The sequence below is a fragment of the Streptomyces sp. NPDC102451 genome (assembly GCF_044765485.1).
Taxonomy (GTDB): domain Bacteria; phylum Actinomycetota; class Actinomycetes; order Streptomycetales; family Streptomycetaceae; genus Streptomyces.
This window is the reverse complement of record NZ_JBIWKD010000009.1, coordinates 1-57,039: the sequence shown is the minus strand read 5'-3', so window position 1 is coordinate 57,039 and position 57,039 is coordinate 1. Positions and strand designations below refer to the sequence as shown.

At 70.1% G+C, this 57,039-nt stretch carries 50 protein-coding genes, 2 tRNA genes, 1 pseudogene and 1 riboswitch (1 of these 54 only partly in view); of the genes and pseudogenes, 26 read left to right on the top strand and 27 right to left on the bottom strand.

Annotated elements, in window-relative coordinates; translation table 11 throughout:
- Positions 1-934, top strand: partial view of an MFS transporter gene (locus ACIRD8_RS21330; protein WP_403993659.1) — the 3' portion only. It extends 314 nt beyond the left edge of the window; the window shows 934 of its 1,248 coding nt (coding positions 315-1,248); its start codon lies beyond the left edge, outside the window; its stop codon occupies positions 932-934.
- A gap of 89 nt (positions 935-1,023) precedes the next feature.
- Here the strand turns inward: ACIRD8_RS21330 and ACIRD8_RS21325 are convergent, their stop codons facing one another.
- From ACIRD8_RS21325 to ACIRD8_RS21310, 4 genes are all read right to left on the bottom strand, one after another.
- Positions 1,024-1,503: an NUDIX domain-containing protein gene (locus ACIRD8_RS21325; protein ID WP_403993656.1), complete on the bottom strand. Its 480-nt coding sequence runs from the start codon at positions 1,501-1,503 to the stop codon at positions 1,024-1,026.
- Between the two features lie 52 nt (positions 1,504-1,555).
- Positions 1,556-2,452 carry a LysR family transcriptional regulator gene (locus tag ACIRD8_RS21320; RefSeq protein ID WP_403993653.1) on the bottom strand — a complete coding sequence of 299 codons (897 nt, stop codon included), beginning with the start codon at positions 2,450-2,452 and terminating at the stop codon, positions 1,556-1,558.
- 270 nt (positions 2,453-2,722) lie between these two features.
- Positions 2,723-3,937, bottom strand: coding sequence for a cystathionine gamma-lyase (locus ACIRD8_RS21315; RefSeq protein WP_403993650.1), 1,215 nt, complete (start codon positions 3,935-3,937; stop codon positions 2,723-2,725).
- A complete protein-coding gene (locus tag ACIRD8_RS21310) occupies positions 3,912-4,289 on the bottom strand; it encodes a phage holin family protein (RefSeq protein ID WP_403993647.1) in 378 nt (125 codons plus the stop codon). The genes ACIRD8_RS21315 and ACIRD8_RS21310 overlap by 26 nt, the downstream gene beginning before the upstream one ends.
- A gap of 78 nt (positions 4,290-4,367) precedes the next feature.
- On the opposite strand from ACIRD8_RS21310, the gene ACIRD8_RS21305 reads away from it, so the two are divergent.
- From ACIRD8_RS21305 to ACIRD8_RS21290, 4 genes are all read left to right on the top strand, one after another.
- Positions 4,368-4,685 carry a cupin domain-containing protein gene (locus ACIRD8_RS21305; RefSeq protein WP_403993644.1) on the top strand — a complete coding sequence of 106 codons (318 nt, stop codon included), beginning with the start codon at positions 4,368-4,370 and terminating at the stop codon, positions 4,683-4,685.
- 162 nt (positions 4,686-4,847) lie between these two features.
- Positions 4,848-5,057, top strand: coding sequence for a DUF5326 family protein (locus tag ACIRD8_RS21300; protein WP_099173639.1), 210 nt, complete (start codon positions 4,848-4,850; stop codon positions 5,055-5,057).
- 295 nt (positions 5,058-5,352) lie between these two features.
- Positions 5,353-6,120, top strand: coding sequence for an IclR family transcriptional regulator (locus ACIRD8_RS21295; RefSeq protein WP_403993641.1), 768 nt, complete (start codon positions 5,353-5,355; stop codon positions 6,118-6,120).
- A gap of 101 nt (positions 6,121-6,221) precedes the next feature.
- On the top strand, positions 6,222-6,659 hold the full coding sequence (locus ACIRD8_RS21290; protein ID WP_073750747.1) for an SsgA family sporulation/cell division regulator: 438 nt from the start codon (positions 6,222-6,224) through the stop codon (positions 6,657-6,659).
- Between the two features lie 63 nt (positions 6,660-6,722).
- Here the strand turns inward: ACIRD8_RS21290 and ACIRD8_RS21285 are convergent, their stop codons facing one another.
- A complete protein-coding gene (locus tag ACIRD8_RS21285) occupies positions 6,723-8,078 on the bottom strand; it encodes a YibE/F family protein (RefSeq protein ID WP_403993638.1) in 1,356 nt (451 codons plus the stop codon).
- A 71-nt stretch (positions 8,079-8,149) separates the two neighbouring features.
- Positions 8,150-8,283: riboswitch (TPP riboswitch) on the top strand.
- Between ACIRD8_RS21285 and thiC the strand changes: the two genes are divergently transcribed.
- Both thiC and ACIRD8_RS21275 read left to right on the top strand, forming a co-directional pair.
- Entirely contained in the window at positions 8,276-10,078 is a 1,803-nt protein-coding gene (gene thiC, locus ACIRD8_RS21280; protein ID WP_403993635.1) for a phosphomethylpyrimidine synthase ThiC, read from the top strand. (Overlaps the previous riboswitch by 8 nt.)
- A 358-nt stretch (positions 10,079-10,436) precedes the next feature.
- Positions 10,437-10,793: a DUF805 domain-containing protein gene (locus ACIRD8_RS21275; RefSeq protein ID WP_403993632.1), complete on the top strand. Its 357-nt coding sequence runs from the start codon at positions 10,437-10,439 to the stop codon at positions 10,791-10,793.
- A gap of 158 nt (positions 10,794-10,951) precedes the next feature.
- On the opposite strand, the gene ACIRD8_RS21270 is transcribed toward ACIRD8_RS21275, so the two are convergent.
- The 3 genes from ACIRD8_RS21270 to ACIRD8_RS21260 form a co-directional block, all read right to left on the bottom strand.
- Positions 10,952-11,776 carry a hypothetical protein gene (locus ACIRD8_RS21270; protein WP_403993629.1) on the bottom strand — a complete coding sequence of 275 codons (825 nt, stop codon included), beginning with the start codon at positions 11,774-11,776 and terminating at the stop codon, positions 10,952-10,954.
- A gap of 181 nt (positions 11,777-11,957) precedes the next feature.
- Positions 11,958-13,016: a metallophosphoesterase gene (locus ACIRD8_RS21265; RefSeq protein ID WP_403993626.1), complete on the bottom strand. Its 1,059-nt coding sequence runs from the start codon at positions 13,014-13,016 to the stop codon at positions 11,958-11,960.
- 174 nt (positions 13,017-13,190) lie between these two features.
- Positions 13,191-14,303: a LacI family DNA-binding transcriptional regulator gene (locus tag ACIRD8_RS21260; RefSeq protein WP_403993623.1), complete on the bottom strand. Its 1,113-nt coding sequence runs from the start codon at positions 14,301-14,303 to the stop codon at positions 13,191-13,193.
- A 403-nt stretch (positions 14,304-14,706) separates the two neighbouring features.
- Here ACIRD8_RS21260 and hisC point away from each other — a divergent pair, with 403 nt between their 5' ends.
- From hisC to ACIRD8_RS21235, 5 genes are all read left to right on the top strand, one after another.
- A complete protein-coding gene (gene hisC / locus ACIRD8_RS21255) occupies positions 14,707-15,786 on the top strand; it encodes a histidinol-phosphate transaminase (protein ID WP_403993620.1) in 1,080 nt (359 codons plus the stop codon).
- 293 nt (positions 15,787-16,079) lie between these two features.
- Entirely contained in the window at positions 16,080-17,588 is a 1,509-nt protein-coding gene (locus ACIRD8_RS21250; protein WP_403993618.1) for a cytochrome ubiquinol oxidase subunit I, read from the top strand.
- 19 nt (positions 17,589-17,607) lie between these two features.
- Positions 17,608-18,609 (top strand): cytochrome d ubiquinol oxidase subunit II, encoded by a 1,002-nt coding sequence (gene cydB / locus ACIRD8_RS21245; protein ID WP_403993615.1) that lies wholly within the window; start codon positions 17,608-17,610, stop codon positions 18,607-18,609.
- 39 nt (positions 18,610-18,648) lie between these two features.
- Complete coding sequence (gene cydD, locus ACIRD8_RS21240; protein WP_403993612.1) at positions 18,649-22,209, top strand: thiol reductant ABC exporter subunit CydD; 3,561 nt, start codon at positions 18,649-18,651, stop codon at positions 22,207-22,209.
- A gap of 62 nt (positions 22,210-22,271) precedes the next feature.
- On the top strand, positions 22,272-23,978 hold the full coding sequence (locus ACIRD8_RS21235) for a GAF domain-containing protein (protein WP_403993609.1): 1,707 nt from the start codon (positions 22,272-22,274) through the stop codon (positions 23,976-23,978).
- A 54-nt stretch (positions 23,979-24,032) separates the two neighbouring features.
- On the opposite strand, the gene ACIRD8_RS21230 is transcribed toward ACIRD8_RS21235, so the two are convergent.
- Together ACIRD8_RS21230 and ACIRD8_RS21225 are read right to left on the bottom strand one after the other, a co-directional pair.
- The gene (locus ACIRD8_RS21230) at positions 24,033-24,875 is read right to left on the bottom strand and encodes a Cof-type HAD-IIB family hydrolase (RefSeq protein ID WP_403993606.1); all 843 of its coding nucleotides are present in this window, start codon (positions 24,873-24,875) and stop codon (positions 24,033-24,035) included.
- A 178-nt stretch (positions 24,876-25,053) separates the two neighbouring features.
- Positions 25,054-25,965 (bottom strand): LLM class flavin-dependent oxidoreductase, encoded by a 912-nt coding sequence (locus ACIRD8_RS21225; RefSeq protein WP_403993603.1) that lies wholly within the window; start codon positions 25,963-25,965, stop codon positions 25,054-25,056.
- Between the two features lie 198 nt (positions 25,966-26,163).
- Between ACIRD8_RS21225 and ACIRD8_RS21220 the strand changes: the two genes are divergently transcribed.
- A complete protein-coding gene (locus ACIRD8_RS21220) occupies positions 26,164-26,454 on the top strand; it encodes a hypothetical protein (RefSeq protein WP_403993600.1) in 291 nt (96 codons plus the stop codon).
- 13 nt (positions 26,455-26,467) lie between these two features.
- Here the strand turns inward: ACIRD8_RS21220 and ACIRD8_RS21215 are convergent, their stop codons facing one another.
- Both ACIRD8_RS21215 and ACIRD8_RS21210 read right to left on the bottom strand, forming a co-directional pair.
- Positions 26,468-27,010 carry an RNA 2'-phosphotransferase gene (locus tag ACIRD8_RS21215; RefSeq protein ID WP_403993597.1) on the bottom strand — a complete coding sequence of 181 codons (543 nt, stop codon included), beginning with the start codon at positions 27,008-27,010 and terminating at the stop codon, positions 26,468-26,470.
- Positions 27,011-27,367: 357 nt separating this feature from the next.
- Complete coding sequence (locus ACIRD8_RS21210; RefSeq protein WP_403993594.1) at positions 27,368-29,197, bottom strand: SDR family oxidoreductase; 1,830 nt, start codon at positions 29,195-29,197, stop codon at positions 27,368-27,370.
- Positions 29,198-29,460: 263 nt separating this feature from the next.
- On the opposite strand from ACIRD8_RS21210, the gene ACIRD8_RS21205 reads away from it, so the two are divergent.
- From ACIRD8_RS21205 to ACIRD8_RS21180, 6 genes are all read left to right on the top strand, one after another.
- Positions 29,461-30,474, top strand: coding sequence for an ABC transporter ATP-binding protein (locus tag ACIRD8_RS21205; protein WP_403994155.1), 1,014 nt, complete (start codon positions 29,461-29,463; stop codon positions 30,472-30,474).
- Positions 30,464-31,372, top strand: coding sequence for an ABC transporter permease (locus ACIRD8_RS21200; protein WP_403993591.1), 909 nt, complete (start codon positions 30,464-30,466; stop codon positions 31,370-31,372). Before ACIRD8_RS21205 ends, ACIRD8_RS21200 begins: the two co-directional genes overlap by 11 nt.
- Positions 31,369-32,280: an ABC transporter ATP-binding protein gene (locus ACIRD8_RS21195; protein ID WP_403993588.1), complete on the top strand. Its 912-nt coding sequence runs from the start codon at positions 31,369-31,371 to the stop codon at positions 32,278-32,280. The genes ACIRD8_RS21200 and ACIRD8_RS21195 overlap by 4 nt, the downstream gene beginning before the upstream one ends.
- A gap of 30 nt (positions 32,281-32,310) precedes the next feature.
- Positions 32,311-33,030 carry an ABC transporter permease gene (locus ACIRD8_RS21190; RefSeq protein WP_403993585.1) on the top strand — a complete coding sequence of 240 codons (720 nt, stop codon included), beginning with the start codon at positions 32,311-32,313 and terminating at the stop codon, positions 33,028-33,030.
- Between the two features lie 284 nt (positions 33,031-33,314).
- A complete protein-coding gene (locus ACIRD8_RS21185) occupies positions 33,315-34,004 on the top strand; it encodes a hypothetical protein (protein ID WP_403993582.1) in 690 nt (229 codons plus the stop codon).
- Between the two features lie 257 nt (positions 34,005-34,261).
- A tRNA-Ser gene (locus ACIRD8_RS21180) sits at positions 34,262-34,347 on the top strand.
- Positions 34,348-34,379: 32 nt separating this feature from the next.
- Here ACIRD8_RS21180 and ACIRD8_RS21175 read toward each other — a convergent pair.
- The 9 genes from ACIRD8_RS21175 to ACIRD8_RS21135 all read right to left on the bottom strand — a co-directional run bounded on the left by ACIRD8_RS21175 (position 34,380) and on the right by ACIRD8_RS21135 (position 44,183).
- On the bottom strand, positions 34,380-35,195 hold the full coding sequence (locus tag ACIRD8_RS21175) for an HAD family hydrolase (RefSeq protein WP_403993579.1): 816 nt from the start codon (positions 35,193-35,195) through the stop codon (positions 34,380-34,382).
- Entirely contained in the window at positions 35,192-36,469 is a 1,278-nt protein-coding gene (gene serS / locus ACIRD8_RS21170; RefSeq protein ID WP_403993577.1) for a serine--tRNA ligase, read from the bottom strand. The genes ACIRD8_RS21175 and serS overlap by 4 nt, the downstream gene beginning before the upstream one ends.
- 592 nt (positions 36,470-37,061) lie before the next feature.
- Positions 37,062-37,997, bottom strand: coding sequence for a prephenate dehydratase (gene pheA / locus ACIRD8_RS21165; RefSeq protein ID WP_403993574.1), 936 nt, complete (start codon positions 37,995-37,997; stop codon positions 37,062-37,064).
- Between the two features lie 108 nt (positions 37,998-38,105).
- Entirely contained in the window at positions 38,106-39,422 is a 1,317-nt protein-coding gene (efeB, locus tag ACIRD8_RS21160) for an iron uptake transporter deferrochelatase/peroxidase subunit (protein ID WP_403993571.1), read from the bottom strand.
- A 5-nt stretch (positions 39,423-39,427) separates the two neighbouring features.
- On the bottom strand, positions 39,428-41,347 hold the full coding sequence (locus tag ACIRD8_RS21155; RefSeq protein ID WP_403993568.1) for a copper resistance CopC/CopD family protein: 1,920 nt from the start codon (positions 41,345-41,347) through the stop codon (positions 39,428-39,430).
- A 14-nt stretch (positions 41,348-41,361) separates the two neighbouring features.
- A complete protein-coding gene (locus ACIRD8_RS21150; protein WP_403993565.1) occupies positions 41,362-41,808 on the bottom strand; it encodes a copper chaperone PCu(A)C in 447 nt (148 codons plus the stop codon).
- Positions 41,805-42,461: an SCO family protein gene (locus ACIRD8_RS21145; protein WP_403993562.1), complete on the bottom strand. Its 657-nt coding sequence runs from the start codon at positions 42,459-42,461 to the stop codon at positions 41,805-41,807. Before ACIRD8_RS21145 ends, ACIRD8_RS21150 begins: the two co-directional genes overlap by 4 nt.
- Positions 42,462-42,511: 50 nt before the next feature.
- On the bottom strand, positions 42,512-43,246 hold the full coding sequence (locus tag ACIRD8_RS21140) for a YcnI family protein (RefSeq protein ID WP_403993559.1): 735 nt from the start codon (positions 43,244-43,246) through the stop codon (positions 42,512-42,514).
- Positions 43,247-43,349: 103 nt separating this feature from the next.
- Positions 43,350-44,183: a hypothetical protein gene (locus ACIRD8_RS21135; RefSeq protein WP_403993556.1), complete on the bottom strand. Its 834-nt coding sequence runs from the start codon at positions 44,181-44,183 to the stop codon at positions 43,350-43,352.
- A 260-nt stretch (positions 44,184-44,443) separates the two neighbouring features.
- Here ACIRD8_RS21135 and ACIRD8_RS21130 point away from each other — a divergent pair, with 260 nt between their 5' ends.
- A complete protein-coding gene (locus ACIRD8_RS21130; RefSeq protein WP_403993553.1) occupies positions 44,444-45,001 on the top strand; it encodes an ATP-binding protein in 558 nt (185 codons plus the stop codon).
- A 36-nt stretch (positions 45,002-45,037) separates the two neighbouring features.
- Here the strand turns inward: ACIRD8_RS21130 and ACIRD8_RS21125 are convergent, their stop codons facing one another.
- Both ACIRD8_RS21125 and ACIRD8_RS21120 read right to left on the bottom strand, forming a co-directional pair.
- Positions 45,038-46,501 carry an aminopeptidase P family protein gene (locus ACIRD8_RS21125; RefSeq protein ID WP_403993550.1) on the bottom strand — a complete coding sequence of 488 codons (1,464 nt, stop codon included), beginning with the start codon at positions 46,499-46,501 and terminating at the stop codon, positions 45,038-45,040.
- A gap of 127 nt (positions 46,502-46,628) precedes the next feature.
- Complete coding sequence (locus tag ACIRD8_RS21120; RefSeq protein ID WP_403993548.1) at positions 46,629-47,960, bottom strand: PP2C family protein-serine/threonine phosphatase; 1,332 nt, start codon at positions 47,958-47,960, stop codon at positions 46,629-46,631.
- Between the two features lie 697 nt (positions 47,961-48,657).
- On the opposite strand from ACIRD8_RS21120, the gene ACIRD8_RS21115 reads away from it, so the two are divergent.
- Positions 48,658-49,341 (top strand): bifunctional DNA primase/polymerase, encoded by a 684-nt coding sequence (locus tag ACIRD8_RS21115; RefSeq protein ID WP_403993545.1) that lies wholly within the window; start codon positions 48,658-48,660, stop codon positions 49,339-49,341.
- Positions 49,342-50,054: 713 nt separating this feature from the next.
- Here ACIRD8_RS21115 and ACIRD8_RS21110 read toward each other — a convergent pair.
- From ACIRD8_RS21110 to ACIRD8_RS21100, 3 genes are all read right to left on the bottom strand, one after another.
- Positions 50,055-51,020, bottom strand: a complete 966-nt coding sequence (locus tag ACIRD8_RS21110; RefSeq protein WP_403993542.1) for a DUF5926 family protein — start codon at positions 51,018-51,020, stop codon at positions 50,055-50,057.
- A gap of 127 nt (positions 51,021-51,147) precedes the next feature.
- Positions 51,148-51,741, bottom strand: coding sequence for an ATP-binding protein (locus ACIRD8_RS21105; protein WP_403993539.1), 594 nt, complete (start codon positions 51,739-51,741; stop codon positions 51,148-51,150).
- A 140-nt stretch (positions 51,742-51,881) separates the two neighbouring features.
- Positions 51,882-52,709, bottom strand: a complete 828-nt coding sequence (locus ACIRD8_RS21100) for a glycerophosphodiester phosphodiesterase (protein ID WP_403993536.1) — start codon at positions 52,707-52,709, stop codon at positions 51,882-51,884.
- Between the two features lie 197 nt (positions 52,710-52,906).
- Here ACIRD8_RS21100 and ACIRD8_RS21095 point away from each other — a divergent pair, with 197 nt between their 5' ends.
- On the top strand, positions 52,907-54,388 hold the full coding sequence (locus ACIRD8_RS21095) for a S1C family serine protease (protein WP_403993533.1): 1,482 nt from the start codon (positions 52,907-52,909) through the stop codon (positions 54,386-54,388).
- 60 nt (positions 54,389-54,448) lie between these two features.
- A tRNA-Ser gene (locus ACIRD8_RS21090) sits at positions 54,449-54,533 on the top strand.
- Between the two features lie 164 nt (positions 54,534-54,697).
- Here ACIRD8_RS21090 and ACIRD8_RS21085 read toward each other — a convergent pair.
- Positions 54,698-55,453, bottom strand: coding sequence for a GntR family transcriptional regulator (locus ACIRD8_RS21085; protein WP_403993530.1), 756 nt, complete (start codon positions 55,451-55,453; stop codon positions 54,698-54,700).
- A 78-nt stretch (positions 55,454-55,531) separates the two neighbouring features.
- Here ACIRD8_RS21085 and ACIRD8_RS21080 point away from each other — a divergent pair, with 78 nt between their 5' ends.
- The 3 genes and pseudogenes from ACIRD8_RS21080 to ACIRD8_RS21070 all read left to right on the top strand — a co-directional run.
- Positions 55,532-55,810, top strand: coding sequence for a hypothetical protein (locus ACIRD8_RS21080; protein ID WP_403993527.1), 279 nt, complete (start codon positions 55,532-55,534; stop codon positions 55,808-55,810).
- Between the two features lie 523 nt (positions 55,811-56,333).
- Positions 56,334-56,558 carry a hypothetical protein gene (locus ACIRD8_RS21075; RefSeq protein ID WP_403993524.1) on the top strand — a complete coding sequence of 75 codons (225 nt, stop codon included), beginning with the start codon at positions 56,334-56,336 and terminating at the stop codon, positions 56,556-56,558.
- Positions 56,555-56,944: pseudogene (locus ACIRD8_RS21070) on the top strand (GntR family transcriptional regulator); the annotation flags it as partial. The gene ACIRD8_RS21075 and the pseudogene ACIRD8_RS21070, both read left to right, overlap by 4 nt.
- Between the last annotated feature and the right edge of the window lie 95 nt (positions 56,945-57,039).

The following is a 57,039-nucleotide window of genomic DNA, read 5'->3' as shown; positions in this document are numbered from 1 at the left end:
TGGCGCCTTCTTCGGCATCGGATCGGTCGTGGCGGCGGATCTGGTCGCTCCGGAGAAGAAGGCCGGTGCCATCGCCATGATGTTCACCGGGCTCACCGTCGCCAACGTCGTAGGGGTTCCGCTGGGAACCTTCATCGGCCAGAGCGTCGGCTGGCGCGTCACGTTCTTCGTCGTCGCGGGACTCGGTGTCCTGGGCCTCCTCGGCGTGGCGAAGCTCGTTCCGGAGCAGCCGAAGCCTCAGGGGGTGCGGATCCGCCACGAACTGGCCGCGTTCCGCAATGTCCAGGTGCTGCTTGCCATGGCGATGACGGTGCTGGGCTTCGGCGGCGTCTTCGCGGCGATCACCTACATCACCCCGATGATGACGGAGACCGCCGGCTTCGCGACCTCATCCGTCACCTGGCTGCTGGTCCTCTTCGGGCTCGGCATGGTCGGCGGGAACCTGCTCGGCGGGAAGTTCGCCGATCGCCATCTGATGCCGATGCTGTACGTGTCGCTCGGTGCGCTCGCCGTGGTTCTGGCCCTGTTCACGCTGACCGCGCACAACAAGGTCGCCGCCGCTGTGACCATCATCCTCATCGGGGCTCTGGGCTTCGCGACCGTACCGCCCCTTCAGAAGCGCGTGCTCGATCAGGCGGCGGGCGCTCCCACCCTGGCTTCGGCTGTCAACATCGGGGCCTTCAACCTCGGCAACGCGCTCTCGGCGTGGCTGGGCGGCATCGTCATCGCGGCGGGGTTCGGCTACACCGCACCCAACTGGGTCGGCGCCGTACTCGCAGCCTCGGCGCTGGTACTGGCGGTGCTCTCCGGCGCCCTTGAGCGGCGGACGGTCACAGCCGGCCGGCTGGTCGCCACGCATGCCGCTGAGCCTGCCGCCGCGGTCGGCCCGGGCGAGTCGGTCCCCACGGCTTCAGTGCCGATATCGAGGGGATGAAGAGATGCGCTGCCCGGGCACTGCGTGGTTTCACGTGAAACAGGTGCCCCGGCCTGCGCGTCGTGACAACTCGCCGGGGCCGCCGGGCCTCAGCCCAGGTCAGGTGCGTGCATCGCCCGTACGCCCTCGATATTGGCGTCCAGATAGTGCCGCAGCGACAGGGGTACGAGGTGCACGGCTGCGATTCCGACGCGGCTGAAGGGGACGCGGACGATCTCGTACTCCCCGCAGGGTTCGTCGATCTCCGGCCCGTGCCGACGTGACAGGTCCATCGAAGCCAGTCGGCAGACGAAGAAGTGCTGCACCTTCACGCCTTTGACGCCGCCGCCGGCGATGTGTTCGACGGTATCGACGAAGCAGGGCACGATATCGACGATCTTGGCGCCGAGCTCCTCGTCGACTTCGCGGTGCAGCGCGTCGACAACGGTGGCGTCCTCCGGCTCGACGCCCCCACCCGGCGTGAGCCAGTACGGGTCGACACCGGGCTTGGTGCGCTTGATCAGGATGAGGTCTTCGCCGTCGAGCAGGACGGCGCGTGCTGTGCGCTTGACCACCGGACGTTCGGTCATGGCAAGAGAGTGGCCCAGGAAACCCGATCTGAAACTCCTGTCGGCCGACCGGTCACCAGTCCACGGCAGCGCGCACCAGCCACTCGTGCGCCCGCGCGATGTGCGGAAGGCCGAGTGTGCCGGTCCTCGCGATGAGGAAATACGTGCGCAGCGGTGGGATGGGAGGGTCGAGGAGCGCCACGACCTCGCCGCGCTCCAGCGCGTCCTCGCAGAGATAGCGAGGCAGCACGGCCAGACCTGCGCCCGCTGCCGCGCACTCCAGAACCGCACGGAGGTCCGGTGCGATCACGGCGGCGGAGGCGGCGGGGCGACTGTCGAAGACCGCCGCCCAGTAGCGGGAGACCAGCGGGAGGCTCTCGTGCACCTCGACCACCGGCAACTGCTCCAGGAGGACCGAGCCCTTGTGCCGCAGCGCTCCGGGCCCCAGACGCCCCGCCCAGCGCGGCGCGGCGACCAGCACGTGCTCCTCGTCGCAGAGCGTGGTCGACGTCAGCAGCCCACCCCGCGGACGGGCGGTGGTGATGGCCAGATCATGATGCCCGGCGGACAGCCCTTCGAGGGCGTCCTCGGCGTTTGTGACGAAGGTGCTGCGCAGCGCGAGCCCTTGGGAGATCAGCGGGGTCAGGGCGGGCAGCGCCCGTAAGGAGGTGAACTCCGGCGGACCGGCCAGGTGCAGTGTCCGCGCCCCCGACTCCTCGTCGAGCCCTACCTCGACCAGGTCGACCAGCGCGTCCAGATGCGGGGCGGCCCGGTGGGCGAGCTCGTCGCCGACGGTGGTCGGGGTCACCCCGCGGGCCCTGCGCAGGAAGAGCGGGCGGCCCAGCTGCCGCTCCAGGGTGCGTATCTGCGAGGTGACGGCGGGCTGTGACAGCCCGAGCAGGGCGGCGGCCCGGGTGAACGATCCGGCCCGGTGCACCATGACGAACGTGCGCAGCAGGGCCAGGTCCATGGTCCGTCCCTCCACCCTCGCGGGCGCTGCGCCGTCCCGCACCGCCCCTCGCGACGCCCCAACTATAAATATGTCGATAGGTCGCTGTCGCTACTGTGATTGGACGCTGACGCAGAGTCAACTAGCCTTGTCCAGGCGGTTCTAGGCGCAGGAACCGGGGTGGTCCGAGTCACGAGGGGGGAGGCTCGGGCCGCTCGTCCCGAGCAGGACCGGTCCGGTGGACGGGGACGCCCGTCCCGGGCCGGTCCTGCCAGGACCGACGGCGAGGCTTCAGCGGGCGGACGCGTCCAGTGCGCGTTCCACGTCCGCCAGCAGATCCTCGGGGTCCTCGGCGCCGACGGAGAACCGGACGAAGCCCTCCGGCACCGCGTCCCCGCCCCACCGTGCCCGGCGCTCGGCGGTGGACCGTACGCCGCCGAAGCTCGTCGCGTCGTCGACCAGGCGCAGCCCGGCCAGGAAGCGCTCCGCGGTGTCCTTGTCCGCCAGCACGAACGAGACCACGGAGCCGAAGCGCCGCATCTGCCGGACGGCGGTCGGATACGAGGGGTCGCCGGGCAGCCCCGGGTACCGGAGTCCCGTCACGTCGGCGCGCTTGGACAGGCTCTCGGCCAGTGCCAGCGCGGTCGTGCACTGGCGGTCGATCCGCAGCTGCAGCGTGGACAGCGAACGGTGGGCGAGCCAGGCCTCCATCGGGCCGGGAATCGCGCCGACCACCTTGCGCCAGCGTCGTACTCCGGCCATGAGCTGCGGGTCCCTGCAGCTCACATGGCCGAGCAGGATGTCCCCGTGCCCGGTCATGCCCTTGGTGTCGCTGGCCACCGAGAAGTCCGCCCCCAGTTCGAGGGGACGCTGGCCGAGCGGGGTGGCCAGGGTGTTGTCGACCGCGACCAGAACACCCGCGGCGTGCGCGGCCTCCACGAGCCTGCGGATGTCGCAGACGTCGAGGCCGGGGTTGGACGGGGTCTCGATCCACAGCAGCTTCGCCCCGTCGAGCAGGGCGAGCTGGGCGTCCCCGCCGGTCGGCGCGGTCCGCACCTCGATGCCGTACGTCTCCAGCTGTTCCCGCACCAGGGGGAGGGCCTGATAGCCGTCGTCGGGCAGGACCACGATGTCGCCGGTGCGCACCTGGGACAGCAGCACGGCCGAGATGGCGGCCATCCCGGAGGCGAAGACCGCGGTCTCGACCTGCTCCCCCGGTGCCTCCAGCTCGCCGATGGCGCGCTCCAGGTGGGTCCAGGTCGGATTCGTCTCCCGGCCGTAGGTGTAGGGGCCGACCGGTTCGCCGGACAGATGGAAGTGCGCGGCGAACACCGGACCGGGAAGTGTGGGCTCGTACTGCTCCGGTTCGGGCAGGCCCGCTCTTACGGCCCGTGTCCCGTCGCCCGTGGTGCTCATGTCGTCTCCTCGTCTCTCCCCGGTGTCCACCGGTCCGTCCTGCACTGTGTCATCGGTGGACGGATCAGTCCTCGTCGGGGAGCACCACATTGAGCGCCCAGGACACGACAGAGATGATCAGCCCGCCCAGGACCGCCGTCCAGAAGCCGTCGACGTGGAAGTTCACATCGATGACGCCGGCCAGCCACGAGGTCAGCATCAGCATGAGGGCGTTGACCACCAGGGTGATCAGCCCGAGCGTCAGGATGAACAGGGGCAGGGTGAGCAGCTTCACCACCGGCTTGACGATGAAGTTCACCAGACCGAACAGCAAGGCCACCACGATCAGTGTGAGCACCTTGCGCCCGGTGTTGTCACCGGTGAGCGTGATGTCCTGGAGCAACCAGATGGCAACGGCCAGCGCACCCGCGTTGGCGATCGTCTTGACTACGAAATTCTTCATGTGTCTGATCGTGGCAGACATGATCGACGGCGAACACCGGCGGGACAGGCCGGCACGGGAGCGAGGGGCGGACGGACGATGAAGGCATTCAGACTGGACGAGCTGGAGGCGGAACGCGCCGCCAACGACGGCGCGTATCTGCAGTTCATCCGGGAACGCAACATGTCCGTCGGCCTGTACGCACTGGACGCCGGCGCGCTCGACCCGCAGCAGCCGCACCGGCAGGACGAGGTGTACTTCGTCGTGAGCGGCCGCGCCTCGATCACGGTCGGCACGGAGACCACACAGGTCGGCCGGGGGAGCGTCGTGTACGTACCGGCGGGGGCGGCCCACAAGTTCCACCACATCACCGAGGACCTCAGGGTGATGGTGGTCTTCTCCCCGCCCGAGGGCTGACCGGCCCTCCCAGGGTTTCCACCGGTTCCGGGCTCCCCGCTGGTCCCGGTGTTCCCTAGGGGATCGCTCAGGGGACTTCAAGGGCTCCCGGGGCCCCGCCGGCCACCCCACGCCTCTAGCATCGAAGCAGGAACTCACAGAGACGAGGTAACGGCGATGGCGGTGCGGGAGATTTTCGCGGGGATGCCCTGGTGGGTGAAGTGGGTCGCGGTGCCGCTCATCGCGATCGTCGTGTTCGGCGGCCTGATCGCCAGTGTGGTCGGGTTCGTCATCGGACTGCTGTTCAAGGCGCTGGTCTTCGTGGTCCTCGTGGGCGGCCTGATCTTCGTCGTACGGAAGTTCATGTCCTCGTCCGAGCGCAGCGACTGGTAGGAACCGCGGGTGGATGTGCGGACGTGCGGTCATGTGGTGGCCGTGGGCCGCGTGACGGGCCACGGGTTCGGCGATTAGCCCAGCTGAGCTAAGTCGCGGTCGAAACCTCACTCGTGACAGAACGTGCCGATACAGTGGCGTACCGCTGCCGCCAGCTGGGAAATGACGGTCCGTCACCATCCTGCCCAGTGGTTTGTGCGACCGTCCGGTCTCCGGACCCCAGGCTCGCGGCGGGCCCGTGGGGGCGGCCCCCGCGGGAGGGCTGAAAGCCCGTCACCATGCCTGGGGGTGACCTGTGACCACGGCATCGAGCACCGCTGTCCCGACGTTGATCGGTTCGGTTCAGCGGGCGTTGAGACTTATGGAGGCTGTGGGCACCCATCGGGACGGGGCACCGGCCAAGCAGCTCGCCCGGGAGGCCGGACTCCCCCTTCCCACCGCCTACCACCTGTTGCGGACCCTGACCCACGAGGGATATCTCCGCCGGGAGAACGGCGTCTTCCTGTTCGGAGCCGCGGCCGAACGCCTGGGCGGAGGCCCCGCGACACCGCGTCCCGGTGTGATCGTCGAATCGCTCGCCCACTGGGCGGACGTCATCGGCGCCCCCGTGTACTGCGCCCTGTACAAGGATGGCGAGATCGAGATGGTCGCCGTCGCGGACACTCCTGCGGTTCCCGCGGTGCACGAGTGGGCGTCCTTCCGCGAGACGGGCCATGCGCACGCCCTCGGGCAGTGTCTCCTCGGGCAGCTCGACGAGCGTGCGCGCGAGGATCATCTGGACCGGCACCCCGTCCGTCCGCTGACGCGTTACTCCGTGAGGGACCGTCAGGCCCTGCTGAACCGGCTGCGGGCGATGAAACGTACGGAACCCGTCGTCGAACGGCAGGAGTACGCCTTGGGGACGGTCTGCGCGGCCATTCCGATCACTGTCGGTTCCGCCGTGGCGGCCATGGCTGTATCCCTCCCGCTGCACCAAGAGGAACGGTTGCTCCCCGCAGTCGAACAACTACGCTGCGAAGTGACCACTCTCTTGCGCTCGTTCGTGTTCTCTATCAGTATCTGAAAAATCACTCCTTGTGATCTGCTATCGCGTGCATCACGATGGCGTCAATAGGGCCATGGGGGATCATTCCTGGCCAGTTTCATCTACTGCGGGGTTGAACGATGCGCGAGTCGGTTCAAGCAGAGGTCATGATGAGCTTCCTCGTCTCCGAGGAGCTCTCCTTCCGTATTCCGGTGGAGCTCCGGTACGAGGTCAGTGATCCGTATGCGATCCGGATGACCTTCCACCTGCCGGGTGACGCCCCCGTCACCTGGGCATTCGGCCGTGAGCTGCTGCTCGACGGCCTCAACAGTCCCAGTGGCGACGGTGACGTGCACATCGGCCCGACGGAGCCAGAAGGGCTGTCGGATGTACACATCCGGCTGCAGGTCGGCGCGGACCGCGCGCTCTTCCGGGCCGGCACCGCACCTCTAGTGGCCTTTCTCGACCGGACGGACAAGCTGGTGCCACTGGGGCAGGAGCACACGCTGGGTGACTTCGACGGCAATCTGGAAGAGGCGCTGGGCCGCATCCTCGCCAAGGAACAGAACGCCGGCTGAGCAGGCGGATCCGGCTGAACACCGATCGCCGGGGGCCCGGGACCATGCGTCCGGTGCTCCGGCTCACGTCTTGCGGCGTCGACCCCTCCCGGTCCGTGCGGGTGCAGGAGCTCCGGCTTCCGCGCCGAGCCCCGTGCGGTCCGCGGAGACCACCAGGGCCGCGAGCACCGTCGTCACCGGCACCGAGGCGACCAGCCCGATGGATCCGACCAGGGTGCGGACGATCTCCTCGGCGACCAGCTCGCTGTTGGCCACCGTGCCCACGCTGCTCTGCGCGATCGAGAACAGCAGCAGCAGGGGAAGTGCCGCGCCCGCGTAGGCGAGCACGAGGGTGTTGACGACCGAGGCGATGTGGTCCCGCCCGATCCGGATACCCGCCCTGTAGAGCCGGCGTACGCCCATGGTCGGGTCGGCCTGGTGCAGCTCCCAGACCGCCGACGTCTGGGTCACGGTCACATCGTCGAGCACACCGAGCGAACCGATGATCACACCGGCGAGCAGCAGGCCGCTCATGTCGATGTCCGGGTACAGCCCGTGGATCAGGCCGGTGTTGTCGTCCGTGTTCCCGGACAGGCTCGCCCAGCCGATGAAGAGGGAGCCCAGCAACCCGATCAGCAGCAGCGAGATGAGCGTGCCGATGACGGCCACGGAGGTGCGGGCCGTCAGTCCGTGGCAGGTGTAGAGGGCGATCAGCATGATGGCGCTGGCCCCGATCACCGCCACGACCAGGGGATTCGATCCCTGCAGGATCGCGGGCAGGATGAACAGGGTCAGTACGGCGAAGGAGACGGCGAGAGCGATCAGCGCCATCAGTCCGCGCAGCCGGCCCACCACGACCACCGCGAGGGCGAAGATCCCGGCGAGCAGCGCCATCGGGAACGAGCGGTCCACATCGGTCACCGAGTACTGCAGGTCCCGGGGTGCGTCGGGTGCGTACGCCACGACCACCCCTTGTCCCTCGTGCAGTTGCCGCGGGGCATCCGGCTGGACGACCTCGACGAACGTACGGCCCTTGTCCTCGCCGGTGGTCACTTCGACGGTGGCCTTCTTGCACTGCCCCGACTGCTCGTTGACGGCCTCCCGCCCCGACGGGGTGGAGGTGTCGCCGGTCGCCGGCACCTGGGAGGCGTTGACGTCCGCGCAGTCGACCGACACGACCTTGGTGACCTGCCCGTCCTGGGTCTGCCGGTCGAAGCCGACACCCGTGCGCTCGTGGGCGGGGGCGCCGCCGGGCCAGAACGCGACGAGGCCGACCAGGACCGCGGTGGCGAAGGGGATCACCACGGCCGCGATGACCTTGCGCAGATGCTTCGACACGGGCGCGGCCGGCCCGTGGCTGTGGGTGTGGCCGGGCGCATGACTCTGCGTGCTGCCTGATGCGGGGCCATGGGGTTCGGGGGCGCTTCCGGGGGACGTCACCCGCCGATCATCCCAAGAACCGGGAAGGCCCTCTGGCCAGCACGCCAGAACGGAGGCTAGCGTGGAGGCACATCTGTACACGCGGGAGCTCGGAGCACCGGGCTGAGAGGGCGCTGACCTCCGTACATCTGTACGGGACACGCTGCGCCGACCGCCGAACCTGTTACCGGGTAATGCCGGCGTAGGGAGTAGGTCTCATGACCACAGCGGACGCACGCACGCCTGCCTCGACGCAGAATGCGCGAAATGCGCAGGATGCGAAGAACGACGAGGCCGGGAAGTCCATCGGCTGGCACAAGGGGTACGTCCAGGGCTCACGCCCGGATCTCCGGGTGTCGGTCCGTCAGGTGCACCTCACCAACGGCAAGGACGTGACGCTGTACGACACGTCCGGGCCGTACACCGATCCCACCACCGACACCGACGTACGCCGAGGGCTCGCCCCGCTCCGGGAGAACTGGATCATCGCCCGCGGGGACACCGAGGAGTACGCGGGCCGCCCCGCGCGCCCCGAGGACGACGGTCTCAAGCACACCAGCCCGAGGGGCGGCCTGCGCAACCTCGACGCGGTCTTCCCCGGACGCCCGCGGCAGCCCCGCCGAAGCCGTGACGGAAGGCCCGTCACACAGCTCGCGTACGCCCGCCGGGGGGAGATCACCCCGGAGATGGAGTACGTCGCGATCCGGGAGAACGTCGGACCCGAGGTCGTGCGTGAGGAGATCGCCGCGGGCCGGGCGGTCCTGCCGGCCAACGTCAACCACCCGGAGATCGAGCCGATGATCATCGGTAAGCGCTTCCTGGTGAAGGTCAACGCCAACATCGGCAACTCCGCGGTCACCTCGTCCATCGAGGAGGAGGTGGACAAGATGACGTGGGCCACCAAGTGGGGCGCCGACACGGTCATGGACCTCTCCACCGGCCGCAACATCCACACCACCCGCGAGTGGGTCCTGCGCAACTCCCCCGTGCCGATCGGCACCGTCCCCCTCTACCAGGCCCTCGAGAAGGTCGACGGCCGTGCGGAGGAGCTGACGTGGGAGATCTACAAGGACACGGTCATCGAGCAGGCCGAACAGGGCGTCGACTACATGACGGTGCACGCCGGGGTCCGGCTGCCGTACGTCCCGCTGACGGCCCGTCGCAAGACCGGCATCGTCTCGCGCGGCGGGTCGATCATGGCGGCCTGGTGCCTGGCGCACCACAAGGAGTCGTTCCTGTACGAGCACTTCGAGGACCTCTGCGAGATCCTCGCGGCGTACGACGTGACGTACTCGCTCGGTGACGGGCTGCGCCCCGGCTCCATCGCCGACGCCAACGACGAGGCGCAGTTCGCCGAACTCAGGACTCTCGGCGAGCTCAACACCGTCGCCAAGCGGTTCGGCGTGCAGACGATGATCGAGGGCCCGGGGCATGTCCCGATGCACAAGATCAAGGAGAACATCGACCTCCAGCAGGAGATCTGCGAGGAGGCGCCGTTCTACACGCTGGGCCCCCTCACCACGGATGTCGCGCCCGCGTACGACCACATCACCTCGGGCATCGGCGCCGCGATGATCGCCTGGTGGGGGACGGCGATGCTCTGTTACGTCACGCCCAAGGAGCACCTGGGGCTGCCCAACCGTGACGACGTGAAGACCGGTGTCATCACGTACAAGATCGCGGCTCATGCGGCGGACCTCGCCAAGGGGCACCCGGGGGCGCAGGAGTGGGACGACGCCCTGTCGGACGCCCGGTTCGAGTTCCGCTGGGAGGACCAGTTCAACCTGGCACTCGACCCCGACACCGCGCGGGAGTTCCACGACGAGACGCTGCCGGCCGAGCCGGCGAAGACGGCGCACTTCTGCTCGATGTGCGGGCCCAAGTTCTGCTCGATGAAGATCTCCCACGACATCCGCCGGGAGCACGGGGACGAACAGGCCGAGATCGCGGCGGGGATGGCTGAGAAGTCCAGGGAGTTCGCGGCGAGCGGCAACCGCGTGTACCTGCCTCTGGCGGACTGACGGGCCGACCGCGGTGGGGGCGCTCCCGGGTGGGGCCTCCACCGCGGTCGACGCCGCACCACGGGGCCGGTGTCGTCCTGGATCCGGCCTGGTGCGGGGCTGTTTGTCCGGTCGTCAGATTGTGCTGATAGAGCATGAAGAGCGCCGACAACGTCTGGTTCGGGCCGGTCAGCACCCTCCTGTGCTGCCTTCGCGGGAGTTTCGGCGACGGTATGGACACGGCCGTGCTGCAGGTAGATGTACGTTTCCGCCGGGGCCCGAACCCTGTTGACCATCTCCTTATCTGTGCTTTACCTTCCGCTGTGCTTGGCCGAAATGGTGTGCGCCTCCGACGGGGGCGCCAGGGGAGGGAAACGCAGTGAACTGGTACCTGGCTGTACTCAAGAACTACGCGGGCTTCAGCGGGCGTGCGCGCCGCAAGGAGTACTGGATGTTCGCGCTCTTCAACTTCATAGCCGCGGTGGTCCTGGGCGCGATCGGCCTCGCCATCGACTCGCAGGTCCCCTACTACATCTACCTGCTCGCGGTCTTGATCCCGTCGCTCGCCGTCGCCGTGCGCCGACTGCACGACACCGGCCGCTCCGGCTGGTGGATCCTGATCGCGTTCGTCCCGCTCGTGGGCGGCATCATCCTGCTCGTCTTCCTGTGCCTCGAGGGTGCGCACGAGGCGAACGAGTACGGCGCGAACCCGAAGCTGGCTCCCCAGGGGATCTGAACTCCTCGCGGGGTGTGACGCCGGCAGAGGCCGGAGCGGCAGGTTGCCCGCTCCGGCCTCTGCCGTTTCGGGCCTCGGGGCGCGGGGGTCAACGGTGCCGGGCTCAGGGGCCTCAGGGCGCCGGCCTCAAGGCGTCGGCCGCCGTGCCCCCGCCCGGGTCACTCCGGCTGGTGCTCCGGGCCGCCGAAGTCCGGACTGGTGAAGTCCGGGCTGGTGAAGGTCGGGCGAGGGCCCGCCGAGGGGCCGTCCTCCGGTCCGGAGAACTCCGGCCTGCTGTAGCCGATCTTCGGGATGCGGTTGGCCGAACGGTGCGGCGTGCGCGAGGCGGGCCCCGCGGTCGGATCGGCCAGCGCGTCCCGGAGGAAGGGCAGGATGCCGCGTTCCAGCAGAGCGTGGCGCCAGGCCTCCCTGGCGCGTGCCACGTCCTCCGGCAGCTCCTCCTCCTCGTCCACGGCGGGCAGCGCGGTGGCGCCGTTGCGCAGGGCGGTGACGAGGAGGCCCACCGCGGCGACGAGGATGGCCGCGGCGGCGACGGCGGCGAAGAACCATCCGGCGGCGACCATGGTCCCGGCGAAGGCCGGGGCGGGGCTGAGCGCCTTCAGGGGGTAGCCGACCACCAGGAATATCAGCGCGGCCGTACCCGCGAGGACGGGTGCCAGCACGGCGATCACCGCGAGGGTGCCGGCGCCTGTGGAGTCGGCCTCGTCCGTGGCGGGCCCGAGCACGGATGTGTGGGCTTCCGGGTCCTCCGGCCCGCGCAGTTCGCCGCGGACCTTCACGTAGTGGTCGTACTCGGTGGCCGCCGCCGCGGTTATCAGGGGCGTGGCGTTGAGCGCCATCGTCCGCAGCTGTTCCGCGTTGAGACGGTCGCCGACTCCGTCCAGATCCGGTCGTTCGTGAGCATGACGCAGCGCGTCGGCAAGGATCCGCTCGTACTCGGGGCGGTCCTCGGCCAGCAGGTGCGGAGCGCTTTTCATGTGCATCCCCCGATGCTCCGTAGGGCCTGAACGACCGTGTGAGCCGGGCGATCGGGCGGAAACGGAGGAGAGCCTGCGACTGATACGCCGATGGTAGAGCGCCTACGGCACGGGGTGACAGGGTGTTTCCGGAAATAGGCCCAGCCGGTGACGGTGTCGGGTCGTGATGCGTCTTCCCCGGCGACCGTCAGTCATGCAGGGGAAGTTGGACGACCAACAGCTTTCCGGCCATGGTCACGCCGCCGTCCATGGCGATGGCGAGCCCCTCCGCGTAGACGTGCGGACCGTCCACCACGGGCCGCGCCACGTCCTCGCCCTCCTCCGAACCGACCTCGCCGAGCAGATACGGAATGGGGCTGTGGCCGTGTACGACGCGCTGCCCGCCGTACGTCGACATCAGTTCGCGTACGGCCTCCGCGCCGCCCTCGTCGCGGAAGGCGAACCGCTTGGTGAGTTTGCGGAAGAGGTCCCAGCACTCATCGGCGTCGTTCCGCGTCAGAATGGCGTGCACCGTGTCGTTGACGTCCTCGATGGTGGAGCCGTAGTCGAGGTAGGCGGTCGTGTCGGAGTGCATCAGCAGATGCCCGTCCTCCTCGACGACCGCGTCGAGCCGGGCCATCCACTGGAGGTGGACGTCCTGGAGCCGTTCCATGTCCGTCTTCTGGCCGCCGTTGAGCAGCCAGGCGGCCTGGAAGGTCGCGGTTCCGGCGCCGGAGTTCACCGGGGTGTCGCCGAACCTCTTCGCGCCGAGCAGCAGCAGTTCGTGGTTGCCCATGAGCGCCTTGCAGTACCCGCCGGCGGCCGCGGCCTCCGCGGAGAGGCGCATGACGAGGTCGATGACGCCGATGCCGTCCGGACCGCGGTCGGTGAAGTCCCCGAGGAACCAGAGCCTGGCGTTGCCCGCGGCCCATCGGCCGTCGGCGTCGACGAGGCCCTGTTCGCGCAGGGCGGCCAGGAGCTCGTCCAGGTACCCGTGGACGTCGCCGACGACGTACAGCGGGCCGCGGCCGGATCCGGCGGTGGGCCGGGGCTCCGGTACCGCCTCCACCTGGACGGTGTCGCCGCGGTTGATCACGGGAAGATCGCGCTCGGTGGGGGTGTACCCCTCCGGCGGTTCGCCGCCCGGCGCGGCGTTGCCGGGGTGCGGCAAGGGCGCGGGCATCGGCACCTGCGCATACGGCGGTACGCGGAAGTCACGCAACGTCGCTGTCCGCACCACGGGTTCCTGACCGGCCCCCTGAGTCATCGACCCCTCCACCACCGTCGCGCCTCCGTACACCTGACGGGCCCTGCCTGGTAGAGGTGGTCCGCGGTGTCGTGCGCCCATCATAGGAATGCGGATCGTGCTGTGTGACGCACCAGGGGTGGTGAATCCGTGCGAGCATCCGGTTCATCGGCCGTTTGGTCCGGATTAATCCGATCAGTCCCCGGCAGGTGATCGCGGAGGGCTGACCGTGGTGCGTGGCGGACGCCGCTGTGAGGACGTCCGGACGATGAGCTCCGTGGGTATCACCTGCTCCACCGGGCCGTCGTGCTCGACGCCTTCGATGGCGTCGATGAGGAGCTGGACGACGGCTGTGCCGATTCTGCGCGGCTTCAGCGAGAGCGTGGTGATGGGGGGTTCCGTGGACGCGTACACCGTGGACTCGCTGCAGCAGACCAGCAGGAGGTCCTCGGGGACCCGCAGGCCGTAGCGCCGCGCGGCGGCGAGCAGATCCGTGCCGTTGGGGTCGAAGAGCCCGTAGACGGCGTCGGGGCGGTCGGGACGGGCCAGGAGCCGGTCCGCGGCGACCGCGCCCGCGCAGGGGTCGTGGGCCGGGTAGGACTCGTAGACCGGGTCCTGGCCGACCCGCTCGCACCAGTGGAGGTAGGCGGTGGTCGAGAGCCGCGTGTAGGTGTCGGTGGTGGTTCCGGTGAGCAGTCCGATCCGGCGGGCCCCCGCGGCCGCGAGGTGGTCCAGGAGGTCGAGGACGGCCGCCCGGTGGTCGTTGTCGACCCAGGCCGTGACCGGGAGCGTGCCCGCCGGCCGCCCGTCGGAGACGACGGGCAGCCCCTGGCGCACGAGTTCGGTGACCACCGGGTCCTGGTCGGAAGGGTCGATGACGACCGTTCCGTCGAGCGCGACGTTCGACCACACGTCGTGGCGGGAGGTGGCCGGAAGGATCACGAGGGCGTAGCCACGGGCGAGCGCCGCCGAGGTGGCGGCTCTCGCCATCTCCGCGAAGTACGCGAACTCGGTGAAGGTGAAAGGTTCATCCCCGTACGTGGTCACGGTCAGGCCGATGAGCCCCGACTTGCCGGTACGGAGGGTGCGGGCCGCCGCGGACGGGCGGTAGCCCAGCCGTTCGGCGACCTCGCGGACATGGCGGCGGGTGGCTTCCGGGAGCCTGCCCTTGCCGTTGAGGGCGTCGGACACGGTCGTGATGGAGACCCCGGCCGCCGCGGCTACGTCCCGGATCCCCGCCCGTCCTGGCCGGCCGCCGCGGCGGGGCGTCTCTGTCCGGCTTACCTGGTGCTTCCCTGCTGCTGTCATGGCGAGCCGATAGTAGGGCGCCGGTGCCTGGTCAGGCCGGTCGCATATGCGCACGTTGACAGGCACGTTTCTGCATGATCATAAACCTTTAAATGCCTTGTGATGCAAGGGCGTTGGAGGTTCTCGGGGCGATGTGTCATGCGTCGGCGTACAGGAACCTGCTGAATGGTCCATGTCTCGAAGAGGTCTCAACTCACCTGTTCGAGGGATGCGCGCCACGGCGTGAGCGACCGGCGCGCGGCGGGATGCGCGACGCTCCCCCTCGTGGAGCCTGCCGCACGCCGTGCATGACGGGAGTTTCCCGCCGGGGCGGGCGATTTCGGGTCCTGGCCGTTCGCACGGGTGCCCAATCCTCATAAGGTGAGGAGTATTGAACTGTACGGACGGTCGAGGAGGACCTGCGGTGAGCGAGACGAGCCCCAAGCTGCGCGCCGAGCTGGACGGCGTCCCTGCGTATGTGCCGGGCAAGCCGGCGTCCGCGGAGGGACCGGTGGCCTTCAAGCTGTCCTCCAACGAGAACCCGTATCCCCCGCTGCCCGGCGTCATGGAGTCCGCGCTGGCCGCAGCTGCGAGCTTCAACAGGTACCCGGACATGGCCTGCACCGGCCTGATGAACGAGCTGGCCGACCGGTTCGCCGTACCGGTCTCCCACCTGGCCACCGGTACGGGCTCGGTCGGTGTCGCCCAGCAGCTGCTCCAGGCCACTTCGGGCCCGGGTGACGAGGTCATCTACGCATGGCGCTCGTTCGAGGCGTACCCGATCATCACGCAGGTCAGCGGCGCCACGTCGGTCAAGGTCCCGCTGACCTCAGGCGAGGTGCACGATCTCGACGCCATGGCCGGCGCGGTGACCGACCGGACGCGGATGATCTTCGTCTGCAATCCCAACAACCCGACCGGCACGGTGGTGCGCCGGGCGGAGCTCGAGCGGTTCCTCGACCGCGTCCCGGACGATGTCCTGGTCGTGCTCGACGAGGCGTACAAGGAGTTCATCCGGGACGCCGACGTGCCGGACGGCATCGAGATCTACCGGGACCGGCCCAATGTCGCGGTGCTCCGGACCTTCTCCAAGGCGTACGGCCTGGCGGGTCTGCGGGTCGGTTTCGCGGTGGCGCACGAGCCCGTGGCGGCGGCGCTGCGCAAGACGGCCGTGCCCTTCGGAGTCAGCCAGGTCGCGCAGGACGCCGCGGTCGCCTCGCTGCGTGCCGAGGACGAGCTGCTGGGCCGGGTCGGATCGCTGGTCGGCGAGCGTTCCCGGGTGTACGAGGGGCTCGTGCGGCAGGGCTGGACCGTTCCGGAGTCCCAGGCGAACTTCGTCTGGCTGCGGCTGGGGGACCGCACGCTCGAATTCGCCGGGGTCTGCGAGCGGGCGGGTGTGGTCGTCCGGCCGTTCGCCGGCGAGGGGGTGCGCGTCACGATCGGGGAGGCCGAGGCCAACGACGTGTTCCTGAAGGTGGCCGAGTCCTTCCGCCAGGAGCTGTAGCGGCGCGACTGCTCGCGGACCCTCCGGTGGCCCCGGACCTCGATCACCGAGGTCCGGGGCCACCGTGTTGCCACGTGCCGGCCGCTGCCGGTCCGGCCTCCGGGGCCTGTCCGGTTTCGGGTGGGACGGCCGGTCGGCCTGAAAGCACCCCCCACCCGATGGCTTCGAAGACATGTGCGCCATAATTGCTTGTGAATGTGAACGCGTTCACAAGCGCGTCCCGTTTCCTCCCGTGATCGGGTGGTTCGACGGGTGCCCGCGGGTGTGATCGCGGCGACGTAAGGAGAAGAGTCGTGGACCTGGCTCTGGCACCAGAGACCCTGGCGCGCTGGCAGTTCGGCATCACCACCGTCTACCACTTCCTGTTCGTCCCCCTGACGATCTCTCTTGCCGCGCTCACCGCCGGCCTTCAGACCGCCTGGGTGCGCACGGACAACGAGAAGTACCTCAGAGCCACCAAGTTCTGGGGCAAGCTCTTCCTGATCAACATCGCCATGGGCGTGGTCACCGGCATCGTCCAGGAGTTCCAGTTCGGCATGAACTGGTCGGACTACTCGCGGTTCGTCGGTGACGTCTTCGGCGCCCCGCTCGCCTTCGAGGCCCTGATCGCGTTCTTCTTCGAGTCCACCTTCATCGGCCTGTGGATCTTCGGCTGGGACAAGCTGCCGAAGAAGATCCATCTCGCCTGCATCTGGATGGTGTCCATAGGCACGATCCTCTCGACGTTCTTCATCCTGGCCGCGAACTCCTGGATGCAGCACCCGGTCGGCTACCGGATCAACGAGGAGCGCGGCCGCGCCGAGCTCACCGACTTCTGGCATGTGCTCACCCAGAACACGGCGCTCGCCCAGTTCTTCCACACGATCACGGCGGCCTTCCTCGTGGGCGGGGCCTTCATGGTCGGGATCGCCGCCTTCCACCTGGCACGCAAGAGGCACATCCGGGTGATGCGGACCTCGCTGCGGCTCGGGCTGGTCACCGTGGTGGTCGCCGGCCTGCTGACCGCCGTCAGCGGTGACGTGCTCGGCAAGGTGATGTTCAAGCAGCAGCCCATGAAGATGGCCGCGGCCGAGGCCCTGTGGGAGGGCGAGGACGGGGCGCCCTTCTCGCTCTTCGCGGTCGGCGACGTCGCCGAGGGCCACAACACCGTGGAGATCTCGATCCCCGGAGTGCTGTCCTTCCTCGCGGACGACACGTTCACCTCGTACATCCCCGGCATCAACGACATCAACAAGGCGGAGCAGGAGAAGTACGGCCCGGGCGACTACCGGCCCAACATCCCGGTCGCCTTCTGGAGCTTCCGCTGGATGATCGGCTTCGGCATGGCCTCCTTCAGCCTCGGGATCCTGGGGCTCTGGCTGACCCGGAGGAAGTTCATGCTCCCGGAGGCGATGCGCACCGGTGAGGACGACGTACCGAATCTGGTGCTCTTCAGGAACAAGGCGCTGAGCCCGAAGCTCGCCAAGCTCTACTGGATCACCGCCCTCTGGACCATGCTCTTCCCCTTGATCGCCAACTCCTGGGGCTGGATCTTCACCGAGATGGGACGCCAGCCCTGGGTGGTGTACGGGGTCTTCCAGACCCGCGACGCGGTGTCCCCGGGCGTCTCGCAGGCGGAGGTGCTCACCTCCATGATCGGCTTCACGGCGCTCTACGCGGTGCTCGCCGTCATCGAGGTCAAGCTCCTCCTGAAGTACGTCAAGGCCGGACCGCCCGAGCTCACCGAGGCCGACCTCAACCCGCCCACCCGGATCGGCGGTCACGACCAGGACGCCGACCGGCCGATGGCCTTCTCCTACTGAGATCAAGCGGAGCTGAGAGATGGAACTCCACGACGTCTGGTTCGTGCTCATCGCCGTCCTGTGGACCGGCTACTTCTTCCTGGAGGGATTCGACTTCGGTATCGGGGTCCTCACCAAGCTGCTGGCCCGCGACCGCAAGGAGCGCCGGGTCCTGATCAACACGATCGGGCCGGTCTGGGACGGGAACGAGGTGTGGCTGCTCAGCGCGGGCGGCGCGACCTTCGCGGCCTTCCCGGAGTGGTACGCCACCCTGTTCTCCGGCTTCTACCTGCCGCTGCTGGTCATCCTGCTCTGCCTGATCGTGCGCGGGGTGGCCTTCGAGTACCGGGCGAAGCGACCCGAGGAGCGGTGGCAGACCAACTGGGAGCACGCGATCTTCTGGACCTCGCTGATCCCGGCCGTTCTCTGGGGGGTGGCCTTCGGGAACATCGTCCGCGGAGTGAAGATCGACGCCGACATGGAGTACGTCGGCAACCTCTGGGACCTGCTGAACCCGTACGCCATTCTGGGCGGGCTGGTCACGCTGTTCCTCTTCACGTTCCACGGTGCGGTGTTCGCCGCGTTGAAGACCGTCGGGGACATCAGGGTGCGGGCCCGGGGGCTGGCCCTCAAGCTGGGTCTGGCCACCGCCGTACTCGCGCTGGGCTTCCTGGCCTGGACCCAGGCGGACAACGGCAACGGCTGGAGCCTGGCCGCGATGATCACCGCCGTGGTGTCGCTGGTCGTGGCGATCGGTGCCATCGGGGCGGGGCGCGAGGGCTGGTCGTTCGCGTTCTCCGGGGTGACCATCACGGCCGCGGTCGCCATGCTCTTCCTGACGCTCTTCCCGAACGTGATGCCGTCCTCGCTGAACGACGCCTGGAACCTGACGGTCTCCAACGCCTCGTCCAGCCCGTACACCCTCAAGATCATGACCTGGTGCGCCGGCATCGCGACTCCCGTGGTGCTGCTCTACCAGGGCTGGACGTACTGGGTGTTCCGCAAGCGCATCGGTACGCACCACATCGCCGATGCGCACTGAACGAGCGAACGACATGAGTCCACTGGGGAGCTGTTTCACGTGAAACCGATCGACCCGCGCCTGCTCCGGTACGCCCGAGCCACCCGGTTCTTCCTTGCGGCCGTGGTGGCGCTGGGCCTGGTCGGGGCGGGCCTGGTCATCGCCCAGGCCATGCTCGTCGCGGAAGTGGTGGTGGGCGGGTTCGAGGACGGGCTGACCGTCGCCGGGCTCCGCACACCGCTGCTCCTGCTCGCCGCTGTCGCGCTGGGGCGGGCCCTCGTGGCCTGGCTGACCGAACTGGCCGCGTACCGGGCGAGTTCCGCGGTGAAGTCCGAGCTGCGCGGCCGGCTCATGGAGCGCGCCTCGGGCCTGGGGCCGGACTGGCTGAGCGGGCAGCGCACCGGTTCGCTGATCGCGCTGGCCACCCGGGGCGTCGACGCCCTCGACGACTACTTCTCGCGCTATCTCCCGCAGCTCGGCCTCGCGGTCGTCGTTCCGGTGGCGGTGCTGGCCCGGATCGTCACCGAGGACTGGGTCTCGGCGGCGATCATCGTGGTGACGCTGCCGCTGATCCCGCTCTTCATGATCCTGATCGGATGGGCCACCCAGTCCCGGATGGACCGTCAGTGGAAGCTGCTGTCACGTCTCTCCGGGCACTTCCTCGACGTGGTCGCCGGACTTCCGACGCTGAAGGTCTTCGGGCGGGCCAAGGCGCAGGCCGAATCGATCCGCAGCATCACCTCGCAGTACCGCAGGGCCACACTGAAGACGCTCCGGATCGCCTTCCTCTCCTCCTTCGCCCTGGAACTGCTGGCGACCCTCTCGGTGGCCCTGGTCGCGGTGACGATCGGGATGCGCCTCGTCCACGGCGAGCTCGATCTCTACACCGGCCTGGTAGTTCTCATCCTGGCGCCGGAGGCCTATCTGCCGATCCGCCAGGTCGGCGCCCAGTACCACGCGGCCGCGGAAGGGCTCTCGGCCGCGGAGGAGATCTTCGCGGTGCTGGAGACCGAGCCTCCGGCCGGCGGATCCCAGGACGTACCGCCGTCCCTCCGGCTGGAACTGGATGGGGTGACGGTCCGGCACGAGGGCAGGACCGAGCCGTCGCTGGATGCGGCCTCCCTCGTGGTCGAGCAGGGGGAGACCGTCGCGCTGGTCGGCCCCAGCGGGGTCGGCAAGTCCACGCTCCTCAGCGTGGTGCTGGGGTTCACCGCGCCCGACGAGGGACGGGTCCGGGTCGGCGGGGCCGATCTGTCCGCCCTCTCCCCCGAACGCTGGCGTGAGCAGATCGCCTGGGTGCCCCAGCGTCCCCACCTCTTCGCCGGGACGATCGCGGAGAACGTACGCCTGGCCCGCCCGGACGCGGACGACGCGGCGGTCATGTCCGCGCTGCGGGAGGCGGGCGCGTACGACTTCGTGGCCGCGCTGCCGGACGGCGCCGGGACGGCCCTGGGCGAGGACGGCGCCGGGCTCTCCGCCGGGCAGCGTCAGCGCCTCGCGCTGGCACGGGCCTTCCTCGCCGACCGGCCGCTGCTGCTGCTCGACGAGCCGACGGCGAGCCTGGACGGCGAGACGGAGGCGGGCATCGTCGACGCGGTCCGGAGGCTGGCGGCGGGACGCACGGTGCTGCTGGTCGTGCACCGGCCGGCGCTGCTCACGGTCGCGGACCGGGTGGTGACGCTGGAGCCCTCACCGCCTGGGCGGACGAGCCCGGACGACGGGGCGGCACCGGATGCTGCCGCCGCCCGGGGCGGGGCCGGGTCCGGTGCTCCGGACGATGCCGGGCGGCTCGGTGCGGGGGAGCCCGCGCTGCTCCGGGACACCGCACCCAGGCCCGGGGGCCGCGTGCTGGCCCGGGTGCGGGAGGCCGCCGGGTCCCAGCACGGGAAGCTGGGCCTGGCACTGCTGTTGGGCAGCCTCGCCGTGGGCTCGTCGGTCGGTCTCATGGCCGTATCGGGGTGGCTGATCTCGCGTGCCTCCGAGCAGCCCCCGGTCCTGTATCTGATGGTCGCGGTCACCGCGACCCGGGCCTTCGGCCTGGGCCGGGCCGTCTTCCGCTACGCGGAGCGGCTGGTGTCCCACGACGCCGTCCTCAGGATGCTCGCCGATCTCAGGGTGGCGGTGTACCGCGGTCTGGAGCGGATCGCGCCCGCCGGCCTCCGGGCCACGCGGCGAGGCGACCTGCTGTCCCGTCTGGTCTCCGATGTGGACGCCTTGCAGGACTACTGGCTGCGCTGGCTGCTGCCCGCTGCGACCGCGCTCCTGGTCGGGACGGGGGCCGTCGCCTTCACCGGCTGGCTGCTGCCCGAGGCGGGCGCCGTCCTGGCCGCCGGGCTGCTCCTCGCGGGCGTGGGTGTGCCGTGGCTGAGCGGCGTCTGCGCCCGCCGAGCCGAGCGCCGGCTGGCGCCCGCCAGGGCCGCGCTGGCCGTCCGCGTCGCCGATCTCCTCGGCGGGACCGCCGAGCTGGCCGTCGCGGGTGCGCTGCCCGCCCGCAAGGAGCAGGTGCGTGCGGCGGACGGCGTCCTCACGCGGATCGCGTCGCGCGCCGCGGCCGCGACCGCGTTGGGTGGCGGACTCTCCGCCCTGATCTGCGGCCTCACCGTCGTGGGCGCGGCCGTCGTCGCGCTGCCCGCCGTGGCGGACGGGCGGCTGGCCGGGGTGGCGCTCGCGGTGGTCGTCCTCACGCCACTGGCCGCTTTCGAGGCCGTGACGGGACTCCCGCTCGCGGTGCAGTACCGCCGGCGGGTCGAGCGGAGTGCGGAGCGGGTCTACGAGGTGCTGGACGCTCCCGTACCGGTCGGGGAACCGACGGACCCCGCCGAGGCGCCCGCCTCACCCTTCCCGCTCGACGTACGAGGGCTGTCGGCCCGTTACGAGGGCGCGGAGCGCGATGCGCTGCACTCCGTCGACCTGACGCTCCACCCCGGCAAGAGGGTCGCAGTCGTCGGCCCGTCAGGTTCGGGGAAGACCACGCTCGCCCAGGTCCTGCTCCGCTTCCTTGACGTCCGGGAGGGGACGTACCGTCTCGGTGGTGTCGAGGCGGCCTCGCTGGACGGCGACACGGTCCGGACCTTCGTCGGGCTGTGCGCCCAGGACGCTCACGTCTTCGACAGCTCCATCCGCGAGAATCTGCGACTCGCCCGCACGGGCGCCTCGGACGGACAGCTGCGGGACGCCCTGGCCGCTGCCCGGCTGCTGGACTGGGCCCAGTCGCTGCCCGACGGCCTCGACACGCTGGTGGGTGAACACGGGGCCCGGCTGTCGGGCGGCCAGCGGCAGCGGCTGGCGCTGGCCCGTGCGCTCCTCGCCGACTTCCCCGTACTCGTGCTCGACGAGCCCGCGGAGCACCTGGACCTGGCGACGGCTGATGCGCTGACCGAGGATCTGCTGGCCGCCACCCGGGGGCGTACGACCGTGCTGATCACCCATCGGCTGGCGGGGATCGAGGCGGTGGACGAGGTCCTGGTGCTGGACGGGGGCCGAGTGGTCCAGCAGGGGCCGTACGCCGTTCTGGCCGCGCAGGACGGGCCGCTGCGCCGGATGCTCGAACGCGAACAGGAGCCGGTGGATACGGAGCCGGAGGGGATGCGGCCGGTGGACGCGGTGCCTGCACGGGCCTGAGGGCGGTGAGTTAGCGCTGGTTCCGACTTTCCGGACCTTTCCGCACTTACTAGGCTCAGGTCATGGCCGAGCAGGATCCGAAGGACTCTCCCGGAGCCGCGCAGCAGACCAACGGGCCCCTGCGGGGGATCTCCGCGGAGCTGACCGCACGGGTCCCGCAGCTGCTGGAAGCGATGAGGTCCGTCGGTACGGGCCTCGAGCTCCACTCCACGCTGGAGCGCATCTGTGAGACCGCGGCCGAACTCGCCCACGCCCGCTACGCGGCCATCGGCGTCATCGAGACGCCTGGTGAGGGCCTCTGCGACTTCATCACCCATGGGGTTCCCGAGGAAGCCGCCCGGGCGATCGGCCGGCCGCCCGACGGGCACACCGGTCTGCTGGGCGCACTGATCGAGGAGGGCGTGCCCATCAGGCTGGAGGATCTGGCGGCGGATCCGCGCTTCGCCGGATTCCCGGCCGGCCACCCGAAGATGCGTACGTTCCTGGGGGTCCCCATCCGGGTCCAGGGCAAGATCTTCGGCAACCTCTACGTGATGGAGAAGCGCGACGGGGACGCGTTCGGCGACGACGAACTGCACATGCTGCGCGTGCTGGCCACGGAGGCCGGGATCGCCATCGGTCACGCGCGGACGTACGAAGCCACCCGACAGCGCGAGCAGTGGATCGACGGCTCGGTGGCCGTCACGACCGCCCTGCTCTCGGCCGGCGACGCCGACGAGGCACTCGCCGTCGTCGCCGAACAGGCGCGCCGTCTCGCCGACGCAGAGGCCGGCATCGTGCTGCTGCCGGCCGCGGCGGGGGGCCTGGAGATCGTCGCCGTCGCCGGGGACAAGCCGTCCGCGTCCCTAGGAGTGATCATCCCGCCGCACAGCCCCGTGGTGGCGGCGCTCCTGAGGGGCGAGGAGGTGTTCCTGGACGACTCCGCGACCGACCCCCGCATGATCACCAGGCTGGCCGACCGGTTCGGTCCGCACATGCTGCTCCCCCTGCGCAGCGGCGGGCGGGTGCTCGGGGCGCTTTCCATCCCACGGGCCCGGGGCGGGCGGCCGTTCACCCGGACGGAGCGGACGCTGGCCACCCACTTCGCCGCGCAGGCCGCGCTGGCCCTGAAGCTGGCCGAGGCGCAGCGGGACCGGGAGAGGCTCGCCGTCTACGAGGACCGGGACCGTATCGCCCGGGATCTCCACGACCTGGTCATCCAGCGGCTCTTCGCCACCGGGATCATGCTGGAGGGCGCTCAGCGGCGTTCCCCGGTCCCCGGGGTGCAGGCGGGCATCGGACGGGCCGTGGACGAACTGGACGTGACCATCCAGGAGATCCGCACGGCCATCTTCGCGCTCCAGCAGGAACCGGCCGAGGCGCCGTCGGGCCTGCGGACCCGGGTGATGCGGGAGATCAACATGGCCGCGGTGCCCCTGGGTTTCATGCCCTCCCACCGGTTCCTGGGCCCCGTCGACTCGCTGGTGGGGGAGCTCGCCGGCAAGAACCTCATCGCGGCTCTGCGCGAGGCGCTGTCCAACACGTTCCGTCATGCGAGGGCCTCGCGCGTCGAGGTGACGGTGGACGCGACCGCGGTGCTGCCGGACGGGCGGGAAGCGGTACGGCTGACGGTCGCGGACGACGGGGTGGGGATCCCGGACGGCGGCAGGCGCAGCGGCCTGCGCAACCTCGCACGGCGTGCCGAGTCGCTGGGGGGTGCGAGCTGGTTCGGGCCGGGGGCCGGTGAGGGGGACGGCGGTACGACGGTGACCTGGCAGGTCCCGCTCTGACGCGGGTAGCGGGTCCCGGCAGTCCCGCTCCCCCCGTGCGTCTTCGCAGCCGGCTCAGCGCGCGGCGAGGATCCGCTCGATGACGATCGCGACGCCGTCCTCGTCGTTCGTGAGCGTCACACCGGACGCGGCGGCGACGGCGGCCGGATGGGCGTTGCCCATGGCGAACGAGGCGCCGGCCCAGCTCAGCATCTCCACGTCGTTGGGCATGTCCCCGAACGCGACCACCTCGTCGGGGGAGATGCCGCGTTCGGCGCAGCAGGCGGCGAGCGTGCCGGCCTTGGAGACACCGAGCCCGCTGATCTCCAGCAGCGCGGTGGGGCTGGAACGGGTGAACGACGCCCGGTCCCCCGCGAGTTCACGGGCCAGTGTGAGGAAGGCGTCCGGGGCCAGTTCGGGGTGGTGGGCGAGGACCTTCAGGACCGGCGTGCCGGTGCCCGGGGCCTCCTCGCGGAGCAGCTTCTCCGCGACGGCGACCGTGGCACCCGGGTCCATGTGGAACGGGGGGTAGGCCGGTTCGTAGTGGATGCCGGTGGCCAGTTCGACGGCGAACGACACCCCGGGGGCGGACTCGCGCAGGATGTCCACGACGGCCAGGGCGATCCCGCGGTCCAGCGGGCAGACCTTGAGGAGGCTGCCTTCGAGGAGATCGACGACCGCGGCTCCGTTCGCGCAGATCGCCATGCCATGGCCCTGCACATGAGGGCTGACGACATCCATCCAGCGGGCGGGCCTGCCGGTGACGAAGAAGACCTCGATCCCCGCCTCCTCGGCGGCTGCCAGGGCGGCGGTCGTACGGTCCGACAAGGTCTTGTCGTCCCGTAGGAGGGTGCCGTCCAGATCGGTGGCGATCAGCCGGGTCACGGCAGGCAGAGGCGAGTCGGTAGCTGAGGTCACCCGGCCATTCTCCCGTACGGAGTCGCACGGGCGTGCAGAGGGGCGCACATCTGAGAGCGCGAGTCCTTGAGCTGCGGAACATGACTCCGGCATATGCCAAAGGCCCTCAAGGGGCGACTGCCCAGGCCGGAGGGTCGGAGCGGCCCCTTCCCTCCGGCCGACGGCGGGAGCATGGCGGTCAGCCGAGCTGTGGCAGGGCCTCGGTGGCGATCCGTTCGAACAGCTCGGTGTCCATGGCGAAGTCGGAGTCCGGCACCGGCCAGTGGACGACGATCTCGGTGAATCCGAGGTCGAAGTGCGTTCCCGCGAAGTCCACGAACGCGTCGAAGGACCGCAGCGGCCGGCCGGGGGTGAAACCGGTGAGGAGGATCTTGTCCAGCTCCGAGACGTCCCGGCCGGTCTCCTCGCAGGCGGCGCCGAGCCGGCTGATCTGACCGCGGACGGCTGCCACGGACTGCTCAGGAGTGCCGGTCTCGTACAGCTTCGGATCACCCGTGGTCACCCACGCCTGGCCGTACCGTGCCGCGAGCTTCAGTCCGCGCGGGCCGGTGGCGGCGACCGCGAAGGGCAGCCGGGGGCGCTGCACGCAGCCGGGGATGTTCCGGGCCTCGTTCGCGGCGTAGAACCGGCCCTCCTGCGTCACGGAGGGCTCCCGGAGCAGCCGGTCGAGCAGCGGGACGAACTCGTCGAAGTGGTCGGCGCGTTCGCGGGGCGTCCACGGCTCCTCGCCGCTCCCGCGCAGCGTGGTGGCGTCGAAGCCGTTGCCCCCGGCGCCGATACCGAGCGTGATCCGTCCGTCGGAGACGTCGTCCAGCGTGATGAGGTCCTTGGCGAGCGTCACCGGGTGGCGGAAGTTGGGCGAGGTGACGAGCGTGCCCAGGCGCAGTCGCTCGGTGGCCGCTGCGGCGGCCGTCAGCGTCGGGACGGCTCCGAACCACGGACCGTCGCGGAACGACCGCCAGGCCAGATGGTCGTAGGTGTACGCGGCGTGGAACCCCAGCTCCTCGGCGCGTACCCACAAGGGCCGGCCGCCGTCGTGCCAGCGGCGGATGGGCAGGATCACGGTGCTCAGTCGGCGGGAGGAGGTCATGACCAGACTCTACGGCGGTCCCCGAGGGCTTCGTCGGCCACCGGTGAACGGGGCGGAGAGGGGGAGGAACTCCGCCGGGGCCGGGCGGCAGTGGTTGCCGGGGAGAGGCGCCGGGGCGACGCTGGAAGGGAACCCGGCCGGTCCTGCCCGCGCGTGCGCACGGCACCGGGCGCGGTTCGCCGGAAGGAATGAATCGTCATGAGGATGCTGCTCACCGCGCAGATGGACACCGAGACGGCCAACCGATCGGTGTCCGAGGGAACCATGTCCAAGATGATCGAGGAGGTCGTCGAGCAGCTGAAGCCCGAAGCGGCGTACTTCACCATCCAGAACGGTCGGCGCGGCTGTCTCATGGTGTTCGACATGCAGGACTCCGCCCAGATGCCATCGCTGCTGGAGCCCTTGTTCCACGCGAATTCCAAGATCTCCCTGCAGCCCGTCATGAACCTCGACGACCTGCGCGCGGGCCTCGGTGGCATGGAGCGCTGAACTGCGGCACGCGTCATTCCCGCAGACGCAGGAACGGAGGCGGTACGGAGTCGGTCAGCCATACCCCGTTCGCGCTGACATGGAAGACGTGGCCGGCCCGGTGCATGGCTCCCGCGTCCACCGCGAGGACGACCGGGGCGCCGCGACGGGCGCCGACGCGGACCGCGGTCTCGCGGTCGGGCGAGAGATGGACATGGTGACGGTTCATGGGCCGCAGCCCTTCGGTACGGATGGCGTCGAGCACCCGTGCCACGGTGCCGTGGAAGAGGTACGCCGGTGGTTCGGCCGGGGGCAGGCCGAGGTCGACGGTGACGGAGTGGCCCTGGTTCGCCCGGATGCGATCACCGTCCAGGGTGAACCGCTGTTTGTCATTGACCGCGACGACGTGGTCGAGGTCGTCCCTGCTGATGGTGAAGCCGTGCCGGGCGCAGGCCCGCAGCAGCTCGTCGACGGCCACCCAGCCGTGGGTGTCGAGAGTGATCCCGATCCGGCCGGGTTCGTGCCGCAGGTGCTTCGAAAGGTACTTGGACACCTTGACGGTGCGTCGTTCGTCCATCCCGTCAGAGTGCCTCCGTCACTTCTGTCGGCGCACCTCGATTTCACCCGACGTTCGCGGCGCGCATTGACGTGAACAGGTTTGATCCACAGCCAACTCGCGTTATCCACAGGGCTTTTGGCTTTCCTGTGGACAAGTGCTGGCCGGTATAGGGCATTTGCCCAACATGCCTGCTATTGGTGGAGTTTGCGATCCATGCGCCGGTACGCTCCTCCCAACACGCGCTCTGCGAAGTGGAAACGACCAAGTGGCGGGGCCGAAAACGCAAGTTGTGGTGCGGGGTCACAGCCCTTAGGAGCCAACCCGAAGGGTCAGCAGGTGAATTGGAGCAGGCGTGCTCCCAATGCACCGCACTGCTCACAGCGGTGGCTTCACCCGGGCGACGCCGCGCAGCATCCGGGGGCTGATCCGTGAGAGCCACCGTGCGCCACGGGCCTCCGGCGTCACCGGCACCACGGCCCGGTTGTGCACCACCGCCCCGAGGATCGCCCTGGCCACCTTCTCCGCAGGGTAGTTGCGCAGCGAGTAGAGCCGAGCCGTCCGCTTCCGGAGGCGCGCCTCCTCCGCCTCGTCGGCCCCGGCGAAGTGCGCGGTGCCGGTGATGCCGGTGTCGACGAAACCAGGGCAGATCGCGCTGACCCCGATCGACCGCTCGGCCAATTCCGCGCGCAGGCATTCACTGAGCATCAGCACCGCCGCCTTGGAGGTGCTGTAGGCGGGCAGCACCCGCGACGGCTGATAGGCGGCGGCCGAGGCGACGTTGACGATGTGGCCGCCCTGCCCGCGCTCGGCCATCTGCCCGCCGAAGATCCGGCAGCCGTGGATCACGCCCCAGAGATTGACGTCGAGGACCTTCCTCCAGTCCTCGCTCGTCGTGTCGAGGAAAGCGCCCGACAGACCGACACCCGCGTTGTTCACCAGGACGTCCACGACGCCGTGTTCGGCGGCCACCTTCTCGCCGAGCTTCTCCATCGCCTGCTCGTCCCCGACATCCACCACCTCGCCCCACGCGGCGGGCGCGCCGATGAGCTCGGCGGCCTCCGCCGTCCGGGCCACGCCCTCCGCGTCCCGGTCCACGGCCACCACCCGCGCTCCGGCCTCGGCGAAGGCCAGCGCCGTCGCGCGCCCGATCCCCGATGCGGCGCCCGTCACCAGGACCAACTGCCCGCCGAACCGGTCCGCATGGGCACCGGTGGCCGCCTTGACCGCCGGACCGGAACAAGCGGAACCAGCGGAACCAGCGGAACCATCCTGGCCGTCCGATTCCCCGCCGCCGGACTCCTGGCCGCCGGATTCCACGCCTTCGGCGAACTCCCCGATCCAGGCGGCCAGCTGATCCGGTCTGGTGCGCGGGACCCAGTGCTTCGCCGGCAGGGTGCGCCGCACCAACCGGGGCACCCAGGAATCCAGTTCGTCGTAGAGGGACGGCGAGAGGAAGGCGTCGCCGGTCGGGGTGATCAGCTGCACCGGCACATGCGCGTACGCGTCCGGGCGTGGGCGGCGCAGGCGGAACCGGATGTTGTCCCGGTAGAGCCAGGCCCCGTGGGACGCGTCCCGAGGGAGCGAAGCCGTCGGATACCCGTCCGCGGGCACCTTCTCCATGCGCTGCAGGATGCGCGGCCACTGCCTGCCGAGCGCCCCGCGCCACGCCATCTCGGGCAGGGCCGGCGTGTGCAGCGCGTACACGTACCAGGACTTGGCGCCCTGGCCGAGCAACTGCCCCACCCCACGCGGGTCCGGGTGGGACATCCGCCGCTTGATCCAGTGCCCGAAGTGGTCGAGGGAAGGTCCGGACATCGAGGTGAACGAGGCGATACGGCCCTGGGTCCGCTCCACCGTCGCGAACTCCCAGGACTGGACCGAACCCCAGTCGTGGCCGACCACATGGACGGGCCGGTCCGGGCTCACGGCGTCCGCGACGGCCAGGAAGTCGTCGGTCAGCTTCTCCAGGGTGAATCCTCCGCGCAGCGGCTCGGGCGCCGTCGACCTGCCGTGGCCCCGCACGTCGTAGAGCACCACGTGCCACTGCTCCGCCAGCCGCTCCGCGACCTCGGACCAGACCTCCTTGCTGTCCGGATAGCCGTGCACCAGCACGACCGTCGGCTGCGCGGCATCGCCCAGCTCGGCGACACACAGCTCGATCCCGCCCGTACGAACCCAGCGCTCACGCGCGTTTCGCAGCTCCACGCCGCCTCCTCGTCCAGTGCCGGCGTTGCGGTACGCGTCCGTAACGTGACACCGCTGAATGTGGCAACCGACGTACGGCCGCGTCAAGGGATGCCCCGAACCTGTGGACAACACCCTGTGGACGAACGGGCCCGGATGCGCCCACCCCGGGTCCTCCCTCGTGGGGTCCCCCTACGGGTCCGTACGCCTGGAGTCTGACGCGGATACAGCCGCCTGGTCTGACGACTGCTGTGGCGCGCGCCACTACCTTCGAAGACGTGACTGTGATCGCAACCGAAAGCCTGAGCAAGCGGTTCCCGAGGGTGACCGCGCTTGACCGGCTCTCCTTGGACATCGGACCGGGCGTGACCGGCCTGGTGGGTTCCAACGGAGCCGGCAAGTCCACACTGATCAAGATCCTGCTGGGTCTGTCCCCCGCCACCGAAGGCCGGGCCGCGGTGCTCGGGCTCGACGTGGCGACCGAGGGCGCCGCCATCCGGGAGCGGGTCGGGTACATGCCCGAGCACGACTGCCTGCCCCCGGACGTCTCGGCGACCGAGTTCGTGGTCCACATGGCGCGGATGTCCGGGCTGCCGCCCACCGCGGCACGCGAGCGCACCGCGGACACCCTGCGCCACGTAGGGCTGTACGAGGAGCGCTACCGGCCCATCGGCGGATATTCGACCGGCATGAAGCAGCGGGTGAAGCTGGCCCAGGCACTGGTCCACGACCCGAAGCTGGTCCTCCTCGACGAGCCGACCAACGGCCTGGACCCCGTCGGCCGGGACGAGATGCTCGGCCTGATCCGCCGTGTCCACACCGACTTCGGCATCTCGGTGCTGGTCACCTCACACCTCCTCGGAGAGCTGGAGAGGACCTGCGACCACGTCGTCGTCATCGACGGCGGCGCGCTGCTGCGTTCCAGCTCCACCAGCGACTTCACCCAGACCACCACGACGCTGGCGGTCGAGGTCACCGACAGCGACACCCACCCGGACGGTACGGACGCTCTGCGCCGGGCCCTCACCGGAGCCGGGATCAAGCTCGTCGGACACGACGGCCTCGACGCCGCGGGGCTGCCGGGCGCAGGCCACATCCTCCTGGTGGAGGCGACGGGCGAGGAGACGTACGACGTGGTCCGCGACAGCGTCGCCGGCCTCGGACTGGGCCTCATCCGGATGGAACAGCGGCGCCACCACATCGCCGAGGTCTTCCGTACCGAAGAGGCACCGCGTGCGGCCGTGGCCGCGGCAGCGGGTGCCGGACAGCAGAAGGGGAGCGGTCGCGATGAGCACTGAGACCGGGACCGTGGCCGGGAGCGACACCTCCCGGATCCACAACATCGGATACCGCTCCTACGACGGCGCCCGCCTGGGCAGGGCTTACGCCCGCAGGTCGTTGTTCTCGCAGTCCCTGCGGGGCTCGTTCGGACTGGGCAGGTCCGCCAAGTCCAAGGTGCTGCCGATGCTGCTGTGCGGGGTGATGTGCCTGGTGGCGCTGATCCTCGTCGCGGTCGCCATCGCCACGCCCGGCATGACGAAACTCCCCATCAAGTACACGGACTTCGCGATCTACCTGCAGGCCGTGATCGGACTCTTCATCGCCTCCCAGGCGCCGCAGTCCGTCTCCAGGGACCTCCGTTTCAAGAGCGTGCCGCTGTACTTCTCACGGCCGATCGAACGCGTCGACTACGTACTGGCCAAGTTCGCGGCCATGACGTCGGCCCTGCTGATCCTGACCGGGCTGCCGCTCGTCATCCTCTTCGTGGGCTCGCTGCTGGCCAAGTTCGACTTCGCCGCTCAGGCCAAGGGCTTCGGACAGGGGATGGTCTCGGTGGCGCTGCTCTCCGTGCTGTTCGCCGGGCTCGGACTGGTGGTCGCCGCGCTGACACCGCGCAGGGGCTTCGGAGTCGCCGCCGTGATCGCCGTAATGACCATCACCTACGGCGCGGTCTCCACGGTCCAGGCCATCGCCTGGCAGACGGATTCGGCCGGCGCCATCACCTGGCTGGGACTGTTCTCGCCGATCACGCTGATCGACGGGGTGCAGACCGCGTTCCTCGGCGCCACCTCCGCCTTCCCCGGCGGGGACGGGCCCGGAGCCGCCGCCGGCGTGGTCTATCTGCTCGTTGTTCTCGCGCTCGTCGCCGGCTCGTACGCCGTACTGATGCGCCGCTACCGGAGGGTCGGGCTGTGACCACCATCGAGATCGACCACACCTCCCGCTGGTTCGGCAATGTGGTCGCCGTCAACGACGTGAGCATGACCGTGGGCCCCGGAGTCACCGGGCTGCTCGGGCCCAACGGAGCCGGGAAGTCCACGCTGATCAACATGATGGCCGGGTTCCTCGCGCCGTCGACCGGCACGGTGACGCTCGACGGCACACAGATCTGGCGCAACGAGGCGGTCTACAAGGCGATCGGGATCGTGCCGGAGCGGGAGGGGATGTACGACTTCCTGACCGGCCGCGAGTTCGTCGTCGCCAACGCCGAGCTGCACGGACTGGGTGACGCGGCCGCGCACAAGGCGCTGGCCACGGTCGAGATGGAGTACGCGCAGGACCGCAAGATCTCGACGTACAGCAAGGGCATGCGCCAGCGCGTGAAGATGGCGTCCGCGCTGGTCCACGACCCCTCGGTGCTGCTCCTGGACGAGCCGTTCAACGGCATGGACCCGCGGCAGCGGATGCAGCTCATGGAGCTGCTGCGCCGGATGGGGGCCGAGGGCCGTACGGTGCTCTTCTCCTCGCACATCCTCGAAGAGGTCGAACAGCTCGCCTCGCACATCGAGGTGATCGTGGCGGGCCGTCATGCCGCGTCGGGCGACTTCCGGAAGATCCGCCGTCTGATGACGGACCGGCCGCACCGCTACCTCGTCCGGTCCAGTGACGACCGGGCGCTCGCCGCGGCGCTCATCGCGGACCCGTCGACGGCGGGGATCGAGGTCGACGTCACGGAGAAGGCCCTGCGCATCCAGGCGGTCGACTTCGGGAGGTTCACGACGCTGCTGCCGAAGGTCGCGCGTGAACACGGCATCCGGCTGCTCACCGTCTCCCCGTCCGACGAGTCCCTCGAATCGGTCTTTTCCTATCTCGTAGCGGCCTGAGTAGTGGCCTGAAAGGAGCTGTGAAGCGTCATGTACGACCCCACAGTCGCCCGGCTCACCTACCGGGCCCTGCTCGGCCGGCGCCGGGCCGCCATCCTGTTCGTCCTGCCGGTCCTCCTGGTGGCCATCGCCGTGGCGGTACGGGCGTTCGCCGGAGCCGATGACGGCGTCGCCTCCGGCGTGCTGGGCGGTTTCGCCATCGCCACGATGGTCCCGCTCATCGGTGTCATCGCGGGCACCGGTGCCATCGGGCCGGAGATCGACGACGGCTCGATCGTCTATCTGCTCGCCAAGCCGGTGAAGCGGCCCACGATCATCTTCACCAAGCTCATCGTCGCCGTCGCCGTGACGATGCTGTTCTCGGCGCTGCCCACGCTGATCGCGGGTCTGATCCTCAACGGCAACGGCGGACAGATCGCCGTGGCCTACACGATCGCGGCGCTGGTCGCCTCGATCGCGTACAGCGCGCTGTTCCTGCTGCTCGGTACGGTCAGCCGGCACGCCGTGGTCTTCGGTCTGGTGTACGCCCTGGTGTGGGAGGCCCTCTTCGGCAGTCTGGTCCCGGGGGCCAGGACGCTCAGCGTGCAGCAGTGGTCCCTGTCGGTCGCCGAGAAGGTGGCCGGGGACGGCCTGGTCACCTCGGACGTCGGCCTTCCGCTGGCCACTCTGCTGCTGGCCGGGGTCACGGTCGTGGCCACGTGGTACGCGGGTCAGAAGCTCAGGGCCCTGAAGCTCGCCGGCGAGGAGTGAGCCAGGCGCCACCCCTGCAACCCCCGCCCACCGGGCGGGGGTTGTTCCGCGTGCGGCGGTCGGATGCGTGACCAGGCGTTGATCAGCTCGTTGTACCGGGTGCGTGGAGGCAACTGGAATCTGTGGCGTCGAGCTTTCGTGAATTCGGGGAATGCCGGCAGCGGTGAGGCGAGCGCCCGCCCGGCCGGTCATCGAGTGAGTGGCAACCGTGAGCGACCTCCGCCCTCGCAGCCCGGGGACAGGGCGGTCCTTGCCATTCCCACGTACGCACGAGAGGCACACCCATGCCCACGGAAGTCGCCCTGCTCGAATCCCAAGCCCTCCGGGTCGAGCAGATGGGGCGCGTCGAAGTCCTCGACAAGGTCAAGAGCCTTGTCATGCTCCCGGACGGAATTCACCTTCGCACAGAGGAGGTGGCCCGGTACTTCGAAGTATCCACAGAGGTCATCAAGAAGCTGACCCAGCGCCACCGCAGCGAGGTGGAGGAGAACGGCCTCAGGCTGATGCGCGGCGCTGAGCTGCGCGCCTTCCATAGGGACATGATGTCCCTATGGAAGGGGGAGGGGTCTGAAAGTTATCCACAGGCCCCGACTCAGCTCACGCTCTACACCCGCAGGACCGTGCTCAACGTCGCCATGCTTCTTCGCGACAGCGACATCGCGCGCAGTGTCCGTACCCACCTGCTCGACGCGGAGGAGGAGCTCAGGGCCTCCTATGTCTCGCTGGACCGGCGCGTCACCCGTATCGAGGGCTGCCTGGCCGATGTGGGGAGCGCGCTCCAGGAGCTGGGCCCGGTGCTCGGCCGGATGTCGCGGCGGTTCGACTCGCTGGACCGGAAGCTGGACGTCACCCACCAGCTCATCGGTGCTGTCAGCGTCCGGCTCACCGACGTCTCGCAGGACGTCATCCGACTCGATGCCCGCATGGATGACCTCGCGCACCGGCTGAAGGATCTGAGCCGCAGGAGCGGCTGACGTACGGCCGGGGGCCACCGGATAAATGGGTGGTCCCCGGACGGCGGTCTCGGGCACAGTGAGGGGGACGGCGCGGTACGGCGCCGTCCCTGTGGACCGGGAGAGGAGCGCGGCGATGACCAGGAGTCCGAGTCCGTCGTGTTCCCGACAGGGCGGTCCGCAGCCGGCACCGCGGTAGCTTCATCAGCTGCCCGCGCAGTCGCCGCGGCAGGACCCCCAGGTGGCCCTTCGCGCATCTCGCGCGCCGGCCACCTCCCGGAGGATTGGCCGAGTGGTAAGGCAGCGGCTTGCTAAGCCGTCGTCGGGGCAGAACCCCGCGCGCGTTCGATCCGCGCATCCTCCGCCGGAGCCCCAGGAACAGTCCCGTGTGTGCTTCTACGCGCGCGTGGCCGTCCTGAGCAGTTCCTCCAGCACCACGGCGATGCCGTCGTGCTCGTTCGACGCGGTGATCTCGTGTGCCACGGCCTTCAGGTCGTCGTGAGCGTTGGCCATGGCGACGCCGTGCTGCGCCCAGCCGAACATGGGGATGTCGTTCGGCATGTCACCGAACGCCAGCGTGTCCGCCGCCTTGAGGCCCAGCCGGCGTGCGGCCAGCGAGAGACCGGTCGCCTTGCTCAGCCCCAGGGGCAGGATCTCCACGACGCCCGGGCCCGCCATGACGACGTTCACGAGGCTGCCGACGGCCTGCCGCGCGGCCTCGGTCAGGGCGTCGTCGTCGAGCTCCGGATGCTGGATGTAGACCTTGTTCAGCGGAGCGGTCCACATCTCCGCCGGGTCGGCCATGAAGACGGCGGGAAGCGGCCCCTCCTGCACCTGATAACCGGGCCCGACGAGCACCTCCCCATCGAGACCGTCACGGCTCGCGGCCAGCGCGAGCGGGCCGACCTCCGCCTCGATCTTCGACAGCGCGAGCCCGGCGAGCTGCCGGTCCAGGGTGAGGGAGGTCAGCAGCTTGTGCTCGCCCGCGTGGTAGACCTGCGCACCCTGACCGCACACCGCGAGGCCCTTGTAGCCCAGGTCGTCGAGGATGTGCCGGGTCCACGGCACCGCCCGCCCCGTGACGACGATGTGCGCCGCGCCGGCCGCGGTGACCGCGGCCAGCGCCTCCCGGGTGGGAGCGGACACGGTGTGGTCGTCACGGAGCAGCGTGCCGTCGAGATCGGTCGCGACGAGCTTGTAGGGGAAGGTCACTTGGAGACCGGCTCCAGCAGCTCGCGGCCGCCCAGGTACGGACGCAGGACCTCCGGTACCCGCACCGAGCCGTCGGGCAGCTGGTGGTTCTCCAGGATCGCCACGATCGTGCGCGGTACGGCGCAGAGCGTGCCGTTCAGCGTGGCCAGCGGCTGGACCTTCTTCCCCTCGCGCATCCGGACGGAGAGCCGGCGTGCCTGGAAGCCGTCGCAGTTCGACGCGGAGGTCAGCTCGCGGTACTTGCCCTGGGTCGGGATCCACGCCTCGCAGTCGAACTTCCGCGAGGCCGACGCCCCCAGGTCACCGGTGGCGACATCGATCACCTGGAACGGCAGCTCCAGCCCGGTGAGCCACTGCTTCTCCCAGTCCAGGAGCCTGCGGTGCTCGGCCTCGGCGTCCGCCGGGTCGACGTACGAGAACATCTCGACCTTGTCGAACTGGTGGACCCGGAAGATGCCCCGGGTGTCCTTGCCGTACGTGCCCGCCTCGCGGCGGAAGCAGGGCGAGAAGCCCGCGTACCGCAGGGGCAGCTTGTCGGCCTCGATGATCTCGTCCATGTGGTACGCCGCGAGGGGGACCTCCGACGTGCCGACGAGGTAGTAGTCGTCCTTCTCCAGGTGGTACACGTTCTCCGCGGCCTGGCCGAGGAAGCCCGTGCCCTCCATGGCGCGCGGGCGCACCAGCGCGGGGGTCAGCATGGGGACGAAGCCGGCCTCGGTGGCCTGGGCGATCGCCGCGTTGACCAGGGCCAGCTCCAGCAGTGCGCCGACACCGGTCAGGTAGTAGAAGCGCGATCCGGAGACCTTGGCGCCGCGCTCCATGTCGATGGCGCCGAGCGCCTCACCGATCTCCAGGTGGTCCTTGGGCTCGAAGCCCTCCGCCCCGAAGTCACGGATCGTGCCGTGCGTCTCCAGGACGACGAAGTCCTCCTCGCCGCCGACCGGCACGTCCTCGTGGACGACGTTGCCGAGGAGCAGGAGGAGACGCTTGGCCTCGGCGTCGGCCTCGTCCTGGGCGGCGTCGGCCGCCTTGACCTCGGACTTCAGCTGATCGGCCTTCTTGAGGAGCTCGGCGCGCTCCTCGGGGGTGGCCTTGGGGATCAGCTTCCCGAGCGACTTCTGCTCGGAGCGGAGTTCGTCGAAGCGGACGCCGGACGACCTGCGCAGCTCGTCGGCGGAGAGCAGGGCGTCGACGAGCGCGACGTCCTCTCCACGGGCGCGCTGGGAGGCGCGAACACGGTCGGGGTCCTCACGGAGCAGGCGAAGGTCAATCACCCCTCAAGGCTACCGGTGCGGGGATCCACCGCTCGAACCGATATCGGCGAGCGTGGCGCTTTGCCCGAATTGCCGGAATCCATAATCCTGGAGGAGTCCCAGGCCGATGTCCGGGTGGAGATCGTCAATAAAAGGGCCTCATTGCCTCGAAAAGGGAACAAGCCGCCCTGTTGCTTGACGCATCATCGGTGCGGGCGCGGGGAGTTGGGGCGCCGGTGGGAGTGCGTTGTCCACAGGTTCCCGTTGATCCAATTAGTTATCCACAGGCTGTGAAGAAGATCTGTGGATGCCGGAAGAGATCGTTCCGAATGCGGCATGACGGGACAGGGATTCGCAACTCAAACCTCACTCGCGCACTCATTCGGGTGGGTATTCCTCGTCCCAATGAGTTGATCAACGGAATTGGAGGGACACGAGGGGGGCTGTGACCCCATGGGGGATCCAGGAGTACTGGGGTGATTTGTCGACCATGTCGTGTTGCGGTGTCGACTTGTCCCCAGGCGGAAAGGGTGGCCTGTGGATAACTCTGTGTGGAATGAAAATCCGCAGGTAGGACCGGGAGTGTCCGTAGCCGGTCCCGCCCGCAGGTTTTTCAGGCCCGGCCGTCCTGGCTGCGGGCCAGCCAGTCGGAGGCCTCGGTGAAGTCCGTGTCCGACGTCCCGGTCCGCAGGGGGCTCACCTCTTCGGGTGTCACCCCCGCGCGCGGGTACGAACCCAGGAACCGCACATTCGGGCAGATCCGCTTCAGTCCCATCAGCGCCTCACCGACGCGCCGGTCCGCGATGTGCCCCTCCGCGTCGACGGCGAAGCAGTAGTTCCCGATGCCCTCCCCGGTGGGCCGGGACTGGATCAGCATCAGGTTGACCCCGCGGACCGCGAACTCCTGGAGCAGTTCGAGGAGGGCGCCCGGGTGGTCGTCGCCGAGCCAGATCACCACGGAGGTCTTGTCGGCTCCCGTAGGCGCGGAGGGCCTGGCCGGGCGCCCCACCAGCACGAAGCGGGTCTGGGCGTTCTCCGCGTCGTGGATCTCCGTCACCAGCGGTTCCAGCCCGTAGGTCGCCGCGGCGAACTCACCGGCGAAGGCGGCGTCGTAGCGCCCCTCCTGGACCAGCCGGGCACCGTCGGCGTTCGAGGCGGCCGACTCCCACACCGTGTTCGGTAGATGGGCCGCCATCCAGTTGCGCACCTGGGGCTGTGCGGCCGGGTGGGCGGTGACGGTCTTGATGTCCGACAGCTTCGTCCCGGGGCGCACCAGCAGGGCGAACGTGATGGAGAGCAGCACTTCGCGGTAGATCATCAGCGGAGCGCCCGTGGTCAGCTCGTCGAGGGTCGCGCTGATCCCGCCCTCCACGGAGTTCTCGATGGGGACGAGCGCGGCCGCGGCCTCACCGTTTCGCACCGCGTCCAGCGCGGCCGGCACCGAGACCATCGGGACGAGTTCACGGGTGGCGGCTTCGGGGAGCGTACGGAGGGCCACCTCGGTGAAGGTGCCTTCGGGGCCGAGGTAGGCGTAGCGCGTGGCTGACATACGGTCACCCTAATGGGCCGACGGACGGGGTCGTGTGCCGTGCGACCGCTGATCGACGGGGTCGTGCAGACGTGCGACCGCCCGCCGGACGGGGGCGGTCGCGTCGCGTCACGCCTCCAGCAGCCGCTGCCCCACGTACTCCCCGGGCGCGGCACCTCCGGGTACGGCGAAGAGACCGCTCGCCTCGTGCCGGATGAACGGTGAGAGAGCGTCCCCCCGGTCGAGCTTGCGCTGGACCGGGATGAAGCCCTTGAACGGATCGGCCTGCCAGCAGATGAAGAGCAGACCGGCGTCCGAGGTGCCGTCGTCGGAGATGCCGTCGTGGTACGAGAACGGGCGGCGCAGCATCGCGGCGCCCCCGTTCTTCTCGGGGGCGGAGATCCGGGCGTGGGCGTTGTCGGGGATCAGCAGCTTGCCGTCCGCCCCCGCCTTGTCCAGGTCCATCGCGGTGTCCTCCGAGCCGCCGCTGAGCGGGGCGCCGTCCGCCTTGCGCCGCCCGATGACCTGCTCCTGCCGCTTGACCGTGAGCTCCTCCCAGTCGTCCAGGAGCATCCTGATCCGCCGGACGACGGCGTACGAGCCGCCTTCCATCCAGGCGTACGCCGATGAGCCGCCGGACGGTACGAAGATCCGCTCCTCGAAGTCGCTCTCGGCCGGCTTCGGGTTGTTGGTGCCGTCGACCTGGCCCATCAGATTGCGCGTGGTCATCGGGCGGCCCGTCGCGCCCGGGGTCCGGTTGAAGCCGTTCATCTGCCACCGCACCCGGGCCGTCGAGCCCGCCTCCTTCTGCAGGGCGCGCAGCGCGTGGAAGGCGACGAGCGCGTCGTCGGCGCCGATCTGCACCCAGAGGTCGCCCTCGGACCGCTCGGCGTCGAGGTGGTCGGAGGAGAAGGCCGGCAGCGGGTCCAGGGCGGGCGGCCGGTGCCCGGTCAGACCGGTGCGGGTGAAGAAGGTCCGGCCGAATCCGAAGGTGACGGTCAGGGAGGACGGCCCGGCGTCCAGGGCCACCCCGGTGTCGTGCCCCTGACCGCCCTCCGCCGGCTCACCGGCCATCAGCCGTGCTGCCACGGCGGACCAGCGGCGCATCAGGGCGGCTGCCTCCTTACGTCCTGCGCCGGGGGCCAGATCGAAGGCGACCAGGTGCCCGCGGGCCTGAAGCGGAGTGGTGATCCCCGCTTGATGTTTCCCGTGAAACATCGCCTCGGTCGAACCGACCGCGGTCAGCGGGGTCGGCGCGTCCCCGCGCGTCGCGGCATAGCCGCCCGCGCCACCTGCCGCGCCCAGGACCAGGCCCGCCGCGCCGGCCGCTCCCGCGCTGCCGATCAGCCGTCGTCGGGAGACGACGTGCGTGCCACCAGGGCCTGGCCCGTCGGGGCGGTCGGCGGCGACGCCGTTCTTTCCGGGGCCGTCCTTCTTCTTGCTCACCCTGCTCAGCCGATCTTCACGTTCTTGGAGATGGTTGTCTGGTCGATGTCCGACGTGCGCACCGTCACGGCGACCTTCCAGTCGCCCGCCATCGGGATCTGCACGCCGCTCGCGGTCCAGTGCCCCTCGGTGAGGCGGTCGGGGGCGACCGGCAGCGGGCCGATGTCCTTGGACTCCAGCGTGAAGGCGAGCTTCACCTCGGGGACGTCCAGCGGGCGCTCATCGGTCCCGTCGACCCAGAGGTGCACGCTGTTCGAGCCGGTTCCGCCCGGCGAGATGTCCAGGCGGACGGTCCCCTTGCCGTTCTGGCCGCCCGTGTCGAAGGGCAGGCTCAGATTCACCTGCCCGCCGGTCACCGGGGCAGGTGCCGCCGTCGTGTTGCCGCGCGCCGCCTCCTCCTCGGTGCGGCCGGGCTCGGTGGACGTCAGGATCGTCGTGACGATGAGCAGCACCACGGCGATGCCGGTCTCCACCATCACGGAACGCCGCAGCCCGGAGCGGTCCGGATCGGCGTCGCGGGCGCGCTTCTCCTTCGTCGCCGTCAGGGCGGCGCGCTGCCGGGAGAGCTGCGCGGCGCGCTCCGGATCGACCTCCTCGTCGGCAGTGACGGCAGCGGCGTCAGCGCCGGACGTGTCATCAGCGGCGGACACGGACCCGGCGTGTTCGGTCAGCCGTCCCGTCCACCGCCGCGATATCCACGCGACCCCGACGAGCACGGCGACGAGCGCCACCTTGACGAGCAGCAGCTGCCCGTACCGGGTGCCGGTCAGCGCGGACCAGGAACCGACCTGGCGCCAGGACTGGTAGAGCCCGGTCGCGGTGAGGACGAGCACGCTGCCGAACGCCATGCGCGAGAAGCGGCGTACCGCCCCGCTCGTGATGTCCGGCGTCCGGTACAGCGCGACCAGCAGCGCGGTGAGTCCGCCGAGCCAGGCGGCGACGGCGAGCAGGTGGAGCACGTCGACCGGCATGGCGATGCCCGGCTGGATCCCCGTGGAGGCGTGCTCGGCCAGGGCCCACGTACCGGCGATCCCCGCGGCGATGACCGCTCCGCCCGTCGCCAGTCCGAAGGTGAGGTCCTGCTTCTCCTTCTCGTCCTCGCGCTTGGCGTACGCGCCGAAGAGGACGGCGATGAAGAGCGCGGAGGCGCCCAGGAGCAGCAGCCGGGAGACCAGCGCGGCCCCCGGCTTGGTGTCGAGGACGGACTGGAGGCCGTCGAGGTCGAAGGCGTCACCGAGCTTGCCGGAACCGGTGTACGGACTGCGCAGGAGCAGCATGGCCAGGGTGGCCGCGGTGAGCGTGATCCAGCCGCGTACGACGAGCCGCTGCATCGGAAGCGCCCCCGCCCCGCGCTGCCAGCAGGCGAGCACGAAGGCCGAACCGCCCGCGAGCAGGATGAAGCCGGCGTACGCGGCGTAGCGGGCGATGCCGTAGAGCGCACCCACGAGTCCGCCGCCGGCTTCGTTCGAGGGCAGCGCCACGGTGGTCTCCGACGGTGCGCCGACGGAGAAGGTGAAGGCTCCCGAGACCGGATGGCTGTCCGCGGAGACCGCCTGCCAGGCCACGGTGTACGTGCCGTCGGGCAGGCCGCTGTGGAGCTGGACGCCGTACCGTACGGCCCCGCCGCTCGTGAGGTCGCGGGGAGCGCCGTCGTCGGCGCGCTTCCCGCTCGGGTCGAGGACCCGGATCGAGTCGTCGCCCATGGCGATCTGTTCGGAGAAGGTGAGCGTGACCTCCTCGGGTGCGGTGGCGACCACCGCCCCGTCCTGCGGGTCGCTCCCCGTGAGGGCGGCGTGCGCGGACGCGGGGCTCGCGCCGGCCAGCACCAGGCCGAACAGCAGACCGGTCAGCGTGGCGAGGAGCGCGACCGCGGCGAGCGGCCGTCGTATCGGAGAGGGCCCGAAGCGCGGGGCGGTGGCTGTCATGGGGTGTCAGTACCTCACTGCTTCTTCGGGTTGTAGGTGGTCTCCTTCACGGGGATGTCGACCGTGATGGGGTCGGCCTTCTCGAAGTGCAGTTCCACGGAGACGGTTTCTCCCCGCTTGGGCTGCTGCTTCAGCTCCGTGAACATGATGTGGTTGCCGCCGCGTTCGAGGTCGAGCTCGCCCCCGGCGGGCACCTCGAACGACGTGACCATCCGCATCGTCCGGTTCTTCGTCTCGTGGATGGAGACGTGGTCCGACAGGGAGCTCGTCACCGAGGTGAGCCGGTCGGTCGCGTCGCCGCTGTTCTTCACCAGGAGGAAGCCGGCCGCCATGTCGCTGACGGGCTGGGGCATGAAGGCCCCGGTGACCTCCAGCCGCGGAACACTGTCCGAGGAACACGCCGTCAGCGCCAGCCCGGTGGTGAGGGTCAGGGCGCCGGCGACGGCCGTGCGGCGGTTCACGGGGTCTCCCCCTCGACGAGCTCAGGGAGATCCTCGGTGTAGTCCTCGGCCGTGGTGTCCTCGCTGTAGAGGACGTACCCCTTGTCGGTCTTCGGTGAGAACGCGATGACCTGGGAGCCGTGCATCGAGACGACCGTGCCGTCCTTCTCCTTCTTCGGCGGGTCGATGCCGATGCCGATCTGCCGTGCCCCCGCCTGGATGGTCGGGAAGTCGCCGGTGAGACCGGTGAAGTCGGGGTCCTGGGCCTTGAGCCAGCTGCCCAGCGACGCCGGGGTGTCCCGTTCGGGGTCCGTCGTCACGAAGACGACCTGGAGCTTGTCCTGGTCGGCCTTGGGCAGCGCGCGCTTGGCGACGGCGATGTTGCTCATGGTCAGCGGGCACACGTCGGGGCAGTTGGTGTAGCCGAAGTAGATGAGTGTCGGCTTGCCCTTGGTCTGCTCGCGCAGGTCGTACTTCTTGCCGTGCGTGTCGGTGAGGACGAGGTCGGGCTTGGTGAACGGCTGATCGAGCACGGTCGCGGGCTTGGACTCGGTCCCGGAGGAGACCTCGGCGACCGAGTCGTCCGCCGAGTCCCCTCCGCTGCCGCAGGCCGACAGGGTCAGTGCGGCCACGGCGGCGAACGCCGCGGCCAGCACCGTCTTCTTGCTGTGCATGGAGAGCTGATTCCTGATCTGTGGAAATACGGGTGGTGGGGCCGGTGGGATCAGGCGCTGCGGCGACGGCCGGCGAGTACGCCGAAGGCGACCCCCGCGACGCCGACGACGATCCCGACGATGCCGAGCACTCGGGCGGTGCCGTCGGTGTTCGACGACGCCTCGTCCGAGGACGCCGCCGTCTTCGTCTTCTCCGCCTCGCCGCTCTTGGCGCTCTTGTCGTCCGCCGGGGCACCGTGGGTGTCGGCCGCCGGGGCGGTCAGCGCGAGTACGGGAGCCGGGTTCTCGGGCTCTTCGCCGCCCTCGGTGGGCTCCTCGATCCAGCGGACGACTTCCTTGTTGCTGTACGTCTGGAGCGCCTTGAAGACGAGCTGGTCGGCGTCCTCGGGGAGCTGCCCGACCGAGAGCGGGAACTGCTGGAAGAACCCGGCCTCGATGCCGTCGCCCTCCGCGGTCCAGGTGACCTTGGAGACGGCTTCGTTGATCTTCTTGCCGTGCACCTCGAGGGGCTTGGCCAGCTTGCTCTTGGTGACGTCGATCTTCCAGCCGGCCACCGGCTGCGGGCTGACGGACGCCAGCGGGTGGTCCGTCGGGAAATTGACCTCGAGCTTGACGGTGGAGGCGTTGTCGCGCTCGTTGGGGACCTTGAAGTTGACCGTCGCGTAGCCGCCCTTGGCGGCCTGGCCCTGCGGCTGCACGCTGACGTGCGCGGAGGCGGTGCCGGCGAGCAGCAGGACGGTGGACGCGGCGACGCCGCCGGCGAGGGCGATGCGGGAAACGTTCATGACAGGGATCACTCCACAGGACACGAAGGAAAGGTGGTCCGGCGCGCGGAGGCGCGACGGCATCACGACCACCTCTCCCGGGGATCCCGGCGGAGGGGTCGCGTCAGGCTGCGCGTACGTATACGGGCGGCGGCCCGCGCCTGATCACCATGTGCTGCAGAGGGTCCCCGGTGGCCGGCGCGGGAGCGTCGACGGCGCTGCGGAGAGGGCGCGGCCCGGTCGTGGGCCGCCCCGGAAGTCCCGCGCGCAGTGCGCGTACGAGCGCCATCGCGGCCCGCAGCGCGCGCAGCCTGGCTCCGGCCGCGAGCTGCCGGCCGCCCTGCGCCGAGAGCCTCGCCAGCCGGAAGAGCGCGATCTCGCCGCGGCGCAGCAGCCAGCCGGTGGCGAGCGCGGCGAGGAGGTGCCCCAGGAACATGGAAAGGCTGGGCAGTCCGGACATCACCGTGTCCAGCACCGTAGGACCGGCCGCGGAAGCGGCGTCCGGGGCGGCTGCCGCTCCGGACGCGAGGTGTGAGTGCCCCTGGGCGACCGTCGCGGGATCCAGACCCGCGGTGGCCACGATGCGGTGGGCCTCACCGGCGCTCAGCTGCGCCGGTCCGGCACCGCACACCAGCCCTGCGGCGAACCGGATCAGCGAGTCGTCGCCGGACCCCGTCGCGGAGGCCGGTGCGTGCTGCCCGAGCCCGAAGAGGACATGCAGGGCGAGCTGCCCGGCAGCGAGGGCGGCGGTGATCGGGAGGAGGGTCCGCTCGCGTCCGGCGAGCGCCGCCGCGAGGACGAAGATTCCGGCGAAGCCCGCCAGCAGGCTCCGGCCCGGCACACCCATGCCCGAGGCGAGGCCATGTCCGGCGGCCGCGAGCACGACACAGACCGCGGTGAACACCGCGGTCCTCAAAAGCCGCATACCGGCTCCGGCGCGTGCGACAGACATAGACATGGCCGGGTCATCATCCCACTGGCCCCCCGGTCTCCGTACGGCAGGTCCGGAAGGTCGGCATCCGTCCCCATCGGGGGGTGATCAGGGGGTGTTGCACCTGTTCATGGGGGCTCCGGGGCGGTGTTCAGGGCCGGGCATACACCGGTGGACGGAGTATCCGCATCCGCCGAATGAGCGCCGTCACGGCCGATCCGTGCTTACGACGCGCTTATCGCGGCAATACGTAACGGTATGTCGAGCCGCAGCCAGGAGGCTGGAGCATGAGCATGTGGTGGTCACTCCATTTGCGGCGCGAAGCTGCGAGCGTTCCGCTCGCCCGTCGTTTTCTGCTCGGCACCATGGAGACCGCGGGGGTGGATCCGGACATCTCCTACGACCTCTCGGTCGCGCTCAGCGAAGCCTGTGCGAACGCCGTCGAACACGGCGGCGACCTGGGGGACGTGGGGGAGGCCCGAGAAGCCGGCCCAGGACCCCTCGGTGCCGGGCGGTCCGGACGCGCCTGCGGGCAGTACCGGGTCACCGCGTATCTGGACGGCGAGAAGTGCCGTATCGAAGTCGCCGACTCGGGGCCCGGTTTCTCCTCCCGGCGCACGCTTCGCACCGCCGCACAGCCCTCCGCCGTTCACCCGGCGGGCGACCCTTCCCACCCGCGTACCGCGGTGCACCCTCCGGCCACGGCCGAGAGCGGGCGCGGGCTCTGTCTGATCGAGGAGCTCGCCGATCACGTCCACTTCGGCAACCGGCCGGGCCACGGTGCGGTGGTGAGCTTCGACAAGGTCCTGAAATGGCGGGAGGGCGCGCTGCTCATGGTGTCCTGAGCGGCGCGCCCTCCCGGTGTACGGAGGCCCTGGGCGTCAGCCCTTGAGCCGGGCCATCCACGCCTCGACCTCGTCGGCCCGGCGCGGCAGCGCGGCGGAGAGGTTCCGGTTGCCGTCCTCGGTCACGAGGATGTCGTCCTCGATCCGGACGCCGATCCCGCGGTACTCCTCGGGCACGGTCAGGTCGTCGGCCTGGAAGTACAGTCCGGGCTCGACCGTGAGGCAGACCCCGGGCTCCAGGGTGCCGTCGACGTACGACTCGGTGCGCGCGACGGCGCAGTCGTGGACGTCCATGCCGAGCATGTGGCCCGTGCCGTGCAGCGTCCAGCGGCGCTGGAGGCCCAGCTCCAGGACCTTCTCCACGGAGAGGTCGCCCAGCAGGCCCCACTCGACCAGCTTCTGCGCGAGGACCCGCTGAGCGGCGTCGTGGAAGTCGCGGAAGGCGGCGCCGGGCTTCACGGCCGCGATGCCCGCCTCCTGGGCCTCGTACACCGCGTCGTAGATCTTCCGCTGCAGCGGCGAGAACGTGCCGTTGATCGGCAGCGTCCGGGTCACGTCGGCGGTGTAGAGCTCGGTGGTCTCCACACCCGCGTCGAGCAGCAGGAGCTCGCCGGAGCGGACCGCGCCGTCGTTGCGGACCCAGTGCAGGGTGGTGGCGTGGGGGCCGGCCGCGCAGATCGAGCCGTAACCGATGTCGTTGCCGTCGACGCGGGCGCGCAGGAAGAAGGTGCCCTCGATGTAGCGCTCGCTCGTGGCCTCGGCCTTGTCGAGGACCTTGACGACGTCCTCGAAGCCGCGCGCCGTGGCGTCACAGGCCTTCTGCAGCTCGGCGATCTCGAAGGTGTCCTTGACCAGACGGGCCTCGGAGAGGAAGACGCGTAGTTCCTCGTCGCGCTCCGCCGTGACCTTGTCGGTGAGGGCGGCCTCGATGCCCGCGTCGTGCCCGCGGACGTTGCGCACCGGGCCGGTGGCCTCGGACAGCGCGGCCGGGAGCTCACGGACGTCCTTCGCCGGGATGCCGAGCAGCTGCCCGGCCTCGGTGAGGGAGTTGCGGCGGCCGACCCAGAGTTCGCCCTGGCCGTCGAGCCAGAACTCGCCGTTCTCACGGTTGGAGCGCGGCAGGAGGTAGACCGTCGCCTCGTGTCCGTCCCCGGCCGGTTCGAGGACCAGGACGCTGTCCTGGGCCAGGTCGCCGGTGAGGTACGCGTACTCGGTGGAGGCGCGGAAGGCGTACTCGGTGTCGTTGGAGCGGGTCTTCAGGTTGCCCGCGGGAATGACGAGCCGCTCGCCGGGGAAGCGCGCGGAGAGCGCGGCGCGCCGGGCGGCGGTGTACGAGGCCTGGGCGATCGGCTCCAGACCGTGCAGCTCGGTGTCGGCCCAGCCGGACTTCATGTTCTCGGCGAGCTCATCGGAAATGCCCGGGTACAGGCCGTTCTTCCGCTGCTTGATCGGCTCTGCTTCTGCTGTTTCCGGGGTCTCCGGGGCGAGCTCCTCAGACACGTTTTGTCCTCCTTGTACGACACTGGGCTCTGCCCATCGTACGGGTGTACGGAAGGGGGCCCAGGGCCGGAAGACCTCTTACACGTCAGGACCGGCCGCCGGGGACCGTGAGGGGTTGTCCGCGGTCTCAGTCGAAGCGCGCGGCCAGCAGTACGACGTCCTCGGCGTCGGCGTTCCGGCCCGCGCCGTCGACGGGCAGGACGGTCCGCAGGATGTGGTCCGCGACGGCTCCGGGATCCTGGCGCAGGACCCTCGGCACGCCGGCCGCCGCCGAGTGCAGCCGTGCGAACGCCCGGTCCCTGGTGTCTCCGGTGCGGCGCAGCAGCCCGTCGGTGTAGAACAGCACCGTCTCACCGGGCCGGGGTGTGAATTCCACGCTCGGCGCCTCCCAGCAGGAGAGCATGCCCAGCGGTGCGGAGAGGGTCGTCTCCACGAATTCGGTGCGCCGTTCACCGGTCACCAGCGGCGGGGTGTGTCCGGCGCCGGCGAGCACGATCGTGCGCCGGCCGGGTTCGCAGTACGCGTAGAGGGCGGTCGCCGCGGTGGCCGGCTCGGTCATGCGCAGCAGCAGTTCGAGGTCGGAGAGTACGGCGACGGGGTCCTCGCCCTCCATCACGGCGTAGGCCCGCAGGCCGGCGCGGAGCCGGCCCATGGCGGCCAGGGCGGCCGGCCCGGAGCCGCCGACCGAGCCGATGGCCAGGCCGAGGGCGTTGTCCGGGAGGGGCAGCGCGTCGTACCAGTCGCCGCCGGCCCTGGGCGCGGCGCGGCGCCGGGCGGCCAGGCGTACTCCGGGGATGCGCGGCAGTCTGCTGGGGAGGAGTTCCTCGGCGACGGCGGCGGCGTCCGCCCTGGCGCGTTCCAGTTCGAGCAGGCGGGCGAGGTGCTCGGCGGCGTAGCGGGCGTACACCCCGACGAGATGGCACTGGCGTTCCAGCGGCTCGGCCGGTTCGTCGTACAGCCAGACGGCCGCGCCGAGCCGGCCGGTGGTCTCGGTGGTGAGGGGCTGCGCGTAGCTGGCGGCGTATCCGAGCCGGGCGGCGACCTCGCGGAAGCGCGGGTCGAGGCCGGTGTCGCCGAGGATGTCGGGGCTGGCCAGAGGGGCGCCGGTATCCGGAAGGCCGTCGAGGAAGCGGCCGTACGTGGTGGCGCTGCGCGGCACCGTCTCGATGTGCCCCAGTTCGGCGTGGGTGAGGCCGAGGCCGATCGTGCGGGACGGCCCGCCGCCGTCGGCGGGTTCGAGGACGAGGAGCCCCCGGGCGGCGCCCACGAGGGCCGCCCCGGCTGCCACGAGTTCATGGAGGGCGCTGTCCAGGGTGCTGGTCCCGGCCAGCCGTTCGGTGAGTTCGTGCAGGGTGGTGAGGTCGGATACCCAGCCGGCCAGCCGGTCCTGGATGAAGGCTCCCGGTGCGGAGGGAACGCCTTCCGTGGGCGCGGAAGTGTGCGTTGAAACGGGAACCATGGGATCGATTCCAGCCACTTTCGGAAGGTGGGGGGCGCTCATGACAGTCGGCTTTCCGACCGGTGCGTTTTGTCGAATAGCATCGCAAACCCCCATGTCGTTCTGCGCCGCTATCGGTGCAACCACATGTACACGCACCCACATCTACACGCACAACTGAGGTGATGTCCAGCATTGTCCTTACGGTATTTATGGTGTCCGTGAGACACGCAACTTGGCCGAAAAATGCACCCCCGGACCGTTTTTTACGATCGACTGGGTGTGCTCGACAGAGGGTGCCCTCGGGGTGAAATGCCGGAGGGAGCGTCATCCCGGTCATGCGGGGTACGTAATCGTGGACGACCAGGGGCAGTTGCGACCGCCCCGGAACCCGACAGCGAGCCCGGGCGTCCTCACGTATGACGGCCGCCCGCCCACCCCCCTAGTGGCGGGGTTGCACAAGGGACGGCACGCGCGCAGCGCACGCCGACCGCGCGATGTTTTGACTGGACTCGGCTCGGCTCAACCCGGTTCGACTCGGCTCAGCTCGATTCTGTTCGGTTCCACTCTGCTCTGCTCGGCTCACGCTCGGCACCGACCACCCGTCCGTACCGCAGACCCGATGAGCAAGCACGCACAGCGAAGAGACGCACACGTGGTGTAACGAGCACGTGGTGCGATGTGGACCTCGGCGTTCAACGGAAAGGAACGAGCGCTCATGCGCGAGATCCTCGGAAGGCGACGCAGGCACCGGCCCCGGCGCAAGGAAAGCTCCGCCCAGCTCGACGCGGCGCTGGCCTGTGCCACCGTCCGGAAGTGGCCCGTGCTCCCCGGAGCGGGGCTGGCGACGGGAGCCGTACGCGGCGAACGCGGCCGTGGCTGCGCCTGTCCCGACCCCGAGTGTGCCGTCCCCGGCGCACACCCCTTCGACCCCGGTCTCCTCGCGGCGACCACCGACGCGCGCATGGTGCGCTGGTGGTGGACCAACCGGCCCACCGCGCCCGTCGTCCTGGCCACCGGGGGCCAGGCGCCCTGCGCGCTGAGCCTGCCCGCCGTCGCCGGCGCCCGGGCGCTGCCCGCGCTCGACGGCATGGGCGTGCGGCTCGGCCCCGTGGTGGCGACACCCACGAGGTGGTCGCTGCTGGTCGCCCCCTACACCCTGGAACGGCTCGGCGAGCTGCTGCACGCCAAGGACTGGGTGCCCAGCTCTCTGCGCTTCCACGGGGAGGGCGGCTATCTCGTCCTGCCCCCGTCCGAGGTGGGCACGGGGCAGGTGCGCTGGGAGCGCGCCCCGGAGAACGCGAAGGCCGCGCCCTGGCTCCCGGACGTGGAATCCGTCCTGGACGCGCTCGTCGAGGCGAGCAACAGCGCTCCGGACGGCGGCAGCCGGCTCGCGTACTGAGCGGCCGGCGGTTCGACGGCGCGGGAACAGCGGGCGGGGAACAGCGACACAGGCACGACGACGCGGGAACAGCGGGCGGCTCACCCGTTCAGGGGTGTGGGGCCGCCCGGGTCCCGCGGGGCCGCGCGGCGTACGCGGCGGATCAACACGCATGAACACGCGGTGTACACGGGCGTATGTAATTGCATCCTCGCAAAAGCCGGTGCTCGCAGGCTTATGGCGGCCTTTTCACAGATTGCGGAAACGGTGCGCGCGGCGATGCCGGTGCGAATGTTTCCCAGGTGCAGGGGGCTCATTCCCGGTGCCCGGCGGGCATCCCGGAGTTCTGTCCGAAAGCGAACGCCCGGCAGGGCCGGAGACCGGGGGCGTGCGCCGCTCCGGCGCTGAGCCGGGCGGTCCTCACGCACGGCAGCCCAGAGGCTGCGGCCTGGTGGGGCGAGGTTCCGCGGGGGAGGGACGCAGGTGGGGCGGCCGGGCAGTCGCCGCAGGCTGCCGATGCGCTGAGCGCTCCGGCGTGCGCCCCGGCCGAGGAGGTCCGGAAACGAGGACGTCCGGCCGCTGGCGACGGGGGATGCACCAGCGACCGGACTTCCAGAACCGTAACAAGAGATCTGCCGTTAGCAAATTCGATGTCGCCAATTCGGACAGCGATTTACCTACGTGCACGGGGAGTTGTGACGGGTGTCACCGCCGTGTCCCGGTCCTCGTCACTGTCAGCTGAGCGTCACTTGGCGGTTGGTGAGCCCACCGCGCGCACGGCGCTCGTCGGCCGTCAGCGGAGCGTCCGAGGCGAGTGCCTCGGCGAGCCTCTCCGCGAACTGCGCCGCGGGCTTCTCGCACTCCTCGGCCCCCATCGCGCTCGGCAGGTCCCAGACCGGGACCATGAGCCCGTGGGCGCGGAACGAGCCCACCAGGCGGGTGTCTTCGCCCAGCGACGAGGTACCCGCGGCGTGCAGCCGGGCGAGGGCGTCGAGGAGCTGCTCCTCGGGGTGCGGCATGACCCAGCGCAGGTGGTTCTTCTCCGGCGTCTCGCACCAGTAGGCCGCGTCCACCCCGGAGAGCCGGGTGGTGGGGATGGCCGCCGCGTTGGCGCGCTCCAGCGATGCGGACACCTCAGCCGTGGCGTTCTCCGCGTCGGGCACCCAGAATTCGAACCCGGAGTGCACGACCGGCTCGAACGCGGCGTCGGGGTCGAGGACGTCCTGCAGGCGGGGCCCGTCGGCCGGCACGCGGCGGGCGGCGACCGGCGAACCGGGCTCGGCCTCCAGCGCGCGCTGCAGGGTGTCCGCGAGGTCCCGGCTGAGGTCGCCGGAAGAGGTGTCGTTCTGCAGGGCGAGCAGGACGGAGCCGTCGTCGCGGCGCAGCGCCGGCCAGGCCATCGGCAGCACGGTCGCGAGCGACACGGACGGCACGCCTTCGGGGAGGCCGCCCTTCAGCGTCAACTCGACGGTGGCGGCGGGGACCAGCTCGCGGAGGGCGATCCAGTCGCACTCTCCGGCGATTCCCTCGAAAGGACGCTGGACCAGCTCGGTGACGGCGTGGGCGGCGGCGCGTCCGTGACACGCCTTGTAGCGGCGGCCCGAACCGCACGGGCAGGGCTCACGAGCCCCTACGACCGGGATTTCACCGTCCTTGAGCTGCGGCTTCCCGGCCTTGGACTGAGGGCGCTTCTTGGCCATGGTGGGCGTTCTCCCGATTGCGACAGTGCGGTCTCGGGCGCGAGCCTAGCCGTCCCCGTCATCACCGGGGCACACCTGCCGTGGCGCCCTCGCGGCCCACGCCGCCGGGCCGCGCGCCGTACCGCTGTCAGCCCGCGTCGTCGAAGGCGTCGAGAACGTCGGCGAGTTCCAGCCCGTCGAGCGAGCCGAACCCGCTCATCCCGTTCAGCCCGCCCAGTCCGGAGCGCTCGCGGCGTCCGGCCCTCGCGGGTCCCGCCGTCGTCGTGAAGCCGCCGTGTCCGTGGCCCGCGGAGACGAGGGCCCAGACGGTGACCTCACCGGCGGTGTCGTCCCTGACGCCCCACTCCTGGGCGAGGGCGCTGATGATGTTGAGTCCGCGCCCGCCGCGCGCGGTGACCGACGGTGTGGCCGGGACCGGTCTGGTCGGTCCGCCGCCGTCCGTGACCTCGACGGTCAGGTCGCCCGTCCTGTCCACGCGCCAAGCGGCGCGGATGTCGCCGTCCCCCACCTCCGTGTGCTTCCCCAGCGGCCTGCCGTGCCGGCAGGCGTTGCTGAGCAGTTCGGAAAGGATCAGTACAGCGTCGTCGACCACGGCGTCCGACACCCCGTTGCTGCGCAGCTGCTCGCGCATACGGTGCCGCGCCTGCCCCACGCCCGCAGGGCCATGGGGTACGGCCATGCTCGACGACGCGGGCACTTCCTGTGCCACCACAAACGCCACCCCCGAGACCTCCTTTGCCCCACGCCACGGTTTGGATGCCCCCCTGGACTGCGCCGGAAACCGGCCAAAGCCCTGACAGTGATGCACTCGTAACGATCGATTGCGGAGTGAATGCGCCGGTGCACCCCGTGTAACTGATGTTAAGAGCGGCCAAGTTGCGACAGGACCTGTTTGGGGCGGTTCGTGATGATTGCTTCGACTCCGAGGCTTACGCAGAGCTCGACGTCGTCCGGCTCGTTCACGGTCCACACGTGCACCCGGTGCCCTGCCTGGTGCAACCGTTCGATGTACCCGGGGTGGTTGCGTACGATCCGCATCCCCGGACCGGCGATCCGCGCCCCGGCGGGGAGCCGCCCGTCGCGCAGCCTCGGTGACACGAACTGCATCAGGAAGACCGTCGGCAGGGTGGGGGCGGCGGCACGGACGCGGTACAGGGACCGGGCGGAGAAGCTCATGACGCGTACCGGGGACGGCCCCTCGGCCGGCGGGGTGTCCAGGCCGAACCGCTTGAGCAGGTGGAGCAGCCGCTCCTCGACCTGGCCCGCCCAGCGCGTGGGGTGCTTGGTCTCGATGGCCAGCTGGAGCGGCCGCCCGCCCGCCCGGACGTCGTGGGCCAGTTCGAGGAGCCGTTCCAGGGTGAGTACGGACGTGAGCTCACCCGGCACCGGGTCCCAGTCCGGGGATTCCTCGTGGTCCTTCCAGGAGCCGAAGTCGAGGGCGGCGAGATCGGCCAGCTCCAGGGCGGAGACGGCCCCCCGCCCGTTCGACGTGCGGTTCACCCTGCGGTCGTGCACACAGACGAGCTGCCCGTCCGCGGTGAGGCGTACATCGCACTCCAGGGCGTCCGCCCCGTCCTCGATGGCCTTCCGGTACGCGGCCAGGGTGTGCTCGGGGGCGTCGTCCGAGGCGCCGCGGTGGGCGATGACCTGGATGGGAGGCTGTGGTGAGGGTAGGCGTGCGTGGGTCACCGCGTCATCGTGTCACCGAGACGCGTCGGGTGCTGACACCTTGCTGTGTAGGACCGTTTTGCCTGATGTAAAGATTGGTGTGCGGATGCACAGGTCCTGCTTACAGTGGCCTGACGTGCTGTGGGAAAAGCTGACCGCAGACACGTGCACAGCGGATCTCTTGCCGAATGCCGAGTGGAACCGAGGAGTAAAGAGCTGTGAGCACCGATAACGAGGGCAACGAGGGCAACACGGTTCCGTCCGTACCGTCTGTTCCGTCCGCACCTCCCGTGCCGGCTGCCGCTCCTGAGGGCACCCCGCAGGGCGGTCCGCCCGCGCCGGAGGCCCCGCCCGCCGCTCCTTCGGACGCGCCGACGGCCCACATCCCCGCCGCGGCGCACCAGGACGGTGCCGAGCCGCCCTCCGCCGGGCACGAGCAGTACCCGTACGCCCCGCCGTCGCCGCAGCAGCCTCCGGCCGATTCGGCCGCCTGGCCGCCGCCCCCTCCCACCATCCCCTCGTACGCCGACGGCGGCAGCCCTCCGGTCTGGGGAGCCCCGGAGCCCGAGCAGCCGCGCAAGCGCCGCGCGGGCGGCCTGGTCGCGGCCGTGGCGGTGGCCGCACTGGTCGCGGGTGGCGTCGGCGGAGCCCTGGGCTACTGGGCCGCTGACAGCAATGACTCCAGCTCCTCCGGGTCGACCACGGTCGCCGCGTCCAACAGCCCCAAGGACTTCAAGCGCGACGCGGGCACCGTCGCGGGTGTCGCGGCGAGCGCACTGCCCAGCGTGGTCACCATCGACGCGCAGTCCGGCGACGGCGAGGGCGGCACGGGTACCGGCTTCGTGTACGACAAGGAGGGCCACATCCTCACGAACAACCACGTGGTGGCCTCCGCGGCGGACAGTGGCCAGCTGACCGCGACGTTCTCCAACGGCAAGAAGTACGACGCCGAGGTGGTCGGCCGGGCCCAGGGCTACGACGTGGCCGTGCTGAAGCTGAAGAACGCCCCCGACGGACTGACGCCGCTGGCGCTGGGGGACTCCGACAAGGTCGCGGTGGGCGATTCCACCATCGCGATCGGCGCCCCCTTCGGTCTCTCGAACACGGTCACCACGGGCATCATCAGCGCGAAGAACCGCCCGGTCGCCTCCGGTGACGGTTCCAGCAACAAGAACTCGTACATGAGTGCCCTGCAGACCGACGCCTCGATCAACCCGGGCAACTCGGGCGGACCGCTCCTGGACGCGGGCGGCGCGGTCATCGGCATCAACTCGGCCATCCAGTCCACCACCGGCGGTGGCGTCGGCCAGTCCCAGGCGGGCTCCATCGGCCTGGGCTTCGCCATCCCGGTCAACCAGGCGAAGAACGTCGCCGAGCAGCTGATCAAGACGGGCCAGCCCGTCTACCCGGTGATCGGCGCGACGGTGACGATGGAGGAGAAGACCGGCGGCGCCGTCATCTCGGACGAGGGCGCGGGCGGCACCCCCGCCGTCACCCCGGACGGCCCGGCGGCCGAGGCGGGCCTGAAGGCCGGCGACGTGATCACCAAGTTCAACGACACGACGGTCGAGAGCGGCCCGACGCTGATCGGCGAGATCTGGACCCACAAGCCGGGCGACAAGGTCACGCTCACGTACAAGAGGGACGGCAAGACCGCGACGGCCGAACTCACCCTGGGCGAGCGCAAGGGCGACAGCTGACCGGCTAGGCTGTTCCACGCATCGAGCGGGACCCGGCCACCGGGACCGGCGACGGTGCGGGGTGGGTTGCCCGAGCGGCCTAAGGGAACGGTCTTGAAAACCGTCGTGGCGCGAGTCACCGTGGGTTCAAATCCCACACCCACCGCAGTGCGAGAAGGCCCCTGACCAGGTAATACGGTCGGGGGCCTTCGCCATGTCCAGTGCCCGCAGGTCACCACTATTCCCCCTGCTTTCCCGCCCTATCGGGCACGGAAGGGGCACGCGGGGGGCACGGCCGTGCACTGGTTCGGAGCTGTCGGGGACTGCCCGCTATCGACTGATCGGGATCTCGTAGACGATCTCGCAGTGTGCTGCGGGCACGACGATGTCGGCTGTTTCCACGGGTCGGCCTTGGTCGCTGTAGTACGTCCGCCGGATGTGCGTGACGAGTGCGGCTTTCTGGATGCCGAGTAGCGACGCTTCCTCGATGGTCGCCTGGCGCGGCTCCGGCTGCTCCACGGCATGGCTGACGGTGACTCCGATCGCGGCCATACGGTTCACGACGCCTGCTCCGGCGTGCGGCCCTCCCTCGGGGAGGACGACGAGTGTGCCGGCGGTGAGGTCGTACGGCTCCCAACTCGTCGACAGCTGCACGGGCCTGCCGTCCGCCAGGAACTCGTACGTCGTCTTCACGCACAGCTCGCCCTCGGCCATCCCGAGTCGCGCCGCGATCTCCGCCGGGGCCGGCACCTTCGCGTCGGTCCGGCTCTCCCAGTCGCCCTGTCTGCCGAGCGCCTTCATGTCCTGGCGGAATGGAGCTCCGCCGGGCTGCTCGCGCGCCGTTGACCGGACGACCCGTACCCGCTGCCGGGTCTCGGCGACGTAGGTGCCTGATCCGGCGCGGCCCTCCAGTACGCCTTGGGAGATCAGCAGCTCCTGTGCCCGGCGCACCACGTTCTCGCCCACGCCGCACTCCTGGCCGATCTGGGCGCGGGAGGGGAGGCGGTCCCCCGGTTCCCAGACGTGCTCCGCGATGCGCCGCCGGAGGTCGTCGGCGATACGGAGATACGGCGGTTGCTCAGACATATGGAAAATCTAGTCCACTAGCTCTAATCTAGTTAACTAGCTTCACTGAAAGTGATCGCTGGTGACGGAGGCTGCCCTGTGCCCGCTTCGGGAGTAACTGCGGCGGCCATCGCCGCCCGGCTGTCCGCCATCGGGCTCCCCGCACGCGTGGAGGAGCACACCCGGTTCACGACGGTCGAGGCAGAAGTGCCAGAAACGCTTTCCGCCGAGGCATGGCGGGAGGTCCTGGACGTGGTGGCTGAGGCCGATCGGTTCGGGCTCCTGGCCACCAGCTTGAACGGCCGCACCTTATGGGCGGTCGTACGAAAAACGGTCCCCACGACGGGCGACGTCGGGGGACCGGGCTATCAGCGATAGGAGCTGAACAGCATGCTCAACCGTATCCGCCGCGCCGCCTCGCTCACCAGAGGGCGGTACTTCTCGAAGGGCCGGCACCGCCGCCCCTTAACGCCCTCCCGGCCACTGGCCGCTCGCACCGTCCTCGCACCCGCTGACGCTTCGACCGTCGCCCTGGGACGGGCTTCGGCGGGCGCGGTCCACCGTTACCCGCTGAGGGGTGAGGACGTCGCGCTTGTCCGTCCGTACCTGTTGGCGTGGGAAGAACGTGTACGGACGCGTGCGGTGCTCGTCGCCCCTCATCTGCCGGCCGATGCCTGGTCGGTCCTCGCAGGGGCTCACTGATGCCTCCTCGCCGACAACCGCACCCCACGGGCACAGCTCCCGTCCCCTACCGCTCGATCGCGTGCTGGATCGGCACGCACCACTCCTGCATCGAGCCCTCCCCGTCTTTGGCCCCGGCCGACGTACCGGTGATCTACGAGGTGTGCGACTGCCCGTGCCACGCGACCCCCGACACGTCTGTGCCCGTAGAGGTGACGGCGTGAGGGACCGAGCCCCCGGCGGTGCGCTGGTCTCCCCCGTCGAGGTCACCGCGGCCACCGTGCAGCGCGGCGACATCATCCAACTCGGCGGCCAGGCCTGCCGAGTGAGAGACCTCTTCCAGCTTCCCCAGGGGGCCAAGCAACTGGTCTTCGAGTCGGGCGAGCTGCTGGCCATACACACGCGCACCCGGCTCATCGCCCTGCGACTGCTGAGAAGGCGGTGACCGGCTCCGTGCCTCCACGCCATCACGACATCGCCGACGACCTCCGCCAGCAGATCACGACGGGCAGCATCAAGCCTGGCGAGCGCCTTCCGTCCGAAGTCGGCCTGGCTGACCGGTACAGCGTCAGCACGGTGACCCTGCGCCGCGCTCTCGCCGTGCTCCAGGGCGAAGGACTCGTCGAGAAGTTCCACGGCAAGGGCAACTTCGTCCGCCGCCCTCACCGCAAGATCATGTACGTCGGAGGCTGGGGCACGCTGGACCCCTGGACCGCCGCTGAGCCAAGGTGGCGCATCACGGTTCGCAGCACCACGGTTCCGGCCTCCGTGCACCTGACGACGTTGCTCAGGGTCCCAACGGGCAGCCCTCTTGCGGAATACACCTGCCTCAGAAGCCGTATCTCAACCGATGATGGAACGTGTGAGTCGAACGGGTTTCCCGCTGGGGTGATCTTCCGGCGGTAGGTGCATGAAGGCAGGGCCCC

Coding starts and splice junctions, on each gene's coding strand:
- ACIRD8_RS21325 (WP_403993656.1), bottom strand. CDS start 1,503: ATGACCGAACGTCCGGTGGTCAAGCGCACAGCACGCGCCGTCCTGCTC.
- ACIRD8_RS21320 (WP_403993653.1), bottom strand. CDS start 2,452: ATGGACCTGGCCCTGCTGCGCACGTTCGTCATGGTGCACCGGGCCGGA.
- ACIRD8_RS21315 (WP_403993650.1), bottom strand. CDS start 3,937: ATGTGGTGCTCCCCGACGAGGACTGATCCGTCCACCGATGACACAGTG.
- ACIRD8_RS21310 (WP_403993647.1), bottom strand. CDS start 4,289: ATGAAGAATTTCGTAGTCAAGACGATCGCCAACGCGGGTGCGCTGGCC.
- ACIRD8_RS21305 (WP_403993644.1), top strand. CDS start 4,368: ATGAAGGCATTCAGACTGGACGAGCTGGAGGCGGAACGCGCCGCCAAC.
- ACIRD8_RS21290 (WP_073750747.1), top strand. CDS start 6,222: ATGCGCGAGTCGGTTCAAGCAGAGGTCATGATGAGCTTCCTCGTCTCC.
- thiC (WP_403993635.1), top strand. CDS start 8,276: ATGACCACAGCGGACGCACGCACGCCTGCCTCGACGCAGAATGCGCGA.
- ACIRD8_RS21270 (WP_403993629.1), bottom strand. CDS start 11,776: ATGCACATGAAAAGCGCTCCGCACCTGCTGGCCGAGGACCGCCCCGAG.
- ACIRD8_RS21265 (WP_403993626.1), bottom strand. CDS start 13,016: ATGACTCAGGGGGCCGGTCAGGAACCCGTGGTGCGGACAGCGACGTTG.
- ACIRD8_RS21260 (WP_403993623.1), bottom strand. CDS start 14,303: ATGACAGCAGCAGGGAAGCACCAGGTAAGCCGGACAGAGACGCCCCGC.
- cydB (WP_403993615.1), top strand. CDS start 17,608: ATGGAACTCCACGACGTCTGGTTCGTGCTCATCGCCGTCCTGTGGACC.
- ACIRD8_RS21235 (WP_403993609.1), top strand. CDS start 22,272: ATGGCCGAGCAGGATCCGAAGGACTCTCCCGGAGCCGCGCAGCAGACC.
- ACIRD8_RS21225 (WP_403993603.1), bottom strand. CDS start 25,965: ATGACCTCCTCCCGCCGACTGAGCACCGTGATCCTGCCCATCCGCCGC.
- ACIRD8_RS21220 (WP_403993600.1), top strand. CDS start 26,164: ATGAGGATGCTGCTCACCGCGCAGATGGACACCGAGACGGCCAACCGA.
- ACIRD8_RS21215 (WP_403993597.1), bottom strand. CDS start 27,010: ATGGACGAACGACGCACCGTCAAGGTGTCCAAGTACCTTTCGAAGCAC.
- ACIRD8_RS21200 (WP_403993591.1), top strand. CDS start 30,464: ATGAGCACTGAGACCGGGACCGTGGCCGGGAGCGACACCTCCCGGATC.
- ACIRD8_RS21190 (WP_403993585.1), top strand. CDS start 32,311: ATGTACGACCCCACAGTCGCCCGGCTCACCTACCGGGCCCTGCTCGGC.
- ACIRD8_RS21185 (WP_403993582.1), top strand. CDS start 33,315: ATGCCCACGGAAGTCGCCCTGCTCGAATCCCAAGCCCTCCGGGTCGAG.
- pheA (WP_403993574.1), bottom strand. CDS start 37,997: ATGTCAGCCACGCGCTACGCCTACCTCGGCCCCGAAGGCACCTTCACC.
- ACIRD8_RS21155 (WP_403993568.1), bottom strand. CDS start 41,347: ATGACAGCCACCGCCCCGCGCTTCGGGCCCTCTCCGATACGACGGCCG.
- ACIRD8_RS21145 (WP_403993562.1), bottom strand. CDS start 42,461: ATGCACAGCAAGAAGACGGTGCTGGCCGCGGCGTTCGCCGCCGTGGCC.
- ACIRD8_RS21140 (WP_403993559.1), bottom strand. CDS start 43,246: ATGAACGTTTCCCGCATCGCCCTCGCCGGCGGCGTCGCCGCGTCCACC.
- ACIRD8_RS21135 (WP_403993556.1), bottom strand. CDS start 44,183: ATGTCTATGTCTGTCGCACGCGCCGGAGCCGGTATGCGGCTTTTGAGG.
- ACIRD8_RS21130 (WP_403993553.1), top strand. CDS start 44,444: ATGAGCATGTGGTGGTCACTCCATTTGCGGCGCGAAGCTGCGAGCGTT.
- ACIRD8_RS21120 (WP_403993548.1), bottom strand. CDS start 47,960: ATGGTTCCCGTTTCAACGCACACTTCCGCGCCCACGGAAGGCGTTCCC.
- ACIRD8_RS21115 (WP_403993545.1), top strand. CDS start 48,658: ATGCGCGAGATCCTCGGAAGGCGACGCAGGCACCGGCCCCGGCGCAAG.
- ACIRD8_RS21110 (WP_403993542.1), bottom strand. CDS start 51,020: ATGGCCAAGAAGCGCCCTCAGTCCAAGGCCGGGAAGCCGCAGCTCAAG.
- ACIRD8_RS21085 (WP_403993530.1), bottom strand. CDS start 55,453: ATGTCTGAGCAACCGCCGTATCTCCGTATCGCCGACGACCTCCGGCGG.